Annotated in this window: 51 protein-coding genes, 1 tRNA gene and 3 pseudogenes (2 of these 55 running past the window's edge); 27 read left to right on the top strand and 28 right to left on the bottom strand. The window is 70.0% G+C overall.

The window, feature by feature from the left end:
* From topA to ABZZ20_RS23545, 5 genes are all read left to right on the top strand, one after another.
* A protein-coding gene (gene topA / locus ABZZ20_RS23565) for a type I DNA topoisomerase (RefSeq protein WP_356872580.1) crosses the window boundary here: on the top strand, positions 1-729 show its end. 2,091 nt of this gene lie to the left of the window's left edge; 729 of the gene's 2,820 nt are visible here — the last part of the coding sequence; its start codon lies beyond the left edge, outside the window; its stop codon occupies positions 727-729.
* 292 nt (positions 730-1,021) lie between these two features.
* A complete protein-coding gene (tmk, locus tag ABZZ20_RS23560; RefSeq protein WP_356872578.1) occupies positions 1,022-4,309 on the top strand; it encodes a dTMP kinase in 3,288 nt (1,095 codons plus the stop codon).
* An 81-nt stretch (positions 4,310-4,390) separates the two neighbouring features.
* On the top strand, positions 4,391-5,602 hold the full coding sequence (locus tag ABZZ20_RS23555) for a DNA polymerase III subunit delta' (RefSeq protein ID WP_356872576.1): 1,212 nt from the start codon (positions 4,391-4,393) through the stop codon (positions 5,600-5,602).
* A gap of 187 nt (positions 5,603-5,789) precedes the next feature.
* Positions 5,790-7,355 (top strand): alpha/beta hydrolase, encoded by a 1,566-nt coding sequence (locus ABZZ20_RS23550; protein WP_356872574.1) that lies wholly within the window; start codon positions 5,790-5,792, stop codon positions 7,353-7,355.
* Between the two features lie 148 nt (positions 7,356-7,503).
* Positions 7,504-7,577, top strand: a tRNA-Thr gene (locus ABZZ20_RS23545).
* A 48-nt stretch (positions 7,578-7,625) separates the two neighbouring features.
* On the opposite strand, the gene ABZZ20_RS23540 is transcribed toward ABZZ20_RS23545, so the two are convergent.
* The 14 genes from ABZZ20_RS23540 to ABZZ20_RS23475 form a co-directional block, all read right to left on the bottom strand.
* On the bottom strand, positions 7,626-9,011 hold the full coding sequence (locus ABZZ20_RS23540) for a tyrosine-type recombinase/integrase (RefSeq protein ID WP_356872572.1): 1,386 nt from the start codon (positions 9,009-9,011) through the stop codon (positions 7,626-7,628).
* Positions 9,012-9,084: 73 nt separating this feature from the next.
* A complete protein-coding gene (locus ABZZ20_RS23535) occupies positions 9,085-9,285 on the bottom strand; it encodes a helix-turn-helix domain-containing protein (protein ID WP_030152660.1) in 201 nt (66 codons plus the stop codon).
* A gap of 273 nt (positions 9,286-9,558) precedes the next feature.
* A complete protein-coding gene (locus ABZZ20_RS23530; protein ID WP_234318060.1) occupies positions 9,559-10,140 on the bottom strand; it encodes a DUF3631 domain-containing protein in 582 nt (193 codons plus the stop codon).
* A gap of 554 nt (positions 10,141-10,694) precedes the next feature.
* Positions 10,695-11,054, bottom strand: a complete 360-nt coding sequence (locus ABZZ20_RS23525) for a hypothetical protein (RefSeq protein WP_037835249.1) — start codon at positions 11,052-11,054, stop codon at positions 10,695-10,697.
* On the bottom strand, positions 11,051-11,956 hold the full coding sequence (locus ABZZ20_RS23520; RefSeq protein WP_356872570.1) for a bifunctional DNA primase/polymerase: 906 nt from the start codon (positions 11,954-11,956) through the stop codon (positions 11,051-11,053). Before ABZZ20_RS23520 ends, ABZZ20_RS23525 begins: the two co-directional genes overlap by 4 nt.
* A 71-nt stretch (positions 11,957-12,027) precedes the next feature.
* Positions 12,028-12,201: a hypothetical protein gene (locus ABZZ20_RS23515; RefSeq protein WP_356872568.1), complete on the bottom strand. Its 174-nt coding sequence runs from the start codon at positions 12,199-12,201 to the stop codon at positions 12,028-12,030.
* Between the two features lie 11 nt (positions 12,202-12,212).
* Complete coding sequence (locus ABZZ20_RS23510; RefSeq protein WP_356872566.1) at positions 12,213-12,695, bottom strand: hypothetical protein; 483 nt, start codon at positions 12,693-12,695, stop codon at positions 12,213-12,215.
* 222 nt (positions 12,696-12,917) lie between these two features.
* On the bottom strand, positions 12,918-15,029 hold the full coding sequence (locus ABZZ20_RS23505) for a hypothetical protein (RefSeq protein WP_356872564.1): 2,112 nt from the start codon (positions 15,027-15,029) through the stop codon (positions 12,918-12,920).
* A gap of 1 nt (position 15,030) precedes the next feature.
* Positions 15,031-16,602, bottom strand: coding sequence for a hypothetical protein (locus ABZZ20_RS23500; protein WP_356872562.1), 1,572 nt, complete (start codon positions 16,600-16,602; stop codon positions 15,031-15,033).
* Positions 16,603-16,680: 78 nt separating this feature from the next.
* Positions 16,681-17,106 carry an NUDIX hydrolase gene (locus tag ABZZ20_RS23495; RefSeq protein ID WP_356872560.1) on the bottom strand — a complete coding sequence of 142 codons (426 nt, stop codon included), beginning with the start codon at positions 17,104-17,106 and terminating at the stop codon, positions 16,681-16,683.
* 22 nt (positions 17,107-17,128) lie between these two features.
* Positions 17,129-17,467: an RRQRL motif-containing zinc-binding protein gene (locus ABZZ20_RS23490; protein WP_356872558.1), complete on the bottom strand. Its 339-nt coding sequence runs from the start codon at positions 17,465-17,467 to the stop codon at positions 17,129-17,131.
* Entirely contained in the window at positions 17,464-18,327 is an 864-nt protein-coding gene (locus tag ABZZ20_RS23485) for a hypothetical protein (protein ID WP_356872556.1), read from the bottom strand. The genes ABZZ20_RS23490 and ABZZ20_RS23485 overlap by 4 nt, the downstream gene beginning before the upstream one ends.
* Positions 18,324-18,605, bottom strand: a complete 282-nt coding sequence (locus ABZZ20_RS23480) for a DUF6303 family protein (RefSeq protein WP_356872554.1) — start codon at positions 18,603-18,605, stop codon at positions 18,324-18,326. The genes ABZZ20_RS23485 and ABZZ20_RS23480 overlap by 4 nt, the downstream gene beginning before the upstream one ends.
* A complete protein-coding gene (locus ABZZ20_RS23475) occupies positions 18,602-18,868 on the bottom strand; it encodes a DUF6284 family protein (RefSeq protein ID WP_356872552.1) in 267 nt (88 codons plus the stop codon). Before ABZZ20_RS23475 ends, ABZZ20_RS23480 begins: the two co-directional genes overlap by 4 nt.
* Positions 18,869-19,422: 554 nt before the next feature.
* Here ABZZ20_RS23475 and ABZZ20_RS23470 point away from each other — a divergent pair.
* Positions 19,423-20,193 carry a helix-turn-helix transcriptional regulator gene (locus ABZZ20_RS23470; RefSeq protein ID WP_356872550.1) on the top strand — a complete coding sequence of 257 codons (771 nt, stop codon included), beginning with the start codon at positions 19,423-19,425 and terminating at the stop codon, positions 20,191-20,193.
* Positions 20,190-20,663, top strand: a complete 474-nt coding sequence (locus ABZZ20_RS23465; protein WP_356872548.1) for an NUDIX domain-containing protein — start codon at positions 20,190-20,192, stop codon at positions 20,661-20,663. The genes ABZZ20_RS23470 and ABZZ20_RS23465 overlap by 4 nt, the downstream gene beginning before the upstream one ends.
* Here the strand turns inward: ABZZ20_RS23465 and ABZZ20_RS23460 are convergent.
* The 5 genes and pseudogenes from ABZZ20_RS23460 to ABZZ20_RS23440 form a co-directional block, all read right to left on the bottom strand.
* Positions 20,651-21,220 carry an HD domain-containing protein gene (locus ABZZ20_RS23460; RefSeq protein ID WP_356872546.1) on the bottom strand — a complete coding sequence of 190 codons (570 nt, stop codon included), beginning with the start codon at positions 21,218-21,220 and terminating at the stop codon, positions 20,651-20,653. The genes ABZZ20_RS23465 and ABZZ20_RS23460 overlap by 13 nt on opposite strands.
* An 11-nt stretch (positions 21,221-21,231) precedes the next feature.
* A complete protein-coding gene (locus ABZZ20_RS23455) occupies positions 21,232-21,678 on the bottom strand; it encodes a GntR family transcriptional regulator (protein ID WP_356872544.1) in 447 nt (148 codons plus the stop codon).
* Between the two features lie 70 nt (positions 21,679-21,748).
* Positions 21,749-22,870 (bottom strand): DUF5677 domain-containing protein, encoded by a 1,122-nt coding sequence (locus ABZZ20_RS23450; protein ID WP_356872542.1) that lies wholly within the window; start codon positions 22,868-22,870, stop codon positions 21,749-21,751.
* 634 nt (positions 22,871-23,504) lie between these two features.
* Complete coding sequence (locus ABZZ20_RS23445) at positions 23,505-24,056, bottom strand: hypothetical protein (protein WP_356872540.1); 552 nt, start codon at positions 24,054-24,056, stop codon at positions 23,505-23,507.
* A 252-nt stretch (positions 24,057-24,308) separates the two neighbouring features.
* Positions 24,309-24,561 (bottom strand): annotated as a pseudogene (locus tag ABZZ20_RS23440) (hypothetical protein); the annotation flags it as partial.
* 317 nt (positions 24,562-24,878) lie between these two features.
* Here ABZZ20_RS23440 and ABZZ20_RS23435 point away from each other — a divergent pair.
* Positions 24,879-27,512 (top strand): valine--tRNA ligase, encoded by a 2,634-nt coding sequence (locus ABZZ20_RS23435; RefSeq protein ID WP_356872538.1) that lies wholly within the window; start codon positions 24,879-24,881, stop codon positions 27,510-27,512.
* Between the two features lie 100 nt (positions 27,513-27,612).
* Here the strand turns inward: ABZZ20_RS23435 and ABZZ20_RS23430 are convergent, their stop codons facing one another.
* Positions 27,613-28,263 (bottom strand): hypothetical protein, encoded by a 651-nt coding sequence (locus ABZZ20_RS23430; protein WP_356872536.1) that lies wholly within the window; start codon positions 28,261-28,263, stop codon positions 27,613-27,615.
* A 432-nt stretch (positions 28,264-28,695) separates the two neighbouring features.
* On the opposite strand from ABZZ20_RS23430, the gene ABZZ20_RS23425 reads away from it, so the two are divergent.
* The 5 genes from ABZZ20_RS23425 to ABZZ20_RS23405 all read left to right on the top strand — a co-directional run bounded on the left by ABZZ20_RS23425 (position 28,696) and on the right by ABZZ20_RS23405 (position 32,919).
* On the top strand, positions 28,696-29,262 hold the full coding sequence (locus ABZZ20_RS23425) for a Uma2 family endonuclease (RefSeq protein ID WP_267751959.1): 567 nt from the start codon (positions 28,696-28,698) through the stop codon (positions 29,260-29,262).
* A 256-nt stretch (positions 29,263-29,518) separates the two neighbouring features.
* Entirely contained in the window at positions 29,519-30,736 is a 1,218-nt protein-coding gene (locus ABZZ20_RS23420) for a serine hydrolase domain-containing protein (RefSeq protein ID WP_356872534.1), read from the top strand.
* Between the two features lie 57 nt (positions 30,737-30,793).
* Positions 30,794-30,964, top strand: a complete 171-nt coding sequence (locus ABZZ20_RS23415; protein WP_356872630.1) for a GNAT family N-acetyltransferase — start codon at positions 30,794-30,796, stop codon at positions 30,962-30,964.
* 90 nt (positions 30,965-31,054) lie between these two features.
* Positions 31,055-31,570 carry a SigE family RNA polymerase sigma factor gene (locus tag ABZZ20_RS23410; protein ID WP_356872532.1) on the top strand — a complete coding sequence of 172 codons (516 nt, stop codon included), beginning with the start codon at positions 31,055-31,057 and terminating at the stop codon, positions 31,568-31,570.
* 116 nt (positions 31,571-31,686) lie between these two features.
* Positions 31,687-32,919: a hypothetical protein gene (locus ABZZ20_RS23405; RefSeq protein WP_356872530.1), complete on the top strand. Its 1,233-nt coding sequence runs from the start codon at positions 31,687-31,689 to the stop codon at positions 32,917-32,919.
* Between the two features lie 19 nt (positions 32,920-32,938).
* Here the strand turns inward: ABZZ20_RS23405 and ABZZ20_RS23400 are convergent, their stop codons facing one another.
* Positions 32,939-34,552: a bifunctional 3'-5' exonuclease/DNA polymerase gene (locus tag ABZZ20_RS23400; RefSeq protein WP_356872628.1), complete on the bottom strand. Its 1,614-nt coding sequence runs from the start codon at positions 34,550-34,552 to the stop codon at positions 32,939-32,941.
* A 397-nt stretch (positions 34,553-34,949) separates the two neighbouring features.
* Here ABZZ20_RS23400 and ABZZ20_RS23395 point away from each other — a divergent pair, with 397 nt between their 5' ends.
* Both ABZZ20_RS23395 and ABZZ20_RS23390 read left to right on the top strand, forming a co-directional pair.
* Positions 34,950-36,119, top strand: a complete 1,170-nt coding sequence (locus tag ABZZ20_RS23395) for a DUF2786 domain-containing protein (protein WP_356872528.1) — start codon at positions 34,950-34,952, stop codon at positions 36,117-36,119.
* A 203-nt stretch (positions 36,120-36,322) separates the two neighbouring features.
* Positions 36,323-36,559, top strand: a complete 237-nt coding sequence (locus tag ABZZ20_RS23390; RefSeq protein ID WP_356872526.1) for a DUF397 domain-containing protein — start codon at positions 36,323-36,325, stop codon at positions 36,557-36,559.
* A 111-nt stretch (positions 36,560-36,670) separates the two neighbouring features.
* Here ABZZ20_RS23390 and ABZZ20_RS23385 read toward each other — a convergent pair whose 3' ends face one another.
* Entirely contained in the window at positions 36,671-37,189 is a 519-nt protein-coding gene (locus ABZZ20_RS23385; RefSeq protein ID WP_356872524.1) for an ATP-binding protein, read from the bottom strand.
* A 344-nt stretch (positions 37,190-37,533) separates the two neighbouring features.
* On the opposite strand from ABZZ20_RS23385, the gene ABZZ20_RS23380 reads away from it, so the two are divergent.
* From ABZZ20_RS23380 to ABZZ20_RS23355, 6 genes and pseudogenes are all read left to right on the top strand, one after another.
* Positions 37,534-38,412 carry a helix-turn-helix transcriptional regulator gene (locus ABZZ20_RS23380; protein WP_356872522.1) on the top strand — a complete coding sequence of 293 codons (879 nt, stop codon included), beginning with the start codon at positions 37,534-37,536 and terminating at the stop codon, positions 38,410-38,412.
* Between the two features lie 89 nt (positions 38,413-38,501).
* Positions 38,502-39,959, top strand: a complete 1,458-nt coding sequence (locus ABZZ20_RS23375; protein WP_356872520.1) for an aldehyde dehydrogenase family protein — start codon at positions 38,502-38,504, stop codon at positions 39,957-39,959.
* A gap of 70 nt (positions 39,960-40,029) precedes the next feature.
* A pseudogene (mrdA, locus tag ABZZ20_RS23370) lies at positions 40,030-42,102 on the top strand (penicillin-binding protein 2); the annotation flags it as partial.
* 121 nt (positions 42,103-42,223) lie between these two features.
* Complete coding sequence (locus tag ABZZ20_RS23365) at positions 42,224-42,778, top strand: DinB family protein (RefSeq protein ID WP_356872518.1); 555 nt, start codon at positions 42,224-42,226, stop codon at positions 42,776-42,778.
* Positions 42,779-42,930: 152 nt separating this feature from the next.
* Positions 42,931-43,689, top strand: coding sequence for a MerR family transcriptional regulator (locus ABZZ20_RS23360; protein WP_356872516.1), 759 nt, complete (start codon positions 42,931-42,933; stop codon positions 43,687-43,689).
* A 146-nt stretch (positions 43,690-43,835) separates the two neighbouring features.
* Positions 43,836-44,435: pseudogene (locus ABZZ20_RS23355) on the top strand (VTT domain-containing protein); the annotation flags it as partial.
* Positions 44,436-44,670: 235 nt separating this feature from the next.
* Here ABZZ20_RS23355 and ABZZ20_RS23350 read toward each other — a convergent pair.
* Entirely contained in the window at positions 44,671-46,320 is a 1,650-nt protein-coding gene (locus ABZZ20_RS23350; RefSeq protein WP_356872514.1) for a threonine/serine exporter family protein, read from the bottom strand.
* 257 nt (positions 46,321-46,577) lie between these two features.
* Positions 46,578-47,072 carry an inorganic diphosphatase gene (locus ABZZ20_RS23345; protein WP_030031597.1) on the bottom strand — a complete coding sequence of 165 codons (495 nt, stop codon included), beginning with the start codon at positions 47,070-47,072 and terminating at the stop codon, positions 46,578-46,580.
* A 189-nt stretch (positions 47,073-47,261) separates the two neighbouring features.
* Here ABZZ20_RS23345 and dacB point away from each other — a divergent pair, with 189 nt between their 5' ends.
* The 6 genes from dacB to folE all read left to right on the top strand — a co-directional run bounded on the left by dacB (position 47,262) and on the right by folE (position 54,857).
* Positions 47,262-48,698: a D-alanyl-D-alanine carboxypeptidase/D-alanyl-D-alanine-endopeptidase gene (dacB, locus tag ABZZ20_RS23340; protein ID WP_356872512.1), complete on the top strand. Its 1,437-nt coding sequence runs from the start codon at positions 47,262-47,264 to the stop codon at positions 48,696-48,698.
* A gap of 47 nt (positions 48,699-48,745) precedes the next feature.
* Positions 48,746-49,891 (top strand): zinc-dependent metalloprotease, encoded by a 1,146-nt coding sequence (locus ABZZ20_RS23335; RefSeq protein WP_356872510.1) that lies wholly within the window; start codon positions 48,746-48,748, stop codon positions 49,889-49,891.
* A gap of 337 nt (positions 49,892-50,228) precedes the next feature.
* Positions 50,229-51,287: a tRNA lysidine(34) synthetase TilS gene (tilS, locus tag ABZZ20_RS23330; RefSeq protein WP_356872508.1), complete on the top strand. Its 1,059-nt coding sequence runs from the start codon at positions 50,229-50,231 to the stop codon at positions 51,285-51,287.
* A gap of 65 nt (positions 51,288-51,352) precedes the next feature.
* Positions 51,353-51,913, top strand: coding sequence for a hypoxanthine phosphoribosyltransferase (hpt, locus tag ABZZ20_RS23325; protein ID WP_030158549.1), 561 nt, complete (start codon positions 51,353-51,355; stop codon positions 51,911-51,913).
* A 198-nt stretch (positions 51,914-52,111) separates the two neighbouring features.
* Positions 52,112-54,136 carry an ATP-dependent zinc metalloprotease FtsH gene (gene ftsH, locus ABZZ20_RS23320; RefSeq protein ID WP_356872506.1) on the top strand — a complete coding sequence of 675 codons (2,025 nt, stop codon included), beginning with the start codon at positions 52,112-52,114 and terminating at the stop codon, positions 54,134-54,136.
* A 112-nt stretch (positions 54,137-54,248) separates the two neighbouring features.
* Entirely contained in the window at positions 54,249-54,857 is a 609-nt protein-coding gene (gene folE / locus ABZZ20_RS23315; protein ID WP_356872504.1) for a GTP cyclohydrolase I FolE, read from the top strand.
* Positions 54,858-54,916: 59 nt separating this feature from the next.
* Here folE and ABZZ20_RS23310 read toward each other — a convergent pair whose 3' ends face one another.
* The 4 genes from ABZZ20_RS23310 to ABZZ20_RS23295 all read right to left on the bottom strand — a co-directional run.
* The gene (locus tag ABZZ20_RS23310) at positions 54,917-55,408 is read right to left on the bottom strand and encodes a DUF3180 domain-containing protein (RefSeq protein WP_356872502.1); all 492 of its coding nucleotides are present in this window, start codon (positions 55,406-55,408) and stop codon (positions 54,917-54,919) included.
* Between the two features lie 68 nt (positions 55,409-55,476).
* Positions 55,477-56,085 carry a 2-amino-4-hydroxy-6-hydroxymethyldihydropteridine diphosphokinase gene (gene folK / locus ABZZ20_RS23305; protein WP_356872500.1) on the bottom strand — a complete coding sequence of 203 codons (609 nt, stop codon included), beginning with the start codon at positions 56,083-56,085 and terminating at the stop codon, positions 55,477-55,479.
* Positions 56,082-56,441: a dihydroneopterin aldolase gene (folB, locus tag ABZZ20_RS23300; protein WP_356872498.1), complete on the bottom strand. Its 360-nt coding sequence runs from the start codon at positions 56,439-56,441 to the stop codon at positions 56,082-56,084. The genes folK and folB overlap by 4 nt, the downstream gene beginning before the upstream one ends.
* A 130-nt stretch (positions 56,442-56,571) precedes the next feature.
* On the bottom strand, positions 56,572-56,880 hold the 3' portion of the coding sequence (locus ABZZ20_RS23295; protein ID WP_356872496.1) for a nuclear transport factor 2 family protein. It continues 135 nt past the right edge of the window; 309 of the gene's 444 nt are visible here — the last part of the coding sequence; its start codon lies beyond the right edge, outside the window — the gene reads right to left on this strand; it ends in the stop codon at positions 56,572-56,574.

The following is a 56,880-nucleotide window of genomic DNA, read 5'->3' as shown; positions in this document are numbered from 1 at the left end:
GGGAACCAGATCGTCGCGAAGGACGGCCGCTACGGGCCGTACGTGACGGAGATCCTGCCCGAGGGCACCCCGAAGACGGGCAAGAACGCGGTGAAGCCGCGCACGGCCTCGCTGTTCAAGTCGATGTCGCTCGACACGGTGACCCTGGACGACGCGCTGAAGCTGATGTCCCTGCCCCGGGTCGTGGGTGTGGACGCGGAGGGCGTGGAGATCACGGCCCAGAACGGCCGCTACGGCCCGTACCTGAAGAAGGGCACGGACTCGCGGTCGCTGGAGACCGAGGACCAGCTGTTCACGATCACGCTGGACGAGGCCCTCGCCATCTACGCGCAGCCGAAGCAGCGCGGGCGGGCGGCGGCCAAGCCGCCGCTGAAGGAGCTGGGCACGGACCCGGTGAGCGAGCGCCCGGTGGTCGTCAAGGACGGCCGCTTCGGTCCGTACGTGACGGACGGCGAGACGAACGCGACGCTGCGGCGGGACGACGACGTCGAGACGATCACCCCGGAGCGGGGCTACGAGCTGCTCGCGGAGAAGCGGGCGAAGGGCCCGGCGAAGAAGACGGCGAAGAAGGCCCCGGCGAAGAAGGCCCCGGCGAAGAAGGCGCCCGCCAAGAAGGCGACGGCGACCAAGACGGCTGCTGCGAAGAAGACGACGGCGACGGCGAAGAAGACCGCCGCCAAGAAGACGGTCGCGAAGAAGACGGCCGCCGCCCCGGCGTCGGACGACTAGGTTCCGACTAGGTTCCGACGGACGACCAGGTTCCGACCGGGTTGGACCGGCTTCCGTCCGGCTTTGGACCGGGGTTCGGACCGGCTTTCGGACCGGGCTTCGGACCGGGTTTCGACCGATCCGTGGCCAGGGCCCCGTGCGTACGCACGGGGCCCTTCCGCTTCGGTCCCCACCTCCGGTTGACGCAGCCGCACCTGCCACGCGCCCCCGCAGGCCAGAGTGCGGGACGGGTCACAGCCGGGGTTGTCCACAGGGCTCCGCAGCTGGCAAGCGCAACGGATAGGCTGGGCGGATGACGCGAGCCGAGCAGCCAACGGTCGTGACCGCCCCCGCGAACCCCACCTACGACGAAGCCCTCGCCGCGGATTCCCGCGAGCGTGCGGTGCGCGCCCTGCTGCGCACACCCAGGCTGCGCCGGCTGTGGAGCGCCCAGTTGGTGAGCGGCATCGGTGATGCCCTCGCACTGCTGGTGCTGGTGCTGCTGGCCTTCCAGACGGGCGTCACCGAGGAGACCTTCGGGGGCGGCTACCAGGGCTGGGCCCTCACCATCGCCGCCGTCTTCGGGGTCCGGATCCTCTCCACCCTGCTCTTCGGCGCGGTGCTGCTCGGGCCGCTGGCCAAGCTCCTCGCGCCGAGGGAGGCCGGCGGCAAGCTCGACCGCCGCTGGACCATGATCGGCGCCGACGGGATCCGGCTCGGCCTGTTCGTCGTCGCGCCGCTCTGGCTCGACTGGATCCCGGCCCACGCACTGACCGCGCTGCTCGCCACCGTCTTCGTCTCCGGCGTCGCCGAGCGGCTGTGGACCCTGGCCAAGGACAGTGCGGCCCCCGCCCTGCTGCCCGCGCCGCCGCCGGAGGGGGCGACCGTACGGCCGCTGCCCGACCACCTCGACGCGTTGCGCCGGCTGAACCTGCGCACCTCCTTCGCAGCGATGCCCGTGGCCGCCGCCGTACTGCTCGGCGCGACCCTGGTCGGCAAGGCCCTCGGCCTCGGCGTGGACTGGTTCGCCGCGAACCAGTCCGCCCTGGGCTCGTACGTGGCCTCCGGACTCTTCGCGGCATCCGTGTCGCTGCTGCTCCCACTGGTGCTGCCCGCGTCGAAGACCCCGCGCCCGCGCTCCCCGCTGGAGGGCCTGCGGGCCCCCAAGGCGGGGGACCGCCCGGACAAGGGTCGTACGGGGGCCGTTCCGCTGCTCGTCCTGGCCTGCGCCGCGGTCGCCGGGGCCGTGTCCAGCGCAGCCGCCGTGGCCGTCCTGCACGCCTTCGACCTGGGCGGCGGCCCCGCCACCTTCGCCTTGCTCGTCCTTGCCCTGCTCGGCGGCACCGCCATCGGCATCCGCGCCACCCAGGCCGGCAAGGTGCTCCCCGCACTCTCTCGGCGCCGGTTGCTGGCCCTGGCCGTCGCGGTGGCGGGGCTCGCCCTGCTGTTGAGCGGGCTGGTCCCGGACACGGCGACCGTGCTGTTCCTGTCGCTGCTCGCCGGTACCGCCGCGGGCATCGCCGCCAACACCGGGCACACCCTGCTGGACCAGGAGACCGAGGAGTTCCGCAGGGCCCGGGTCACCGAGCACCTGCAGGCCGTCGTACGGGTGGCCGTGGCCCTCGGAGCCGTCCTCGCCCCGGTCCTGGCCGCGGCGATCGGCCCGCACCGGCTCGCCGCCGGGGACGTCGTCTTCGAGCACGGCGGGGCGGCATTCACCCTGATGCTGGTCGGCGCCCTGCTGCTGCCGGTCGCCGTGGTGGTGCTCGCCAAGGCCGACGACCGCCGCGGCGTGCCGCTGCGCCGCGACCTGCGCGAGGCGCTGCGCGGCGGGGAGCCGGTGCAGGCCGCCTCCGACGCCGGCTTCTTCATCGCCCTGGAGGGCGGGGACGGCGCCGGCAAGTCCACCCAGGTCGAGGCGCTGGCCGACTGGATACGGGGCAAGGGCCACGAGGTCGTCGTGACCCGCGAGCCGGGGGCCACCCCGGTCGGCAAGCGGCTCCGCTCGATCCTGCTCGACGTCTCCTCGGCCGGGCTGTCGAACCGCGCCGAGGCCCTGCTGTACGCCGCCGACCGGGCGGAACACGTGGACACGGTGGTCCGCCCCGCCCTGGAGCGCGGCGCCGTCGTCATCTCCGACCGCTACATCGACTCCTCGGTGGCCTACCAGGGCGCCGGCCGTGACCTGTCCCCGACCGAGATCGCCCGGATCTCGCGCTGGGCCACGGACGGGCTCGTCCCGAACCTGACCGTGCTGCTCGACGTGTCGCCGGAGGCGGCGCGCGAGCGGTTCACGGAGGCGCCGGACCGACTGGAATCGGAGCCTGCGGAATTCCACCAGCGGGTACGGGCCGGCTTCCTGACCCTCGCCGCGGCCGACCCCGGCCGCTACCTGGTGGTCGACGCCGGGCAGGACCCGGAGTCGGTGACCACCGTCGTACGGCACCGCCTGGACCGAATGCTTCCGCTCTCCGAGGCCGAGCTCGCGGCTCAGGCCGAGGCCCGGCGCCTCGCCCAGGAGGAGGCCCGGCGCAGGGCCGAGGAAGAAGCGGCGCGCAAGGCGGAGGAAGCGCGTCTGAAGGCCGAGGAAGAAGCCCGGCTGAAGGCCGAGGCCGAGGCCGCGCGCATCAGGGCCGAGGTCGAAGCCGCTCGCAAGGCGGAGGAGGAGCGGCTGCGCGCCGAGGAGGAGGCCCGCGCCCGGGCCGAGGCCGAGCGGCTGCGCGCGGAGGCCGAGGAGAAGGCCCGCGCGGCGGAGCAGGAGCGGCTGCGCAAGCAGGCGGAGGAGGAAGCCCGGCTGCGCGCCGAGGCCGAGGAGCGGCGGCTGGAGAAGCAGCGGCGGGCCGAGGAAGCCCTGCTCAAGGCCGAGGAAGCCCGTCGTCTGGCCGCGGCTGCTGCGGCTGCCCAGGCCGCGGCTGCTGCGGCGGCCCGGGCGGCGTCTTCGGCAGCTGCTCCGGCTCCCGCCCCGAGTGCTCCCGCGGCGCCTTCCCCCAAGGTGGCGATGACGAAGGAGCCGTTCCCGGACGACGCCGTGACGGTCGAGACCCCGGTGGCCAAGCGGGTCGTGCAGCCGGACGACGTGACCCAGACGGTTCCGGTGCCGAAGGTCGATCCGACGGCACAGACCTCGGTGCTGCCGGCCGTCCCCGCGGCCGGCCCAGCCGACGAGACGGCCGTCCTGCCGCCCGTACGTCCGTCCCGTACGAGCCCTCCCGCTGCCGAGGCCTCGAACGGTCAGGCCCGCTCCGCCGTACGGCCGACGGCCCGGCGTTCGCAGGAGAGCCCGGCGGACCGGGTGCCACCGGGCATCTTCCGGGATTCCGACAATGAAGTGACCCGTGAGCTCCCTGCCCTCGGCGACGACGGTCGGCCGAGCGCGCCGAGCGCGCCGAGCGCGCCGAGCGCGCCGAGCGCGCCGAGCGGGCAGAGCGGGCAGAGCGGGCAGAGCGGGCAGAGCGGGCAGAGCGGGCAGAGCCGGCCGGGCCGGCCGCGGCCCGTCTGGGCCGAGGAGACCCCGCTGGACGACCTGCCGACCCTGGCGGACGAGCTGCTCGGGCCGCACCGGGACGACGAGGACGACGACGGCGGGCCTCGCCGCCGCTGACGGGGATTGTCAGTGGCGCCCGCCACACTGGGGGCGGGCACCAGCGGTACGAGCGGACGGAAGCGAAAGGCGGTGGGCGGGATGCCCGTATGGGACGACCTGGTGGGACAGGAGCGGGTGCAGGCGCAGCTGGCCGCCGCCGCCCGTGACGCCGACGCCCTGGTCACCGCCGTCGAGGCCGGGACGCCGCAGCCCGACGGCTCCAGGATGACCCACGCCTGGCTGTTCACCGGACCGCCCGGCTCCGGGCGGTCCACGGTCGCCCGTGCCTTCGCGGCCGCCCTCCAGTGCACCAGCCCCGACCGTGCCCTCGGGGGCGAGCCGGGCTGCGGGTTCTGCGACGGTTGCCACACCACCGTGGTCGGCACGCACGCCGATGTGGAGATCGTCCGCACCGATCTGCTGTCCATCGGTGTGAAGGAGACCCGCGACCTGGTCCGCCGGGCTCAGCTCTCCCCCGCCGTGGGCCGCTGGCAGGTCATCGTCCTGGAGGACGCGGACCGGCTGACCGAGGGCGCGGGCAACGTGCTGCTGAAGGCCGTGGAGGAGCCGGCCCCGCGAACCGTGTGGCTGCTGTGCGCGCCCTCGCTGGAGGATGTGCTGCCCACCATCCGCTCCCGCTGCCGGCACCTGACCCTGCGCACCCCGTCCGTCGCCGCCGTCGCCGACGTACTGGTCCGGCGGGACGGCATCGAGCCCGCCGTCGCCGCAGCCGCCGCGCGGGCGACGCAGGGACACATCGGGCGGGCCCGTCGTCTCGCGCAGGACGAGGCCGCCCGGGCCCGCCGGGCCGCCGTGCTGAAGCTCCCGCTCCGGATCGATGACGTGGGTGGCTGCCTCAAGGCCGCTCAGGAGCTGATCGACGCCGCCGCCGAGGACGCCAAGCAGGTCGCGGAGGAGGTCGACACCAAGGAGACCGAGGAACTGCGGGCCGCGCTCGGCGCCGGCTCCGGCACCGGCGGCCGGATGCCGCGCGGTACCGCGGGGGTGATGAAGGAGCTCGAAGATCGACAGAAGCGCCGCCGCACCCGTACCCAGCGAGACACCCTCGACCTGGCACTGACCGACCTCACGGGCTTCTACCGGGACGTGCTGGCCCTGCAGCTCGGTTCCTCGCTGGCCATCGCGAACGAGGAGATACGGCCTGACCTCGACCGGATCGCCCGCGCCTCCGGGCCGGAGCGCACCCTGCGCCGGATCGAAGCGATCATCGCCTGCCGCGAGGCCCTCGACCGCAATGTGGCCCCGCTCCTCGCGGTCGAGGCGATGACGATGTCCCTCCGCGCGGGCTGACCCGAGCCTCCGCGCGCCGCCGGCCACCTGTTGCAACGGACGTTGACCGGATCACCCGTACGGGTGATCCGGCGAGGTCGGCCGGGGTGCGGGTCCGGGCTGGGCTGCGGCGGACCCTCAGGCTCCGGACGGCGGGTCGGCCCGGGGGCGCCCCGCTCCGGTCGCCGGCAGCACGTAGGCTCCGAGGATGGACACCAGTCGCTTGCTGCGCACCACAGGAATCGTGATCGCAGCTGCCGGGCTGCTGCTCTCCGGGTGTACCTCGGGCGGTCCTGGGGGACCCCGCGCCGCCGCGTCCTACTCGAGCGCCCCTCAGTCGGCGGCCCCGACCACGGTCCCGGCCGCACTGCGCCCGTACTACGAGCAGAAGCTGAGCTGGCGCGACTGCGGCGTCCCCGGTTTCCAGTGCGCCACGATGAAGGCGCCGCTCGACTACGCCCACCCCGAGTCCGGCCAGGACATCGAGCTCGCGCTGTCCCGCCGCCAGGCCCCCGGCCCCGGCAAACGACTGGGCTCGCTCGTGGTCAACCCGGGCGGCCCCGGAGGCTCCGGCATCGGGTACCTCCAGGCGTACGCGGGCGTCGGCTATCCGGCGCCCGTACGTGCCCAGTACGACATGGTCTCCTTCGACCCGCGCGGGGTGGACCGGAGCAGTCCCGTCCAGTGCCTGAGCGGCCCGGAGATGGACACGTACACGCAGGTGGACCAGACGCCGGACAACGCGGCGGAGCGGGCCGAGCTGGTCACCGCGTTCAAGGAGTTCGCGGCCGGCTGCAAGGCCCGCTCCCAGCGGGTGCTGCCGCACGTCTCCACGGTCGACGCCGCCCGCGACATGGACATGCTCCGCGCGGTGCTGGGGGACGAGAAGCTGACGTACGTGGGGGCCTCGTACGGCACCTTCCTCGGGGCGACCTACGCGGAACTCTTCCCCGGCCGGGTCGGTCGACTGGTCCTGGACGGCGCGATGGACCCCTCCCGCCCGGCCCTCGAACTCAACCGGGACCAGACGGCGGGCTTCGAGACGGCCTTCCGCTCCTTCGCCAAGGACTGCGCGAAGCAGCCCGACTGCCCGCTCGGCAAGGGCGGCCCGGACGCGGTGGCCGCGCGCCTCCAGGAGTTCTTCCGCAAGGTCGACGCCCAGCCGGTGCCCAGCGGCGATCCGGCCCGCCCGCTGGGCGAGTCCCTCGCCACGACCGGGGTGATCGCCGCGCTCTACGACGAGAGCGCGTGGCCGCAGCTGCGCGAGGCGCTCACGGCGGCGATGAACGGCGACGGGTCCAGCCTGCTCGCCCTCGCCGACAGCTACTACGAGCGCGAGCCGGACGGCCGGTACGCGAACCTGATGTACGCGAACGCCGCCGTCAACTGCCTCGACCAGCCGCCGGCCTTCTCCGGGCCGGAGGCGGTCCAGGCAGCCGTGCCCTCCTTCGAGAAGGCCTCCCCGGTCTTCGGCGCGGGCCTGGCCTGGGCCTCGCTGAACTGCACGTACTGGCCGGTCAAGGCGAACGGCACGGCCCACCCGCTGACCGCGAAGGGCGCCCCGCCGATCGTGGTGGTCGGCACCGTCCGCGACCCGGCGACCCCGTACAAGTGGGCCCAGGCCCTCGCGCAGCAGCTCGACTCGGGGGTCCTGCTCACGTACGACGGCGACGGGCACACGGCGTACGGGCGCGGCAGCTCCTGCATCGACACGGCGATCAACCAGTACCTGCTGCAGGGGACCCCGCCGAAGGACGGGAAGAAGTGCGCGTAACCGCCGCCAGGGGGGTGACTCCCACCGGTATGCGTCCCATGTCCCACCCTCCCTCAACCCGGTTCGAGGCACCCCCTTTCAGCCTGTAGACTTGGCGCCGCTGCTGATGAGCGCCCCTCTCCGAGGGAACACTTGTCTGACCAGCGGTGCCGCCTTAGCTCAGTTGGCCAGAGCAACGCACTCGTAATGCGTAGGTCTCGGGTTCGAATCCCGAAGGCGGCTCTGTGGAAGCCCCAGGACTCACTCGCCGTGACCTGGGGCTTTTGCTATTTAGCGGATCTTGCGCCGCCGTCGCGCGCGGGCCGCTCGGGTGTTCTCGGTCTCAGTTCTGGTCTCAGACACCGGATCGGGGCCAGGCATGAACGCCTCGCCCATCCGACGCATCGCTTCCCGCGAGAGCTCCGATCGCCCCTTCACGTACCGCCTCGTCTGGCTGATCTGTGTGTGCCGGAGGATCTCCATGATGGTGGGCATGTCGATGCCCAACTCATTGAGGATCGTGCCCGCCGTGTGACGGCTCCCGTCGTGCTGGCGGCGGTCACTGATCCCCGCTTCCTCCAGTAGCTCCTTGAACTCCTCCCAGTCGGCCCGCGGGTCGAGAGGCCGACCGTCGGCCCGGGTGAATACGGCGCCGCACTCCTCCCACAGCTCCCCGGCGGCCTGCCGCTGCTCTTCCTGCTTCGCGCGGTGCTCCAGGAGGTAGGGCAGGAAGGGCGGCGGGATCGGCACGGGCTGCTGGCTCTTCTTCGTCTTCGGCCGGGTGAAGGCCAGCCCGCCACCCTTCCGCTCGGGGCAGGTGCTGGCGTGCCGGCGGCAGGTCTTCGCGCACGGCTTGGGACAGCCGCGCTTGTAGCCCTTGTGGGTAGAGCAGTCGGCAGGGCAGGGCTCAAAGCGGTGGAGCCGGGCGCCGCAGGCGTGCGCGTTCTTGCAGCCGTGCCTCCAGGTGAGGCGCTGGAGCTGCCAGGCGGGGTGGAACAGCCCCTGCTCCAGGTCCACGTACTGCCAACGCAGGCCCAGGGCCTCGCCCTGCCGGAAGCCCATGCCCACGCCGATGGCCCACCGCATGAAGGTCGGGCGCTTCGCGGCAGCCGCGAGGAACGCCTTGGACTCGTCCCGCGAGAACGGGTTCGCTTCGGTCTCGTCGACGGACGGCGGGTCAACGAGCGTGGCGACGTTCTCGGTGATGAGCCTGCGACGGTGGGCGATCTTCAGAGCGCGGGAGAGGATCCGGTGCACCTTGACCACGTGCGACGGCGCGTGTCCCTCCTCCATCATGGCCGCGTACATCACCTCCAGGTGCTCCGGCGCGAGCTTGTCGAGGCGGTGCTTCCCGACGCCGGGGATGATGTCGTTGCGGGTCTTCGACCAGTAGTCGTCCAGGGACCGCGGCTTGAGCTTCAGGCTCGCGATCGTGGTCAGGTAGGTATCCATCCATTCCGCAACGGTCGGCTTCCGTCCGGCCTTCGTCGCCCGGCCTTCGTCGCGCAGCTTCTCCAGCTCGCGGACTTTTTTGGTGACTGCGGTCTCGGTCTTGGCCCGACGGTGTCGGCGGGCGGGCCCTCCGTCGGGCTTGACGCCCATCGTGACGCGACCGTGCCACCACCCGTCACTGCCCAGGTAGATGGACGACTCCATGTTCGGCTTGCGGGTGCTCACGAGCTGCTGTGCTCCTCCATGTGAAAGGCGGCCCCGGGGGTTCCCGGGGCCGCCAGTAAGTGGCGCTGAGAGATCAGACGGGCTGCGGCGGGAGCTGGGCGGCGAACGCGTCGACGTCGGTCCGACGGATCCGACGGGCCCGGCCGACCTTGACGAACGGCAACTCGCCGGCGGCCATGAGCTCGTAGACGGTGGATCGGCCGAGCGAGAGCAGCTCGGCCGCCGCTTCCACGGTGCAGAGAACGCGGGCGGAGGGGGCGATGGCGGTGGTCATCTGGTTGCCTCCACGGCGACGGAGTAGCGGGGCTTTGCCGCCCCGCTCGTAGAAATCCGCTACTGCCGCTACCTCCGCTACCGCCCTGGTCAGGGACTTGATCGCGGTAGCGGATTGGGTAGCGGTAGCGGATAGGTGCGCGACCGGCCCGGCCGTTGGGGCCAGGCCGGTAGCGGAAGTTGCTGGTGGGGTAGCGGATGTTTTCGGGCTATCCGCTACCTCCGCAGGGCCTCTGACCTGCGAGGTAGCGGAGGTAGCGGAAGTAGCGGATTCTCAGGGGGTGGGGGGAGGGCAGTACCTCGCCCATGCGTCCGCGAGATCGGCCGCGTAGTAGCCCTTGAGGACCGCTCCGCCGCTCTTGATGTTGCGGGGCTCGACCGGCTTGTTGTCGCCGGTCATGTACTCGCCGAGCATCTTCGCCAGGCCCCGGGAAGTCAGCGGCTTGCCACCCATGTCCGCCCAAGGCGCCTCCTCCAGCGCGTAGAGGCGGTCCAGGACGGAGATGGTGGGCAGACGCTCGATCCCGTTGAGGACGTGGTCGCGCAGGTCGGTCAGCAACCGGATCCCGATGCTGCCCTTGTCGTCCTGCTTGGACGCGGCCACGATCTCGGCGCACGCAGCGCGGGCCCGGGCGGGCCATGCGCCCCCCGCTGCGTCGGCGACGGCCAGGAGCGGCTCCCACACGTCGGCGGGCCGGTCGGTCACTTCGTCGGGCATTTCCGGGAACACCCCGTCGACCAGGTGCCGGACGCTGTCCGCCCAGTCGGCGAGCCGGTCGCGCAGGGCGTGACCCTCCGGGGCGTGGAGGCGCCGGCGGAAGGGCTGGACGCGTTCGTTGCGGGCCCTGCGGCGCATCCGGATGATGACCGACCGGGTCAGGATTGTGTCGGGCAGGGAGCCGAGCCCGGCCATGGCGACTACGCAGAAGCTGGGAAACTCCTGGACGGTCTGGTTGGTGCCGTCACCGACGCACCGCCACATGCCGGCGCCCCGGTGGTGGCCCGCGTTCAGGAACCCGCGCAGGGGCTCGTTGTCCCCGGCCTTGGGACCGAAGATCGTGTCTACCTCGTCGAAGAGGATCGTGGGCCGGGTGTCCAGGGTGGAGACGGCCCGGAACAGCACCGGGGCGGACGCGTTCGCGGCCACCAACGGCTGCGGGACCAGGGTTTCCACGATCTCCAGCGCGCGAGACTTCCCCGACCCGGGCTCGGGGGAGAGGAACGCGAGGCGCGGGGTGGAGTCGAAGCAGTCCAGCAGGTGCGCGTGAGCGTCCCACAAGGTGACGGCGACGTAGGCGGCTTCGGTCGGGAAGACGTTGAAGCGCCGGTGGAAGGACTCCACTTCGTCCAGCAGGCGGGAGCCGTCCGTGGCCGTCGGGTTGGGCGCGGGCAGGGTCTGGGTGGCGATGGTCATGCGGCCTTCCTCCGGTGAGCGGTGGCGATGCGGCCCAGCGGGCATGCGGCGCGGTGGTCGGTGTGGAGCTGGATGAGGGTGAGAACCTGCCGCTGGCCGACAGCGGAACGGCTGTGGCCGCACTCGCACGTCGAGGTGGCGGTGGGGATGGCGCCCCGCGGGGCGCAGATGTGCAGGACGGCGACGACGTACCGGCCGTCTGCCGTGCGCGGGTCACGGCGAACAGCAGAAGGGACGCCTTCGGCGACGACCTTCGGCGCCCTACCCCCGACTGTGACAGGGGCCGGTTCGGCGGAGCTCGGGCCGGTGGGGGTCTGGGTGAGGCTCTTCAAGGAGGAGCGGGGGTGGTGGTTCATGCCGTCCGCCTCATCGCGTTGCGGGCGATGGACCAGTTCAGACCAGAGCGGATCGTGGTGCGGCACTCGGAAGACGGCAGGCCAGCTGACTCCCCCGCTCCCTGAAGAGCCTCCTCCACCACATCGCGGGGAAGGTCGCCCGCGGCGATGAACCGCCCCAGAGCTCGGGCGGCCCGCAGCAGAGTCCCGTTGCGCTCTCCGTTCGGGGCCGACTCGACCGACGCTGTCTCTGCGTTCAGGGCGGCGGCCGCGTATCGGCCGGTGCGCTGGGCGAGGGTGGGGCGTCCGGTGAGCTGGCGCAACGCCTGGCGGGGCGCGAGCAGGGAGTACAGCCACGTCGGGAACGGCGCCGGAGTCAGCGGGCTGCTGACCTCGTACGTTCCGGTGGCCGTGACACTGCCAGGGGCGACGACGTATCCGCCCCACGCCCGGGTGTCGATGAGCGGGCCGAGCCTGCCCGCCGAGTTCCTCAGCCTGACTCCGGCGGGGGCGGTGAAGTACAGGTGGGATCCGCCGGTGGGCGTCCGCACCGAGAGGGTGGCCGGGAGGGGCTGCCCGGCGCGCTCGCAGAGCGCCTGAAAGGTCTCTGCGCCGCGCGGCGCTTCCGAACTGCCCTTGCTCTTCGAAATATCGAGGTCGACCACGACGAGGTTCGAGGGGCCGGTGGCGATGCCGACGTTGAACGGGAGCCGGTCCCACGCTCGGCGAATCCGGTCCGGGTCGCTGGTGGCCCGAACCTCCCACTTGCGGTGCCCGCCGGCGCAGTCGCCCAGGCCGGGGCAGTGCTCCTGCCCGTGGAGAGCGGGCCGCTTCTGCCCGGGGCGGAGCGGGAACACGCTCCAGCCCAGGGCGGCTGCATCGAGCGCGGCCGTCAGCAGCGCGGATGCGGGGTGATGGGTCATGCTGGATTCCTCCAGTGAGAGCTGGAAGAGGGCGGCCCGGACTTTGGCGAGACGGGGCCGCCCTCGTCATGTCAGTGGCGGGTGTGGTCGGTGGCGATGCCGGTCAGGCGCCTGGCCTCGTCAGGCGTGACGTGGCTGTAGCGGACGCTGACGCGGCACCCCGGGTGGGGGCAGCGGATCGTGCGCTTGCCGACCAGGAGGGCGATCGCGTCCGATACGCGTTCACCTAGGGGGCTTTGGTCCACGGGCGGGCCTTTCAGTGGTTGTTGAGGGTCCCGGTGGCTCGGCCGAAGAGGCCGGTGGCGCTGATGTTCTGCGTGATGTGCTGCATCGGCGCTGTGCCCTGTCCGGCCCTGCGGGTGGTTCGCAGGAGGGCGGGGGCGAGCACGCCGGCGGCGATGAGGGTGATGGCGGCCCAGAGGGCGTCGGTCATGGCGATCAGTCCCGGGGCTGCGTAGGCGATCCCGAACCCGGCGGCGGCGATGCCGGCGCCGAGGGTCGGGGCGAGGAGTGCGGTGGTCTTGGCCCATGCCGGGATCGGCTGGACCGGCGCCGGTACGGGCTCGGCCGGGGGTGTGTAGGCGAGGGTGCGGATGCCGTTGGGGAGGGTGACGAGCTGGACCCCGGGAGGCAGTTCCGCGAGCGGCATCACTGGGTGTTGGACGGCGGTGGGGTAGAGGATCGGGTCGCCGTAGCGGGCGGGCGCGGTGGTGCTCGGGAGGATGGGTTCATAGGGCATTGCAGGCTCCTGGACGCGGTGCGGACGGCCCCGTGGTGTGCGGCCGGGCGCGGTGGGTGGTCGCTCTGCGTGTGGGTGGTTACTGCCTACCGCCTACTGCCAACCCGGTACTGCCTACTGCCAAATGCCCTGATGGAGGGCCATGGTGGGCAGTAGTGGGCCGTTCTACTGCCTACTGCCAAGTTGGCGGTAGGCGGTAGGCGGTAGCCGTGTGTGGCGCTGTCAGGCGTGGTCGGGGTGGACGTAGACGGAGTGGGGGCCGCGGTCGCGGTAGATCAGTTCGCCTCGCTCGGCGGCGGCCTTGAGGGTCTTGCGGACGGCCTCGCGGCTGCGGCCGACGAGGTCGGCGACGGCAGCCGGCTTCATCCCGTCCGTCCCGGCCGCATTGATCGCGGTGACCGCGTCCGCCAGCCAGGCGGGCCCGGTCTCCTTGCCGTCGCGGAGCGCGGAGAGGTTCAGTCCCGTACCCGCCTCCAGCTGCTCGGCCTCGGCCGCGGGTCCGACCTCGGCCGACGGTTCGGGGGTGGTGCCGAACTGCGCGTCGATCTGGGCCATGAACTCGGCCGCCATCACGTCCTCATCCGTGACGGCGTGTGCGGCTGCGGGCGGGTTTTCGCGGAGCGCCGACAGACTCAGAACTGCGCTCGCGCCGGTCGCGGTGCTGCTCGTGGCAGGGGGCTCGGCCGGATCGCTGGTCTGCTGGTGGCTGTTGATCCACGCGGTGCGGGCCTGGTCCCAGCGTCGGGCGTAGTCAGGGCCTGCGGCTTTGGCGGAGATGTCGTCGAGGCGGGGGTGCCGGTCGGACGTGGCGTGGACGATGTCGCGGATCTGGTTGGGCAGGATCCGCCACGTTCCGAACAGGGCGACCGGGGATTCGGGGGTGCCCATGAAGCCGGTGCCCTTGTGGGGTGCCTGCTCGACCCGCAGGCCGCGGCCGCCGGGGAAGAGCTTGGACAGGTCCATGCCCTCGGTCTCGCCGCCGGTGAGAGCCACACGAACCTTGGCTTCGCGGCGGATCATGAGGTTGCCCAGAACCGACCCGGTGGCTCCCAGGGCGGTCAGGACGGTGCGGATGCCCATGGCGCGGAGCATGCGGATCACTTCGAGGATCTTCTTGGCGAGCTTGCGCATCTCCGGATCCCCGCTGGTCAGGATCTCGGCGCCCTCGTCGATCACGATCATGATCTGAGGGATCTGTGCGCTGACGGGGAGGAGGTCGGTGTTCGCCTTGGACATGAGGTCCTGGTAGGCGCGCTTGCGGTAGAGGCCGATCCGCAGGGCCGCTTCCAGCATCAGCATGGCCTCGTCGTGGGTGGAGGCGAGCCAGTCGACACCCGGCCGGACTGGCTGTCCCTGCCCACCTTCCATCGCGGGCCGTACCCACGGCAGGCCGGCCGATCCCGCGTTCAGGTCGATGACCCAGGTCAGCATGTCCGTGGCGCGGGCGAACCCGGCGAGGATGACGTGCACCATGTTGGTCTTGCCCGACCCGGTCGGGCCGACGACCAGCGCGCACTGCTCCCGCAGGTAGGCGCGGATCTCGTCCGCGTTGGTCCGGTACCCCCACGGGACCCCGGTGTGGATGGAGAGAGCGCTGTAGTCGGAGGGGTACTGGACCTCGGCGGCCAGGACGTTGGCGGTGGTCACGTCGATGAGCACCCGTCCCTGGTCAACGCCGGGGGTGGCTGCGGCGGTGCAGCCGTGGGGCAGGCGGGCGTCCGCGGAGAGCTTGGCGTTCTCGCGGGCGATCCGGTCGTAGGTCACGCCGCCGGCGGGGAGTTCGGCGTCGATGGTGAAGCCGGTCCCGGTGGGCCAGATCTCCACCGCCAGGACGCGTACGGTGATGCCGCAGACGCGCTGGATGCGGTCGACCCATTCGGCGGCGATGCTGCGCCGTTCCGCGGACAGTTCGCGGGCGACGTGGCGTTCGGCGGCTTCGAGGGCTTCGAGTTCGCGGGCTTCTTCGTAGAGGCCGGTGGCGCGGGCGGATGCGCCGATGGCGACGCCGAGGGTGGCCAGCGAGCCGAGCGCGGTCCAGGTCAGCGGGCCGGACGCGAGGGCCCAGGTGGTCCAGCCGCCGCCCAGGAGCCAGGAGGCGGCGCGGGAGCCGATGGTGCGTCCGGCGAGTTTCTGGCGCAGGCCGGTGGCGGTGTGGCCGATCGCTCCGGCGGTGCCGACGGCGAGGGCCCAGGTGGGGGGCATGTGGGCGAGGGTGCCGACGGTGGAGACGGCGAAGGCTCCGGTGGTGGCGGACAGGGCGCCGGTCACAGGTCCGTGACCGGCCGCCCAGTCCCACGCCGGACCATCGTCGTGCTTGATGGTGTGGGCGCTCATCTCAGACGTTCCAGCCCTTCTCGGCCTCGTGGCCGTTGCGGGGGTCCTCGTGGCGGGCGATGTCGGCCTCGTGGACCTGCCGGAACACCGGCCCCATTTCCTCGGCGAGGGACACCGACGCCATGACGGCGCCGAAGCAGTCGCGGAACGTCTCGGCGACGGCCTTGTGCAGGGGGAACTCCTCGTCGGCGCGCTCGCTGAGGATCTTCATGACGTTGGCGACCGAACCGAGCGCGTGCGGGAGACCCTCGATCATGGCGAGGATCTCCATCGCGTTGTCGGGCTCGTAGGACTGAGCGGCGGCCTCCATCTCGGCCGCGTACTCCTCGAACCGGAAACCAGAAGCCGTGCTCATCTGGGTTGCTCCTTCGCTGGTGGGAGGTGCCGGTACATGGCTTGCGGGCCGCTCGACGCGGTCCCCGATCTGCTGCTCGTCCTCGCTCTGCTCGGCCACCGCCTGCTGCTCGGCGGCCTCCTCGTCCTGCTCCAGCCGCGCCCGGATCTCCGCGTCCCGGGCCTCACGGGCCGTGCGGGCCCGCTCGACCAGCGCCCGGTACAGGCGCCGGCCGGGGTGCATCAGCGACGGCATCCGCAGCTTCCGGCCCAGCGGCGTACTCACCAGACCGAGCACCCCGGCCGCCCCGGCGAGCAGCCCGGCCACCGCCCGGCGCCCGTGGAAGCGGGCGGCTGAGCGGCGCAAGGCCTTGCGGGCGGCTTTGCGGGCCGGGGCGGCGAGCTGGGCGACTCGCTTGCGGTGCGCGGTCTGCCGGATCCCCTCACGACCGGAGGCGACAGCCCGGCCTGCAGCGCGGTCCCGCACCCGGCGGGCGGCGCCAACGGTCTTGTCGCGGACGGCCGCGGCCTTGGACATGCCCTTGGACAGCGTCCGCGCGGCCGGACCACGAGCGGTTTTGGTGCTGGTGGCGCGTTCGGCGGCCTTGGCGGCCCGACGGTTGTCGGCGACCTGCCGCCGCGCCTGCACCCCCGCCGTACGAGCGGCTGCCCTGCTCGGGGACTGAGCGCGTGCCGCGGCGCGCAGTTCGCGCACCTGCCCCGCCCTGCCCCCGGCCAGACGGCCCGCCGCCTGGCCGGCACGCTGGCGGGCCGACGGCATCCCGCCCTTGCCCGGACGTGAGCCGCTCTTCCCGTTGGCCGGAGGGCTCCCGGCCCGGTGGCTCACCTTCCCGGCGCCATTGCGGGGCGTGGTGGCCCCGGGACGAGCGGACGGGCGCTGTGTGGGAACGCGGCCTGTACCGGCGGAACGGGCTGCCGGGGCTGCGGACTTCGAAGTGGTCTTGGTTTTGTCGGGCTTGCTGTGCTTGCGGGCGGCGGCGGTGCCGAGGGCGACGGCGCCGGTCATCGCCACCGCGGCGGCGAGCGGGCCCCCGGCGATGGCGGTGGCGGCGAGCAGGCCGGCCGTGGCATTCGCTCCGGACAGGGCGAGAGGCACCACGGGGAAGCCACCCGACGTGTGCTCGATGCTGGCAACTGCGCTGGTGGCGTCGGTGGCGACGGCGGGATCGGAGCCGGTTTCCACGGGTGGAGCTACCGGTTCGGTGATGGTGTCGGTCATGCTGAACGTGCTCCTTCAGGGGAGATAGGGGCCCGGCCGGATCTGTGGTGGAGAGGGCCGGGCCCCGCACGGGGACTTTCAGGCGGCGCACCGTCGGCGCCACGCGGCGTGGACGATCTCGCCGTGGTCGAACGCCAACTCGCCCGGGGCGGCCAGCGGCACCCACCGCACCGCCGCAGCGTCGTCGCCGGCAGTTGCGGTGGTGTCGTCGGGGACGGTGGCCGCGTAGGCGGCGGTGACGTACCGGCCGCGCGGGTCGCGCTCCGGGGCGTCGTACACGCCGACCAGCACCAGCGCGTCCGGGGTGACGCGGACGCCGGTCTCCTCCAGCAGTTCGCGGGCGGCGGCCTGGCGGGAGGTCTCGCCAGGATCGACGTGTCCGCCGGGCAGGGCCAGCCTGCCCTGGTGGGGCGGCCAGCCGCGCTCGATCACGAGCACGTTGGCGCCTCGGATGCACACCACGTCGGCGGTGTACCGGATCGTCTCCGGCCTGGTCTCAGTCATCGGGTTGTCTCCTTGGGAAAGATCAGGCGGCGCACTGTGCGGGGAGGTCGTGGCAGGCCACGCACATGCCGAGCGAGGTCGGAATCACGTACGGAAGGTGATCGCGGCAGACCGGGCACCGGCGACGGGCCGCGTCGGCCTTCGCGAGGGCCGCCCACCGGTTCGCGGTCATCGGCCGGACCGGCTTCGCAAGGTCGATCCGGTACAGGTAGGCGATCAGCGGTCCGCGCCGGCGGCGGGGCCGCTCCACCTGAGCGACCACGTCCTGTCCACCGGGCCGAAGCCCCGCGGCGCGGAGCTGGCGACGGGTGGCCAGCCCGTCCGGGGCGAGGTGCCAGGAGTAGACGGGCAGCGTGCTCATCCCTCGGCGCCGATCGCGACGGTGACCAAGTCACGGGCTTGACGCTCGTCGTTGAGTCGCTGGTAGAGCTTGTGGACGTAGGAGGTGGAACGGGTGGAAAGCCGGGCCGCCTCCGGCAGGTTCTTGCCTTGCACCCAGCACGCGCGGATCACGTTCGCGGCCTCTTCGGCCGACAGGCGTTCAGGCTCCGGCTCGGCCGGGTGGACGGGGCTGGCGGTGAGGGGGAAAGCGGGGTGGAAGACCTGCCGGTCACCGCAGATGACCAGCGGCGCCCGGAACGGCGCCTCGGTGACGGGCTCCGCCTGGACGTCCACCACCGTCGTGACGGGTACCGGGGTGGAGGGGCTGTGGACGGTGGTGGTGTCCACCTCGTCCACCTCGGCGTCCACCAGAGCCCGGAGTGCGGCGCATTTCGCGAGGATCTGGCCCCGGTAGTGGTTGATCGCCTCAGCGAGAACGATCAGGAGGACCGGGGGGACAGAGTGGAGGACGAGCCCGGCCGGGTCCACCTCGCGGGGAAACCCGAAGGAGGCACCCGCTGGCCACAGGGAAGTCCAGCAGTTCATCACCCACGTGCCCAGGCCGGTGAACCAGCGCAGCCCCGCCGCCCAGCCGGACGGGTAGAGCCCGTACTCGGAGAGACGGCCGTCGAAGATGAGGACCGTACCGAGCGCGACCGCGACCATCGGGTCCAGGAGCCAGGCGATCCACGGCGAGACGTGGTGGTCGATGGCGAACATGGTCACGTTCGATGCGGTGAAGACCAGCGCCACGAACGCGACGGCCACCAGCACCCGGGTCAGCTTCGACAGCATCCCCTCAAGCACGGCGACCTGCTCCAGCGGCGAACGCGCCGTCACCGGGACTCCTCGGAGCCGATCAGGCGGACGGTGACCGACGCGACCAGGCGCACCGGGCCGGTGTCGTCGTCCTCCAGCTCGTCCCACTCCCACCTCTGGCCCGGGACGATCTCGTAGCCGAGGCCGGTCAGAGCCGCGGTGCGTTCGGCCACGGTGGGGATGGGCGAAGTGCGGGCGAACAGGTGCTCCGGCCACTCCCTGGGAACGGGATTGCTGGTCGGCACGTAGACCTCCCACTCACCGCAGCAGGAGTTGACCAGGCGGGCGGTGTGCGTCATGCGGCACCACCCGGAAGCGACGCGGCGGTCTGGTTGGCGAGCGACGTACGGGCGGTGAGGACCCGGTTGCGGGCCCGGCGGATCCGGCGCGCGTCGAACTCCGACGCCGGGCGGTCCAGCAGCGCGATCAGGGCGTCGAGCAACTCGACCTCCGCCAGGATCAGCGGCATCTCGGTCTCGATCGCGTCCAGCTCCGCGTCCGACGGCTCCAGGCCGTCGGACCACGGGGTAACACGGTTCTGAAGTGCAGCGATGGACTCCACGGGTCTTGCTCCTTCTGTAGAGGAACGGGACCCAACAGCAGCCCCGGTGTTCGAGCACCGGGGCTGCACTGCGTTGGGGGTGAAGCGGGAAGAACTCCGGCTCCCCTCGACCCCGCCCGTCCGCCGGAGCGGCGGACGGGCGGAGGAGGCAACCGGCCGCAGCATGAGGCCGCGGAGCTGAGCGCGCGGGCCTTGGCCGCGCTGGCCGCCTTTTGAGTAGGAGGCGACTACCTCACGCTGTTGAGTTCTCAAGGAACGACGGCTCTCCGGCGAGGCGTGGAAACCTCGAAGGGCTCCCGTATGCACGGGGCAACGCCGGAACCAACGGGACTGCTATGCGCCGAAGCGATGCATGTATTACATGTCTCTTACCGTGACAGATCAGATCCGCGCCGTCAACCGGCAGGCTTCGGGGTGTCGGATCTGCCGCTCTCGTCGGCGACATGACCAGCATGGCTGGGAAGCGCGGGACGTTGGACTCCGTGCATGTACGACTTGCGCCCTACTCGCTAGAGTCAAAGTCGTCCCAGGACGTCCTAGTTGGGCGAGGTCGTATGGCGAACGAGCGGCTCCGCGGAGCCATCGTGGAGAGCAACCTCAAGTTGGAGCAGGTCGCCGAGCGTCTCGGGGTGTCACCCAAGACGGTCGAGCGCTGGATCGCTGACCCAAGACGCAAGCCCTATCGCCGGTTTCAGTACGCCCTCGCGTCGATGCTCCGGCGGGAGGTCTCGTACCTCTGGCCGGACGAGCGGACTTCCGAGGAGGTCACGGCCTCCAGCGGGTCCGAGATTCTGACGCTCTATCCGCACCGCTCGGTGGTCCCGCAAGATGCCTGGACCAAGCTGTACGCCGACGCAGCCAGCCATTTCGACGTGCTGGTGTACTCCGGCTTCTGGCTGACGGAGGACTCGCGCTTCCATCGACTCGTTCGGGAGAAGTCAGCCGCCGGCGTCCCGGTGCGCTTCATGCTGGGCGACCCCGCTAGCGCGGCCGTTGCCGTACGGGGTGACGACGAAGGAATCGGTTTGGCTATGGCCGCCAAGATTCAGAACGCCCTACTCAACTATGCGCCGCTGTTCCGACTGCCAGGCGTGGAGTTCAGGCTGCACTCGACCACGCTCTACAACTCGATCTACCGAGCCGACAACGAGCTGTTGGCCAACGGTCACGTGTACGGCGTCGGCGCCTACATGGCGCCCGTGCTCCACCTGCAGCGCGTTCCCGGCGGCGAGCTGTTCGATACGTACGCCGAGAGCGTCGAGCGGGTCTGGGAGACCGCCCGGCGAATCACCTCGCCCACCGACTATGAAGGCGCCAACACGTGAGCCGCATTGACTACTTCCGTGATCCGAACGCTCCCACAGCCAACTCGGTCGTGCCCTCCGTAACTGCTGTTGTCCGTGATGAGCGGGGGGACCTCCTGCTCATCCACAAGACCGACAACAACCTGTGGGCACTGCCTGGCGGTGGCCATGATGCAGGCGAGAGCATCGCCCAGACAGTCGTACGCGAGGTGGAGGAGGAGACCGGCATTGCTGTGGTTGTGGAGGACATCGTCGGCCTCTACACCGACCCTCAGCACGTCATGGCGTACGACGACGGCGAGGTCCGCCAGCAGTTCTCCATCTGCTTCCATGCTCGGCCGATCGGCGGCTCCCTGCGAACCAGCTCCGAGTCCAAGGAGGTCCGCTGGGTCGCCCCGGCGGACCTCGACAAGTTGGACATCCACCCGTCAATGCGGCTCCGTATCACCCACGGGCTTGATGCAGCCCGGAGCGCGCCCTACATCGGCTGAGTGGACTCCTGAGCTGCTCCAAGTCGGCCCTGCACCCTCTGCACGGACCCGTGGATTTCGGGGGCGGCTCGCTGGATGAAGCGGCCCACGATGGTGTCAGGCCCGTACCGGCCGACGATCTCGTTGACGCGGTCTCCCGCGGTGGTGTGTCCACCATCCGGGGTGGTCGTCATGTCACAGAACACCAGTGCATCCACGAGAGCTGGCCGCTCCAGCTCGAATTCGCTCTCCAGCTCCCCGCGGAGCCCACGCTCCTCAGCTTCAAGCAGGGCGTAGGAGTGATGGGCGACCAGCCGGACGACACGCTCGTCCAGCCCTTCCTGGTCCCGGAGGAACCGGGCGCCGTCGAGAGGGTGGAAGCCGGTCGACGCGATGAGGGGTGAGTAGCCGACGTCGTGCAGGACGGCTGCGGCCTCCATGAGCGCGGCGTCCTCGCCGAGAATGGTCCGGAGCTCGCGGGCACGTCCGGAGACCCCGAGGGAGTGCGCCCAGCGGCGCGGCAGCGGCTCAGCCAGCAGGGATTCAGCGAGTCCGTATGCCCGCTCCGTAAGGTCCATGGTTGCCAAGGCTACGAGCCTCCTGCTCCGGGTGGGAGGGCCCGTACCTGCCGACGACGGCTCGGGCCCATCTCGATAAGGCCCTTGCCCTCCATCTGAGCAATGGCCGTGCGTACGGCGGTACGAGACACGCCGAACCTCGCACACAGCTCGCTTTCGGACGGGAAGGTGTCACCCATCGCCGTGCCCTCGGCGCGGAGCAGGTCCGTCACACGCTCCACCAGCGGCCGGCGGTCGCCCGTACCGGCCACGTACCACCCGGCACCCTGGACCGACTCGATGACGCCGTCGGCCTTGAGTGCCTTGAGCGCGCGCCCGATGGTCGTCCGACCGACGCCGTACGTACGCATCAGCTCGGCCTCGGACGGCAGTACCTCCCTGATCTTCCCCTGCTCAATCTTCTGTCGCAGAGACTCGGAGATCTGCAAGTACGTACCTCGCGGACTGGCCTGCGGCACTCGACTCCCCTTCCTTGACGTCGCCACCGGGGAATCGGTAGCGTCTCGCCGCTTTCAGCATCGCATGCGTTCAAGCCGTTCCGAAGACCGTGCTGCCAGTTCCACCCGTGCCACGTGCACGTGGCATAAGAATCCCGTTGTCAGGAAGCCAAGGAGCCCCCGGTCTCACAGCAACAGGAACGGGAACGGCGACAGTGAACGGGCGGCCTTCTTCATCCCACTTCAAACCGCGAGCCATAGATGCCTCCAATTGCTCCTTAGCTTTCGATTCAAGGAACTCCGAGTTATCCGGCGGGATGGCGGCAATGATCAACTTCAGTGCAGATTCATGGAGATACCAGCGCACGCGACCACCAGGAAAGATCCCCATTATCGCCATCGCTGAAGCTGGCGGGTTTTCTGGCCAGAGCTGGCTATCTACCCACTTGCAGGCCCTTCGATAGTCGGGCCACTTGGAGAGCAGAGCATCCAGCGCTCCAACCAGTTCGACCGCATTCACTCCATTGAGCGCTTCAATCCGCGAAGCAAGTGTCATGAAATAGGACACCCCTTCAGGGAAAGCCATAATAGCTAGCTCCAGGGATGGTCCCATACGGTGCACGACTTCACCCCCCGTCGGCCGGACCGTCCCAAGCACTCCGCCTGTACTGCCATGCGTTACCTGGGAAAACAGCCTGTAAGTGTCGTAGTCGCCGTGCAGGTCGAAAAGTCGAGCGCGAGAGTACAAGTCCAGACGCGCCCAATCTCCGACGAACTTGGAGCTGTGTGCAGCGAGCATGTCCTGGTAAAGTTTCGCGCTATCTCTGCCCAATTTGTTCAGGTGATGCTCTTCCTTTTTCTTCTCCGTTCCATCCAGCATTCCGAGCCATTTCCGCGATTTCGCAAGAATCTGATGCGTAACGGCTTGATGGCCTAGATACCTGTCCGCAGCCGCCGGGTCATTCGAAACGAAGCAGTAGTTAACTAGATGTTCGTACAGTGAGCGAGCTGCCCTTATTGCACTTCTGCCATCACCTCCCCAAAGGTGTGCGAGAAGCAGCGTGAAGTCGTTCAAGGCGTGATTAAATATCACGGAACAGGCTTTATTTTCAGCTTGAGCCCAATATGACCGAGTGAACGTGTGCAGTGCCACGTTCAAAGCTGCACGTTCTTCAGCGAGCGGGAGCAGGGCGCGGAGCAGAGCCAGCTCCATCTCGTTGCCTACGGATACCCCAGAGCGCTTCGATGGAGGCGTAGAGAGATCAACGCGCCTGAAAAGATCCACGACGGACCCCCGAACTTACAAGCATGGATGGGTCATGTAGCCAGAGGCTGTGGGGAAGTGATGGTACTCAGCCCGGCTGACATCGAATAGTGATCTGCGGTGAGCCCTGTGCTGCCAAGGCCTCCTTGACGGACGGACTGGCATCGACGTGGTGCCCCCTCAATCGACAAACGCCATGCCAGAAGCGCTCCCCCTGACGCCATGCGATCCGTCGTGCTTCCTGTCTGCCTGCCTCAAGCCTTCCCCCGTCAGTGCTGTGGCGGGACGATGCCGGCGTCCGCATGGCCGACGCGAGGAAGGCAGGTACGAGGCATGACCCAGCCGACGTGTGGAGCCCGGAACCAGAGCGGGGGCCGCTGCAAGAACAAGGCGATCAAGGGGAGCGGCCAGTGCGCAAAGCACCAGGGACGCTGGACTGCGCGCGGCTTAGCTCAACAGCAGGAGAAGGATGCCGCATCGAAGTTACGGCGGCTCCGGAAGAAGAAGTGACGACTACTGCGGCACCCTGGTCGCACGACCCGGCACACTGGCCCTTACGGTCCGAGAGTGGGGTCGCGCTGTGCTAACGGAGCCAACGCCGGCCGGTGTCTGGGGCCGTGCGGAGTACTCCCTGGGCGGCGGAGACGAATGCAGCTCGCCGAGGGCCGGTCTGCCCCATGGCCTCCCAGTAGGGCTCCAGGTTGTCCCTGTTGCCTTCGGTGTACTGGGTGACGATCCCTACGATCAGGGCGTCCACAGTGGCGAGCATCGCGGACACCGCATCCTCAACTTCCTCCGGGCCCAGCATCTGCACACGCTCCGCAGCCGCCCGAAGGGGCTCCTGCTCCTTGTGCATTGTTGTCGCGGCCATGTCGCCGAGCTCTTCCATGCTCTCGTCCATGGAACCGATCCACCTGTCGGATTCATCGGTCAGGATCCTGTCTTCGAACTTGGGAATCCCCTCGTCCCAGGCCGCGATGAAGCGGACGTACGCCTCCTGGCGCTGGCCGCGAAGCCACTGCCCGTGCTCAATTTGCGCCTGATCGCGGACCTGCCGCCGGCCGATGAACAGGCCGCACAGCACACCGACCAACGCGATGGCCGCCGCGACGACCATCCCCCACCCTTCAGTCATAGGCGGCATCATGCCGCACGAACCGCCTCGGTCTCAGTTCTGGTCTCGATCTCACTCAGTTCTGGGCGCGTCCACCAATGTTCGCTAGCAGCTGTCTAGCCCGTTGACCTGTGGAGCACCATCCAACGCGGGTGCTGGTGGACACCTCCGGATCAAGATCGGACAACTCGTAATGCGTAGGTCTCGGGTTCGAATCCCGAAGGCGGCTCTGTAGAAGCCCCAGGACTCACTCGCCGTGACCTGGGGCTTTTGCTATTCCCGAAGTCGGTCGGCGCGCGTGGTGGCCGAGGTTCGAGACCCCGTGCGTGAGCGGAGCAGTTGTCGGCCTTTGCGGGCCTCGCCCTCCTCGGACTTGCGCTGCGGGCGCCAACTTGTCAGTGGCCTCAGTGGCGCTCTTGCCGACGTGAGGGAGGTTGCTCTGGTGGGCATCGCGCGTGATCCGGTTGCCGCTGTGCCCGAGCGTGTCGGACGCGATCTTGACGTCGATGTCGGCGGCCACCATGAGCACGCGGCCCTCGTGCACCACGATGGCCGCAGCGATGCCCGGTCGCCCCTCAACGTTCTGCTGCGTCACGTCCCTCCCCTACGAGCGGCATGGCCGTCCACTGCCACGGCCGCGGGCCCCGCCGTCCCGTGAGGCGGGGCAACCTCCCCGTACGAGACCGTCGGCCGGGAGGGGTACGATGAACATCGGCCGCACGGGCGTGTTCTTGGTCACACTTGAATCTCATCCGTGCGGCCACCTTTGTGTCCCGGTGACGGCCCACTCACCCGGGGAAAGTCAGGCGAGGTCAGAGGTGCCACGGGCCTAGAATGGCCGTCGTGACCGACAACACTCCACAGAGCCCCAACAGCGGGCCGACGCCTACCCATGAGCTGCCGACCCAGTACGCGCCGGCCGAGGTAGAGGGGGCGCTGTACGAGCGTTGGGTAGAGCGCGGGTACTTCGAGGCCGACGCGAAGAGCGAGAAGCCGGCGTACACGATCGTCATCCCGCCGCCGAACGTCACCGGCTCACTTCACCTGGGCCACGCCTTCGAGCACACGCTGATCGACGCCCTCACCCGCCGCAAGCGCATGCAGGGCTACGAGACGCTGTGGCAGCCCGGCATGGACCACGCGGGCATCGCGACCCAGAACGTCGTCGAGCGCGAGCTCGCCAAGGAGGGCAAGTCCCGCCACGACCTGGGCCGCGAAGCCTTCGTCGAGCGCGTGTGGGAGTGGAAGGCCGAGTCCGGCGGGCAGATCGCCGGCCAGATGCGGCGCCTCGGCGAGGGACTGGCGTGGAGCCGGGACCGCTTCACCATGGACGAGGGCCTGTCCCGCGCCGTCCAGACCGTCTTCAAGAAGATGTTCGATGACGGGCTGATCTACCGCGCCGAGCGCATCATCAACTGGTGCCCCCGCTGTCTGACGGCCATCTCCGACATCGAGGTCGACTACCAGGACGACGACGGCGAGCTCGTCTCCATGAAGTACGGCGAGGGCGAGGACACCATCGTCGTCGCCACGACCCGCGCGGAGACGATGCTCGGCGACACCGCCGTCGCCGTCCACCCCGACGACGAGCGCTACGCCCGCCTGATCGGGAAGCAGATCAAGCTGCCGTTGACCGACCGCACCATTCCGGTCGTCGCCGACACGCACGTCGACCCGGAGTTCGGCACCGGCGCCGTCAAGGTGACCCCGGCGCACGATCCGAACGACTTCGCCATCGGCCAGCGCCACAACCTCGAATCCATCGAGGTTCTCGACGAGCGCGGCATCATCACCGTCCACGGCCCCTTCCAGGGCCTGGACCGCTTCGAGGCACGCTCCGCGATCGTCGCCGCCCTGCGCGCCGAGGGCCGGATCGTCGCCGAGAAGCGCCCCTACGTCCACTCCGTGGGCCACTGCTCGCGCTGCAAGACGACGCTTGAGCCGCGCCTGTCGCTGCAGTGGTGGGTCAAGGTCGAGACGCTGGCCAAGGCCGCCGGTGACGCGGTCCGCGACGGCCGGGTCGACATCCACCCAGCCGACATGTCGCAGCGGTACTTCGACTGGGTCGACAACCTCAACGACTGGTGCATCTCGCGCCAGCTGTGGTGGGGCCACCGCATCCCGGTCTGGCACGGCCCGAACGGCGAACTGGTCTGCGTCGGCCCCGACGAGGAGCCGCCCACGGGTGAGGGCTGGACGCAGGACACCGATGTCCTCGACACGTGGTTCTCGTCCGGCCTGTGGCCGTTCTCCACGCTCGGCTGGCCCGAGCAGACGCCTGACCTGGAGAAGTTCTACCCGAACTCCGTCCTGGTCACTGGCTACGACCTGATGTTCTTCTGGGTCGCCCGGATGATGATGTTCGGTCTGTACGCGATGGACGGCCAGCCGCCGTTCCGCACGATCGCGTTCCACGGCATGGTCCGGGACGAGTTCGGCAAGAAGATGTCGAAGTCGTTCGGGAACACCGTCAACCCGCTGGACTGGATGGACAAGTACGGCTCCGACGCCCTGCGCTTCACCCTGGCCAAGGGCGCCAACCCGGGTGTCGACGTTCCGATCGGCGAGGACTGGGTCCAGGCGTCCCGCAACTTCGCCAACAAGATCTGGAACGCGACGCGCTTCGCGCTCATGAACGGTGCCACGGTCGAGGGCGACCTGCCGCCGGTCGAGCAGCTGTCGGCGACCGACCGCTGGATCCTGTCGCGGCTGAACAAGGTCGTTGCCGAGGCGGATGCGTACTACGAGGACTACCAGTTCGCCAAGCTCGCGGACGCCCTGTACCACTTCGCGTGGGACGAGGTCTTCGACTGGTACGTCGAGCTGTCGAAGACGACGTTCTTCGAGGAGGGCGACCAGGCCAAGGTCTCTGCACGCGTCCTGGGTGAAGTCCTCGACGTCACCCTGCGGCTGCTCCACCCAATCGTCCCGTTCGTCACCGACACCCTGTGGACCACGCTCACGGGCGGCGAGTCGGTCGTCATCGCCGAGTGGCCGAAGGACTCCGGGTTCCGCGACAAGGCCGCGGAGCAGGAGATCGAGCTGGTCCAGCAGGTCGTCACCGAGGTCCGCCGGTTCCGTTCCGACCAGGGCCTGCAGCCGGGCCAGAAGGTCCCGGCCCGCCTGGAGCTCGACGGCACGGCGCTGGCCCCGCACGAGGCGGCCATCCGGCAGGTGCTGCGTCTCCAGCCGGAGGGCGAGGGCTTCGCCGCCACCGCCTCCCTGCCGGTGGCCGGCGCCACGGTCTCGCTCGACCTGTCGGGCACCATCGACGTGGCGGCCGAGCGCAAGCGGCTGAGCAAGGACCTGGCCGCCGCCGAGAAGGAGAAGCAGCAGGCGGAGGCCAAGCTCGGGAACGAGGCGTTCATCGCCAAGGCCCCCGACAACGTCGTGGACAAGATCAAGGGCCGGCTCGCCAAGGCCGAGTCGGACATCGCCCGGCTCCAGGCCCAGCTGGACAAGCTGCCGCCGCAGTAGGCGTCGGAACACGCCGAGGGGGCCCAGACCACGTGGTCTGGGCCCCCTTCGGGTTCTTCGGCCTCGGACACCCTCTGACCCGGGCTCTCGGCGGTGAGGCCTACGGAATGCGCAGCGTCTCGTACGGGCTCGACAGAGAGAACTCGCGTTGCTCGGCGACGATCTGGGCCTGGTGGAGATCGAACTTCGCCATGTGCAGGAGGTCGTCGAGGCGCGTCGGCTTCTGACCCAGCAGGTCGAGGGCGATCTCGGCAGCCCCGTCTCTCCGGTTCAGTCGGTCCTGGAAGAAGTCCAGGTTCTTCTCGACGACGAGGAGAGTCATGTCGAGCTCCGAGATCTCCGCATCGGACACTCGATCGCACCGAGAGTGCACTCGGTACTCGTAGAAGGGACCGGCGACGCAGTGGATGTTGTTGCCCGCCCCTCGCCTGTACCGGCTGGCCAGCAGGTTGACCGCGAAAGCCCAGTCACCCCACTTGAGTACCTTCGGGTCGTACAGCCCGCATTCGAGAGCGTCTGCCCGCCGGCAGACTATCGACGTCGGAACGTGGTGCTTGCGCGCCACCAGATCCTCGCGGCACGGGTACGAGGAGATGGTGAACCCCTCGAAGGCGCCGATCATCCACGACATCGTGTGCACGAAGGTCGTATCGGCATCGGACTCGAGGGCCTCCACCGCCCTGTCCGGGTAGGACCCTTCCCTGAGGAGATGCGGGTCGGTGGCCAGCCGGTCGTCGGCGTCCACCTGCATCACGTACTCCATCCGCGCGGCTGATCTCGCCGCTGCCGATGGGATCGCTCATCGAGGCGGACTGGTCCACGAGGAAGAGGAAGCAGCCGGGATTGGTGCGGCTGATTTCGGCGGTGTACGGCATCTCGGCGACCCGGCTCCTCTTGCGCGACGGGGGACCGAGCGTCACGACATTGGGCGCGCGAGAACCTGACCCCCCAGGGAGGTCGGTCGTAGCGGCACCGTGCTGCTCAGTGAGCGGAATTGGAGGGGAGTGATCGGCCGCCGTCCCCTCTCCCACACAGCGCGACGGCCGTCCTGCGCCGTCAGCCGCTGGGTCGGCCCGAAGCGCGCACGCCGACCGTTCTGTCGTCCAGCTTGCCGGACGAGCCGAGACAGTAGGCTGAGCTCAGCGGGATCGGGTCCGCCCGCATGGTGTCCGGGAGGTGCGTCATGACTGCCGAGATGGTAGCCCCTGCGTGGATGCACGAGCAGATCACGGCGGAGCAGTACGACTCCTGGTCCGACGAGCAGTGTGCGGGAATCGAGATCGTGGACGGGATGGTCGTTGTGAGTCCCAGTGCGTCCAAGCGTCACAACCGGCTGGCTCGGATCCTGGCGAATGCGTTGGAGGCTGCTGCGGGGCCGGACTGGAACGCCGATACGGACTTTGATGTCCGACTTCAGGACGTCCCACTCACCAATCGCCGTCCGGATGTCGTTGTGTATCGCGCGGACACGATCGACATCACGCCCACCCGTCCGGAGCATGTGCTGTTGGTGGTGGAGGTCGTCTCACCGGGGTCGGAGACCACCGACCGGATCGTGAAGGTGGACCAGTACGCCAAATCCGGCATTGCCTTCTACTGGCGGATCGAGCAGGCCGCGACAGGTGTGCCCCTGATGTACACCTATGTTCTAGACCCCGCGACCAGGACCTACCGAGACGGGGACGTGTTCACCGGTCTCGTCAAGGTTTCGGCTCCCTTCCCGCTGGAAGTCGACCTCGGCCAGATCTGACCCCACGCTGGGTGCCATCGCGCATGATCCCGTCGTCGCCTTCTGCGGGAGGCCCGACTTGGGTGACTCGTAATGCGTAGGTCTCGGGTTCGAATCCCGAAGGCGGCTCTGTAGAAGCCCCAGGACTCACTCGCCGTGACCTGGGGCTTTTGCTATTTCCGGGGAGTGAGCCTGGGGTGGGCCCGGTCGCCGGGGCGCGGGGGTGGGGTCTAGCGTGGAAAGGCTGGACCTGGGCGTCGCATGGCAGGAGGCCGGCATGACGACACGGTTGCGCAGAGCGGCGGTCGGAGTGGCCGCGGTGGGGATGGTGCTGGTTCCCCTGGGGGCCGGGGCGGGGTACGCGCTGGATGAGCCGACACCGCCCGGTGCCTCGGCTTCGGCCTCCGTCGCGGCCGACGGGGACTTCGCTCGGCTCACGCCCGCCGTGACGCGGCAGTTGGACGAAGCCATCCAGAAAGTGATGAGCGAGGCCCAAGTGCCCGGGGTGATCGTGTTGCTCTCGGCCCCCGGCAAGGGCACGTACGTGCGGAGCTTCGGGGTCGCCGACAAGGCGACCGGTCGGCCGATGGCCCCGGATCTGAACATGCGCATCGGCAGTGAGACCAAGACCTTCACCGTGACCGCCCTGCTCCAGTTGGTCGACCAGGGCAAGGTCGGGCTGGACGACCCCATCGGCAGGTACGTGGACGGGGTGCCCAACGGGGACCGGATCACCCTGCGCGAGCTCGCGGGGATGCGGAGCGGGCTGTTCAACTACTCCGAGGACGAAGGGTTCTTCAAGGCCCTGACGAGCAACCCCCGACGGCCCTTCACCCCGCATGAGTTGCTCGCGTACTCCTTCAAGCACCCCGTGCTGTTCGAGCCCAACGCGAAGTTCTACTACTGCAACACCAACCTGATCCTGTTGGGGCTGGTGGTGGAGAAGGTCAGCGGGCAGAAGCTCTCCGACTACGTCAACGAGAAGGTGGTCGCGCCCGCGGGCCTGCGCCACACGCTCTTCCCCGTCGGCGCGGAGTTCCCGAACCCGCACGCGCAGGGCTACACGAACCAGACCGCCAGCGGGAAGATCGAGGACGCGGCCGACTGGAACCCCTCCTGGGGCTGGGCCGCCGGGGCGATGATCTCCGATCTCGATGACCTGAAGACCTGGGCGAAGGTCCTGGCCACGGGCACGCTGCTGAAGCCCGCCACCCAGGCCCAGCGCCTGAAGGTCATCGATGCGCTGCCCGGCACCGGCTATGGCCTGGGCATCTTCAACGTCCAGGGCTGGATCGGCCACAACGGCTCACTGCCCGGCTACGAGTCGCTGACCGTCTACATGCCGCAGTCGAAGGCCACGATGGTGGTCCTGCTGAACACGGACATCTCCTACAAGGGCTCCGAGCCCAGCACCCTGTTCGGTGAGGCGATCACAAAGATCGTGACTCCGGATCACGTCTTCAGCCTGCCGGCCCAGGCCGTCACCGGCAAATAGCCATTCAGTTGTGGTGCGCGTCGCCGGTGAGGGCGATGTCGAGGACGCGGCCGCCGCATCGGCACCGGGCGGGCGCTGCTGCGCGAGGTGCTGCGCCGGGCCCGGGAGGCCGGGGTGGCCGGGGTGCAGCTGGACACCGCGTACGACAACCACATCGCGCAGGGGCTGTACGCGGCGGAGGGCTTCGAGCGGGAGGAGTTCCACCTCTACTTCCATTGCCTCGCCTGACGCCGGTCCCGATTTCCCTGCGGCAGGCGTGAAACATTCCTGCACCGCCGTCGCGTCTGTGGGGTGAGACGGACGCGCGAGGGGGAGTGCATGCGGCAGGGGCGCAGAGACGGGTTCCGTGAATTCGCGGCGGGCCGGTCGGGACACCTGTATCGGTCGGCCTGTCTGCTGACGAGCGGGGACACCCATCTCGCGGAGGACTTGGTGCAGGAGACCCTGGGGCGGATGTACCTGCTCTGGGGGCGGATCTCGCGCATCGACAACCCGCCCGCGTACGCGCAGACGGTGCTCGTACGGGCCTTCCTGACGCACCAGCGGCGCAGGTCGGCCGGGGAGCGCCCGGTCGGGGAGCTGCCCGAGTCGGGCGCGGCGGCGCCCGGCGGCGCCGATCCGGCGCTGCGGCTCACGCTGCTGGAGGCGCTCGGGCGGCTGTCGCCCAAGGACCGGGCGGTGCTCGTGCTGCGGTACTGGGAGGACCGCAGTGTGGAGGAGACCGCTGATGCGATGAACGCCAGCTCGGCGGCGGTCCGCACCCGCACCACGCGGGCGCTGGCCCGGCTGCGAAACCAACTAGGCGGTTCCTTGGCCGAGTTCGCGGGCCGCTGAGGGCCTTCGCCTGTCCCCTGTCCCTGTCCCTGTCCCCAGCTTCCTTCGGCCCCCCTTGCGGCCCCTCGTACGTCACTCACCCTCACCTCACTAATCGGTGGAAGGTCTGGTTCCGCATGCCTTTTGAAGATGAGCTCAGCACGGCCCTGCGGCGCGCGGGAGACGGTTTCACGACCGACCAGCACGCCCTCGTGAGCGCCGGTGAACAGCGCGGACGGCGGCTGGTGGCGCGCCGCCGGGCCGTCGTGCTCGGTGGATCGGTGCTGTCCCTGGCCGTGATCGGAGCCGGTGGCGCGTACACCGGCGGCCTGTTCGACGGTGCGGGCGCCGCCGGCCGGGTCCGCGTCGCTGCGCCTCCGGCGCTGCCGACCCCCTCGCCGGGAGGGAAGCGGACCGGCAGCGGGGCCGTCTCCGCCGATCAGCTGATCGGTGTGCTCAAGCAGCTGTTGCCGGGCGGGCAGGTGTCCGGGACGCAGGCGCGCGGCACGGGCGATGCCATGGGGCCGATGGTCTCCGGGATCTACGACGACGGGAAGGGTCAAGCGGCCATCGGCGTCGGCCTCTCCCGGACCGACCCGTCCGGCCGGGGCGCCGGGGATGCGCTGAAGTGCCCCGACAAGAGCTTCGTCGAGTACGACGACTGTGCGGTCGAGACGCTGGCGGACGGTTCGAAGCTCTCGCTCTTCCAGGGCTACGAGTACCCCGACCGCCGTGAACCCACGAGGGTGTGGCGGGCCACGCTGGTGACCCGGGAGGGCTTCCAGGTCGACGTACAGGAGTGGAATGCCCCGGCGGAGAAGGGCGCGGAGGTCTCGCGGACCAGTCCGCCGCTGACTCCGGCGCAGCTGAAGGCGTTCGCGACCTCGCCGCTGTGGCGCCCGGCGCTGAACGACCTGCCGGCCGCCCAGCCGGAGTCCGCCGGTCCGGTGCCCGTGATGACGGACGCGGCCGGGGTACTGGAGTCCCTGCTTCCGAAAACCGGGATCACGGTCGCCAGTAAGGGCGGCGAGGGGGACTACGGCAATCTCGTGCTCGACGACGGCCAGGGCAAGTCGCTCGTCCAGGTCAACGTGCAGACCGGCATGGGCGATGCGCTCCGGGGCTCCTTCGGCGCCGGGGCCACCACGCTGCCCGACGGCACCCAGGTGAAGTCGGAGGCGAAGGCCGGGGAGAAGGGCGGTGCGGGCGTGGTCTGGTGGAGCGTCGACGTGCTGCGGCCGGACGGGCGGCGCGTGGTGCTCTCCGCCTTCAACACCGGCAACCAGAACAAGCCCGCGACCCGGGAGGAACCGGTCCTGACGATGGAGCAGCTCAAGCAGATCGCGCTCGACCCGAAGTGGCTCGGCTGAGCGGGCGCCGCCGTGGCTGCTACTTGGCGTCGGCGTAGCACTCCACGATCGCCGTGGTGAACGGGAAGCGGACCGGGGTGTCGCCGAAGGCGATCCGGCCGGCCCGGTCGCCGGCGGCGCGGATCGCCTGAGCGACGGCCTCGGCCTCCTCGGCCGGGCAGTGCACGATCACCTCGTCGTGCTGGAAGAACACCAGCTCGGCCCGCATCCCGGCGGCGGCGATGGCCTGCCGGAGGGCCGCGAGCAGCAGTAGGGCCCAGTCGGCGGCGCTGCCCTGGACGACGAAGTTGCGGGTGAACCGGCCGCGGGCCCGGGTGTTGGTGGAGGCGTAGCTCGGCGTCCAGCCGTCCTCCCGGTCCTGCGGGATGCCGGCTTCACCGTCCTCGTCGGTGCCGACCGGCGGCGGGCAGGTACGGCCGAGCCAGGTCCGTACGAGGCGCCCTTCCTCACCGGCCCTCGCCGCTTCGTCGACGTACGCGACGGCCCGGGGGAAGCGGCGGCGCAGCGCGGCGAGGTTCTTCAGACCGTCGCCGGAGGTCTGCCCGTACACGGCTCCGAGCACGGCGAGCTTGGCCATGTCGCGGTCGCCGGAGAAGCCGTGGCGGGAGATGGCCGTGTAGAGGTCCTCCGGGCGCCCGGCCACGTCCATGAAGGCGGGGTCGCGGGAGATCGCCGCCAGGACGCGGGGCTCCATCTGGTCGGCGTCGGCGACGACGAGCCGCCATCCCGGGTCGGCGACCACGGCCCTGCGGATCACCTTCGGGATCTGTAGGGCCCCGCCGCCGTTGGTGACCCAGCGGCCGGTGAGGGTGCCGCCGGGGACGAACTCGGGGCGGAAGCGGCCGTCGTGCACCCAGTCCTGGAGCCAGCTCCAGCCGTGTGCGGTGTAGATCCGGTAGAGCTTCTTGTACGCGAGGAGCGGCTTCACGGCGGGGTGGTCGAGCTCTTGGATCGCCCAGCGGCGGGTGGACGTCAGCCGGATTCCGGCCTCGGCGAAGGCCTTGATGACGTCGGCGGGCAGTTCGGGGCGCACGCGCCGGCCGAACGCGGCGGAGATCTCGTCGGCCAGCTCGGCGAGGCGGCGGGGTTCGCCGCCGCCGGCGTAGCGCTCGCCGAGCAGCTCGGTGAGCAGCGTGCGGTGGACGTCGGCACGCCACGGGAGGCCCGCGCGATGCATTTCGGCGGCGACGAGGAAGGCGGCGGACTCGGCGGCGGTGAGCAGGCGCATCCGGCCGGGGTGGGCGGTGGCGGCGTGGCGCTGCGCCTGGTCCTCGTGGACGGCGACGAGCGCGTCCAGCGGCAGTGGGGCGGGCTGCGGGTCGAAGAGGGAGTCCTGTGCGCCGGGCGTGGCGGAGCGCTGCGGCGGATCGGGGGGTACGGGCGCCCCGGTGAGCCGGGCCCAGGCGGCGGCGGCCGAGCGGGGTTCACCGGAGCGGCCCTCGTGGGCGAGGAGGAGTACCTCGGCGGCCTCGATGTCGTGGCAGCGCTCGACACGGGCACCGGCGGCGAGCAGGCGGGGGTAAACGGCGGCGGTGGAGCGCCAGATCCAGCGGGTGGCGGGGGGCGCGGCGCGGATCGCGTCGGCGGGGTCGCGGACGGTGATGCGGCTGCCGGCGGCGGGCGTGAGGGGCATGGCGTGCCAGCACCCGTCGCCGCCGTCGGCGAGGGCCCAATGGGGGGTGCGGTCGCTCATGGATGCGAGTGTCCCACCAGGGGCTGACATCCAGCCGACCAGGCACTCCGCGCGCTGCGGAGGGTGGGGCGGGGGTGGGGTTGCCGCTGCGCGGGACCTTCTCCCCGCCCTTTCACCGTTTCCCCCGGGCCGCTGCCCGGACCGTGCCGGGGGCTCCGCCCGCGAGCCGCGAGCGCCTCAGACGCCGGCGGGCTGGATGTGCCGGGCGGAGGGCAGCGAGGGTGAGGGCGGGCGGGCAGGGCCCCGCAGGGGTGGGGGTGCCGGGCGGAGCTGCGCCCCGGGCCGTACGCGCAGACGTGGTCGGTGGGGGTGGGAGGGGGCGTGCCAAGCTGAGGGGGTGAGAGAGATTGTCGATCGTGCCTGTGAAGCCGCCCTCTACAACGAGGGCGATGCCGGACTGGACGCCGGTGCCTCGGTGCTCGTCGGCGACGGTGGGCAGTGGGGCGCGGTCGGGCGGGAGCTGCTGGCGCGCGGGGCGACGTACGTACGGCAGGCCTGGGAGCGGGGGTGGCAGCCCGCCGACGTGCTCCGGCTGGTGGGCCGGGACCTCGGGGAGCGGCACCTGCGGATCACCCGCGACCTGATCGCCGGCGAGACGCGCCGGTACGCCAGGCTGCCCGAGCGGTGGACCGACGCCGAGGTGTGGTGGGCCGACGACGCGGAGTACGGCGAACGGCTCGCGCAGCGGGAGAGGACGGACCGGTTCACGCTGGCGACCGCCGTGCTGGAGGTGTTCCGGCTGCTGATCCGGCTGCCGTCCATCGAACCGGTGGGTCCGGTTCCCGGCGACCCGACCGCCGACGCCCTGGAGCACGCGCACATCGAACCCCGGATGCTGGGCCGGATCCGCGCCCTGCTCGCGAAGGCCGAGGCGACCACCTTCCCGGAGGAGGCGGAGGCGCTCAGCGCCAAGGCCCAGGAGCTGATGGCCCGGCACACCGTCGACGAGGCCCTGCTCGCGGCGAGCGGCAAGGGGCCGGCCCAGGTTCCCGGGGCATGCCGGATCGGGGTCGAGGCACCGTACGAGGAGGCCAAGGCGGTGCTGCTCGACGCGGTGGCCACCGCGAACCGCTGCCGGGCGGTGTGGAACGGCGCCTTCGAGTTCTCCACCGTGGTGGGGTTCGAGAGCGACCTGGAGGCCGTGGAACTGCTCTACACCTCGTTGCTCGTGCAGGGCACGGCCGCCATGACCCGGGCCGAGGCCGCGCAGCGCTCCGGCGGGCGCAAGCGGACCAAGACGTTTCGTCAGTCCTTCCTGCTCGCGTACGCCAGCCGGCTCGGCCAGCGCCTCGCCGAGACCGCAGAGCACACCGCGGCCGAGACCCCCGACTACCTGCCTGCCCTGCTGGCCCGGGACGTCGCCGTCACCTCCCGCGCGGACGAGATGTTCCCCCGCACCACGACCACCCGACTGCGCGGGGCCACCGACCACGCGGGTTGGGAGGACGGTACGGCCGCCGCCGACCGCGCCCACATGGGTGGCAAGCGCCGCCCGCTGCCGCGCTAGAGGCCGATCCGGACCTGATCTGGACCTGATCTGGACCTAATCCGGCCCTTATCCGGCGCTGATCCGGACCTGATTCACCCTGTTTCGCCCCTGACAGTGATCAAGGGAGCACCCTCCGCGTGCACGTGCATCTGCCCATGCAGGCGCTTATGAACACAGCTATGATCCGGTGCAGTTGACATCTGCACTATCGGGGGCTTCCTGTGGACCACGCGTACAACGGGATGGCAGCTGCAGAACTCGACGGGGTGACCTGGCAGAAGAGCAGACACAGCAACTCGCAAGGTTCCTGTGTGGAGTTCGCCAAACTGCCGGGTGGTGCTGTCGCCGTGCGCAACTCGCGTTTTCCGGACGGACCGGCGCTCGTCTACACGCCGGCCGAGATAGAGGCGCTGCTGCTCGGCGTCAAGGACGGCGAGTTCGACCACTTGATCGTCTGAAGGAACGGCGCACTGATCAAGCCATGCACGTGCACTGGCCGGGAGTGATCGAAATGATCAATCCCGGCCAGTCGTCGTATTTCTGACGGGTCCGTACGCGGTACGGCGCTCCTACTCGTGGAGCATGAACAGCGCCCAGACCACCTTGCCGGTCAGCCGTCCCGCGAGCGGGTGCCAGCCCCAGCTGTCGCTGTACGAGTCCACGAGGAACAGCCCGCGCCCCGACTCCAGGTCGCAGTTCTCCTGAGTGCGCTCCGGTGCGAACGATCCGCCCGGTCGGTCCTCGCTGGGGTCCCGCACCGCGCACACCAGTCGGGTGCTCCACCGCATCAGGTGCAGCCGTACCGCCGCCTCGGGCTCGCCCGCCCCACCCACCGCAGGCCGGGTGTCGTCCGGCAGGGCATGGCGCAGCGCGTTGGTGACGAGTTCGGAGACGACCAGGGCCACGTCGTCGAAACGGTCGTCGAGGCCCCATTGGGACAGCGTCGAGCGAGTGAACGAACGGGCGCCCCGCACCGCCTCGAAGCGGGCGGGCAGAGCGCAGGATGCGGACCCGGAGACAGCCGTGGGGTCGACCGGGGGCAGCCCCTGCCGTAACGGCTCGAGCATGGTCGATCCATTCGTCCCCATGCGAGGCACTCCCGGGATTCGCGGGCGGAGCGGCGGCTCCGTCCAGAAAGAACTGCGGGGTGGGTCCGGCGCCGGCGCGAAGAGCACGCAGGTGCGCGGCACCATCGTTCCGAATGCAGAAGCTGGATGCAAGGGCAGATGCACGTGCACGCGCCGGACCTGTCCACTCCCGTGATGGTTCTTGCTCATTTCTTCCTACGCATCCTGACGGACTTCTTTTACGGCGGCCCGGATTCCGTTACAGAACGAGTACGGACCGATGCGTTTTGGTGGCAGACTGCGGGCCTTGGGGTGCGGGGGCCCCGGCGACGCACACCACGCGCAGACCACGCGTAACCATGGCGATGGGGAGGGCAGGACTAGTGACCGCAGAAGCAAGCGGTTCTGTGGTGCGCCGTATCCTCCTGGGCTCTCAGCTCAGGCGACTCCGAGAATCCCGCGGCATCACCCGTGAGGCGGCCGGCTACTCGATCCGCGCATCAGAATCGAAGATCAGCCGCTTGGAGTTGGGAAGGGTGAGCTTCAAGGCCAGGGACGTGGAGGACCTCCTCACGCTCTACGGAGTCACGGACGGCGCGGAGCGGGAGTCCCTGCTGGGGCTGGTCCGCGAGGCCAACGCGGCAGGCTGGTGGCACAGTTACGGCGACGTGCTGCCTGGATGGTTCCAGACGTACATCGGTCTGGAGGGCGCGGCCTCGCTCATCCGGATCTACGAAGTCCAGTTCGTCCACGGCCTGTTGCAGACGGAGGCCTACGCCCAGGCCGTCGTCAGCCGCGGCATGCCCGGAGCCACCCAGGCCGAGATCGACCGCCGCGTCGCGCTGCGCCTGGAGCGCCAGAAGGTGCTCGTCTCCGAGAGTGCCCCGGTCTTCCACGCCGTGCTGGACGAGGCCGCGCTGCGTCGCCCGTACGGCGACCGCGAGGTCATGCGCGGTCAGTTGGAGCACCTCATCGAGGTCTCCCAGCGGCCCAACGTGCAGCTCCAGGTGATGCCGTTCTCCTTCGGTGGCCATGCCGGCGAGAGCGGAGCGTTCACCCTGCTGCGCTTCCCGGAGTCCGACCTCCAGGACATCGTCTATCTGGAACAGCTCACCAGTGCCCTCTACCTGGACAAACACGAGGAAGTGGCTCAGTACGAGCGGGCGATGGAGCGGCTCCAGGCCGACTGCCCCGACCCCGACCGCACCCGGGATCTTCTCCGCGGACTACTCCAACTGTCTTGATTCGCACGTACTATGACGTCAGATCAGTGCATGATGACCGATCGGTCTCCGGTGCAGCGCACGGGTGCGCGCTCGCAGTAAGGGATGGCATGTCCATATTCGACGACCTGGCTCACCAGTACATCGACGGCGAATGGCTGGCCGGCACCGGTTCGTGGGACATCATCGACGTCAACCCGTACAACGGGGAGAAGCTCGCGGCCATCACGGTGGCCACCGTCGAGCAGGTGGACCGGGCCTACCGCGGCGCCGAGCGCGCCCAGCGGGAGTGGGCCACCACCAGCCCGTACGCCAGACGTGCCGTCCTGGAACGCGCCCTGCGGATCATCGAGGAGCGCGACAAGGAGATCGTCGAGGCGATGATCGACGAGCTCGGTGGGACCCGTCCCAAGGCCGAGTACGAGGTCCACCTCGCCAAGGAGTTCATCCGCGAGTCGATCCAGCTGGCCGTCCGCCCCGAGGGTCGGATCATCGCCTCGCCGGTCGAGGGCAAGGAGAACCGGGTCCAGCGCCTCCCGGTCGGCGTCGTCACCGTGATCAGCCCCTTCAACTTCCCGTTCCTGGTCACCCTGAAGTCGGTCGCCCCGGCCCTGGCGCTGGGCAACGCGGTCGTGATCAAGCCGAACCAGAACGCACCCGTGGTCGGCGGCGGGGTCATCGCCAAGATCTTCGAGGACGCGGGTCTGCCGGCCGGACTCCTCAACGTGCTGGTCACCGACATCGCGGAAATAGGCGACGCGCTCCTGACCCACCCCGTCCCGAAGGTCATCTCCTTCGCAGGCTCCGACCGGGTCGGCCGGCACGTCGGGGCCGTGGCCGCACGCCACTTCAAGCGGACGGTCCTGGAACTCAGCGGCAACAGCGCCCTCGTCGTCCTCGACGACGCCGACCTCGACTACGCGGTGGACGCGGCCGTCTTCAGCCGCTTCGTCTACCAGGGCCAGGTCTGCATGGCCGCCAACCGCATCCTCGTGGACGTCAAGATCGCTGAGGAGTTCACCGAGAAGTTCATCGCCCGGGTGCGCGGCCTGAAGACCGGCGACCCCCACGAGGCCGACACCCACATCGGCCCGCTGATCAACTCCTTCCAGGCTGATGCCCTGACCGCGCTCGTGGACCAGGCCGTGGAATCCGGGGCGCAGGCCCTCGTACGGGGATCTACGCGCGGCAACCTGGTGGAGCCGACCGTACTGGCCGGAATCCCCGAGGACTCCCCGCTGCTCGGCCAGGAGATCTTCGGCCCGGTGGCGCTGCTGGTGGTCTTCGACGGCGAGGACGAGGCCGTACGGCTGACCAACGCGACCCCCTACGGTCTGAGCGGGGCCGTGCACACGCGGGACGTGGAGCGCGGTGTCCGGTTCGCTCAGCGCATCGAGACCGGGATGATCCACGTCAACGACTCGACCATCGGGGACGAGCCGCTCGCCGCGTTCGGCGGGGAGAAGGCCTCGGGCCTGGGCCGGCTGAACGGCGAGGCCACGGTGGAGGCCTTCACCACCCAGAAGTGGATCTCGGTCCAGCACGGTCGCACGAGCTTCCCCTTCTGAGCATTCCGTGCGCCGTCATGCCTAGACTCGTGCGAGTCAGCGGCGGGCAGCGTTCCGGGGGAGACCTGAGTTGAGCAACATTCCGGAGACGGGGCGGACGCCCCGGGTCCAGAACCGCCTGGTCATCATCCAGGTGGTCGTCTTCTCGCTGCTGCTCACCCTCGGCGGACGCCTCTGGTACCTGCAGATACGCAACGGCCAGGAGTACACGGACGAGGCGAAGAACAACCACACCCAGCAGGTCGTCCAGCCCGCCGTGCGCGGCTCGATCCTGGATGCCCGCGGGGTGCCGCTCGCGGACAACGAGACGCGGATGGTCGTCTCCGCCAGCCGTACCGACCTGACCAAGATGAAGGACAAGGGCAAGGACGTCCTGACGCGCCTCGCCGGCGTCCTGGGGCTCAAGGCCGAGGACGTGATCAACAGCGTCCGGCTGTGCGACGCCAAGACCCCCAAGCCCTGCTGGAACGGTTCCCCTTACCAGCCGATCCCCGTCACCGACGAGGCGACCACGGACCAGGTCCTGGAGATAAGGGAGCACGCCGAACAGTTCCCCGGCATCACCGCGGAGCCCACCGCCCTGCGCCGTTACCCCGCTCCGGACCGGGCCAACACCTCCCAGGTGCTGGGCTACCTCTCGCCGGTCACCGACGCGGAGATCACCAAGGCGAAGAAGACGGACTCCCCGTACCTGCGCTCCGACCAGGTGGGCCGCTCCGGCCTGGAGCGCACGTACGACAAGGAACTGCGCGGCAAGGCGGGCATCACGCGCTACGAGGTGGACAACCTGGGCCGGGTCATCGGGCAGGCCCAGGCCGACAAGCCCACGCCCGGCTCGAACGTCGTCACCTCGATCGACTCGCGCGTGCAGGCGGTGGCCGAGCGCGAGCTCAACAACGCGATGATCGAAGCCCGCAAGCAGTACGACAAGAACACCCGCAGGAACTACGAGGCCGACTCGGGCGCGGTCGTCGTCATGGAGGCCAAGACCGGCCGCATCGTCGCGATGGCCTCCAACCCGACCTACGACCCGAATGCCTGGGTCGGTGGCATCTCCGCCAAGGACTACGCGGCGCTCACCGACAAGGAGTCCAACTACCCGCTCCTCAACCGCGCGATCCAGGGCCAGGCGGCCCCGGGCTCGATCTTCAAGGTCGTCTCCTCGACGGCCGCGGTGAACGCCGGGTACCCCTTCAACGGGCGGTACGGCTGCCCCAGCTCGTACTCGGTGGGCAGCCAGACCTTCACCAACTTCGAATCGCAGGGCTACGGCGACATCACCATCGGCAGGGCCCTCGAAGTCTCCTGCGACACCGTCTACTACGCCATCGCCGACAAGGAGTGGAAGAAGGACGGCGGGATCAACCCCAAGAAGGACCCGAGCGACTGGTTCTTCAAGACGGCCCACGCGTTCGGGCTGGGCAAGGCGACCGGCGTCGACCTGCCGAACGAGGTGAACGGCCGGGTGCCCGACCGGCAGTGGAAGAAGGACTTCTTCGAGGCGAACAAGGCCGCGTGGTGCCGGGACGGCAAGAAGGACGGCTCGTTCGCCGAGAAGATCGCGTACGAGAACTGCCGCCAGGGCAACCAGTTGCGCGAGGGCGACGCCATCAACTACTCGATCGGCCAGGGCGACACGCTCGTCACCCCGATCCAGATGGCGTCCGTCTACGCGGCCATCGCCAACGGCGGCATGCTGCACCAGCCGAGCGTCGGCAAGGCGATCGTCAGCGCGGACGGCACCTCGGTCAAGGAGATCGCGCCGAAGGAGCAGGGCCGGCTGCCGATGGACGCGGAGCTGCGCGACGACATCGACGGCGCACTCGCCTCGGTGGCCACCACGGGTAGCGCGGCCTGGCGGTTCGGCGGTTGGCCGCAGAAGCAGATCCCGATGCACGCGAAGACGGGTACCGCGGAGGTCCAGGGCAAGCAGACCACCTCGTGGTTCGCCTCGTACACCGAGGACTACTCGATCGTCATGACGATCTCCCAGGGCGGTACCGGCTCCGGGGCCTCGGGGCCGGCGGTGCGCAAGATCTACGAGGCGATGTACGGGCTCGACGAGAAGGGCAACCAGGACCTCTCCAAGGCCCTGCTCCCCAAGCCGCAGACGGCGCTCCCGGCGATCCGCCCCGACGGTACGGCCGAATGACGGCCGGCGCCTGACCGATCAAGGACAGAAGTTGTCCGCAAGCTTCCGTAGCGTGTTTTTTGCCAGCAGGACGGCATGCACGCACGACACACGGAAAAGGCGGTAGATCAGCATGGTCACTCACGTCCCTTCGGAGTCCCACGGCGACGAGCGCGGCGCGCTCCTGTCCTTCGTCGATGCCCAGCGCGGTGCGCTGCGGCGAGCGGTGCTCGGTCTGACCGAGGAGCAGGCGGCGAGCCGTCCGAGCGCGAGCGAGCTGTCGTTGTCGGGGCTGCTGAAGCACGTGGCGGAGACGGAGCTGGGCTGGCTGCGGATGGCCCAGCAGCAGCCGAACGAAAGGCAGCGCACGCAGGAGACCTGGGCAGACAGCTTCCGCCTGGTCGAAGGCGAGAGCATCGCCGGGATGCTGGACTTCTGGGACGGGGTGGTGGAGGAGTTGGAGAAGTTCATCCGCTCCGTCCCGAGCCTGGACGACACCTTCCCGCTGCCCGAGGCGCCGTGGTTCCCCAAGGAGGGGCGCGTCTCGATGCGGTGGCTGCTCCTGCACCTGGTGGAGGAGCACGCCCGCCACGCGGGCCACGCGGACATCGTCCGTGAATCCCTGGACGGCAAGACCGCCTTCGAGCTGGTGGCCCTGTCCCAGGGCACGCCCTGGCCTTCGGCCTAGACCCGACCCAGTGCTGTGACCGGAAAGGTTCACCGGCCAACCTTCCGGCCACAGCACTAAGCGGTCTCCCCGAGCCCGCTTAGTGGGGGACTTGCACCTCACGTGGCGTGAGGACCCACAGTGAAGGGCGTACCCAGGAAGGGGCGGAAGCGATGAGCTACTCCGTGGGCCAGGTGGCCGGATTCGCCGGAGTCACGGTGCGCACCCTGCACCACTACGACGAGATCGGCCTGCTTTCCCCGAGCACCCGAAGCACCGCAGGTCACCGGCGTTACGACGACACCGACCTCGACCGGCTGCAGCGGGTCCTGTTCTACCGGGAGCTCGGCTTTCCGCTCGAAGAGGTCGCGGTCCTGCTGGACGATCCGGACTCGAACCCGAGGGAGCACCTGCGCCGGCAGCACGCCCTCCTGTCCGACCGGATCGCCCGGCTCCAGCAGATGGCCAAGGCCGTTGAGCACGCCATGGAGGCGAACAAGATGGGCATCAACCTCACGCCCGAGGAGAAGTTCGAGGTCTTCGGGGACTTCGACCCCGACGACCACGCGGAGGAGGTCGCGCGGCGCTGGGGCGGCACCGACGCCTACGAGGAGTCCGCGCGCCGGTCCGCGAGCTACTCCAAGGAGGACTGGCAGCGCATCCAGGACCAGGCCGACGACATCCACCGGCGCCTCGTCGTACTGATGGATTCCGGCGGGGCCGCGGAGTCGGTGCAGGCCATGGACCTGGCCGAGGAGCACCGGGGGTGGATCACGCAGAACCACTACGCCTGCGCGTACGAGCTGCACACCTGCATCGGCGAGATGTACGTCGCGGACGAGCGCTTCACGGCCTACTACGACGCGATCCGGCCCGGCCTCGCGGTGTTCCTGCGGGACGCGATCCTGGCGAACGCCGTCCGCAAGGTCTGACCAGGCGTTCTTTTCCCGCACGGCCCCCTTCCGGTACCTGGAACCGGGCGGGGGTCGTGTGCGTTGATAATTGAAACCGCCCCTTCCTGTCCGCCGTACCCGCCGAACCATGCGGACATCCCCCGATCCAGGAGAGCCCGGAACTCGTGTACACGCTTGCGCTCGCCCCTGAGTGGCTGTCCCCGGACTATCTGATCTCGCACTTCGGCCTGATCGGCATCCTGGTCATCGTCTTCGCCGAGTCGGGACTGTTCGCCTTCCTGCCCGGCGACTCCCTGCTGTTCACGGCGGGGCTGCTGGTGGCCAACGGCGAGTACATCAAGCAGCCGCTGTGGCTGGTCTGCACCCTGATCTCGGCCGCCGCGATCATCGGTGACCAGGTCGGGTACATGATCGGCAAGTTCTTCGGGCCGAAGCTCTTCAACCGGCCGAAGTCGAAGCTCTTCAAGCGGGAGAATCTGGACAAGGCGCACGAGTTCATGGACAAGCACGGCCCGAAGGCCATCGTGCTCGCCCGGTTCGTACCGATCGTCCGCACGTTCGCCCCGATGGTCGCAGGCGCCGGCTCCATGAAGTACCGCACCTTCCTCACGTACAACGTCATCGGTGGTGTCGCCTGGGGCGCGGGGCTGACCGTCGCCGGCTACTGGCTCGGGCAGATCACGCTCATCAAGGAGAACGTCGAGGCGATCCTCGTCCTGATCGTCCTCCTCTCGCTCATCCCGGTGATCTTCGAGGTGATGAAGGCCCGCAAGGAGTCCGCGGCGAGCGTCGCCGAGGCATCTGCCGGTGGCGAGCGCCGCCGGCACGCCAAGCGCTAGGGCTGCTGGGGCTCGGCTCCCACTGGACGGGCCCCGTCCGGTCCGTCGGCCCGTACGTACGCGTGAACGCCCCGTAGAGCCCTTCCCCGGTCTCTGCGGGGCGTAGGCGTGTCCGGACTCCCGGCGGGCCGGCTGGAGCCGCTGGAGCCGCTCGGGTCTGCTAGAAGCCGCGGGTCCGCTTGGCCGCCCGGCGCTTGGCGGCGCTCGCGGCCCCCGGGATCCGCATGAACAACCGCGAGGTCTCCGACCCCAGGTTGACCCCGATCGCGATGGCCAGCGCGATGGCGGCGGCGTTCACCAGCGAGGCGAGGCCCTCGTTCAGCCGGTTCTCGGCGATCAGCAGCAGCCCGTAGTACGTGGCCGAGCCCGGCAGCAGCGGGCCGATGGCCGCCGTCGTGTACGGCAGGGCGGAAGCGAAGCGGTAGCGCGAGAAGAGCTGGCCGAACAGGCCGACCAGTCCGGCGGCGACAGCCGTGGAGGGCACGGGCGGGATGCCGCCCGCGTAGTGCAGGGCCCCGAAGGTCACCCAGGCGACCCCGCCGTTCAGCGTCACGATCCAGACGGTGGAACGTTCCTGCTGGAGCAGGATCGCGAACGTGAACACCAGCACCATCGACGCCCCGATCTGCAGCAGAGGGCGCTGGGTGATCTGGAGGACCTCCTCCGGCTTCGGCGAGGCGCCCAGCTGGAGCCCGAGGTACAGCACGACCAGTACACCCATGATGATGCCGATGAAGAGGTACATCACCTCCAGCAGCCGGGCGGAAGCGGTGATGTAGAAGCCGGTCAGGCCGTCCTGCACGCCCGCGACCAGGGCGCGCCCCGGCAGCAGCGCGAACAGTCCGCCGGTGATCACCGCGGAGGCGCGTACGTCGATCTCGGCCAGCTTCAGGGCCACGCCTATGGCGGCGGGCGGCATGGCGGCCACCACGAACTGGTAGAACTCCGGCAGCCCGCGCCCGGCACACAGCCAGGCCAGCCGGTCGCCGAGGATCGCCCCGATCACGGCAGCGAAGAAGACGAGCACGCCACCTCCGACCAGGGTGGAGGCGGCCCCGGCGAGCAACCCGGCGGCGGCCGTGAGGACCCAGGTGGGGTACGGGTGCCGGTTGCGGCGGATCACGGCGAGACGCCGGTACGCCTCTTCCAGCGAGACGCCGATCTCGGGCGCGCTGATGTCGTCCACCAGCCGGAAGACGGCGGCCAGGCGGGTGTAGTCGGTGCCGCGGCGCCGCACGGTCCGGCTCGCCGAGACCGGATCGTCCACGAGGGAGGGCTGGTGGGTGATCGACAGCAGGGTGAAGGTGACCGTGGGCTCGCAGCGGTCCAGTCCGTACGAGTGCGCCACCGCCAACATCGCGGCTTCCACGTCCTCGGCCCCCTCGCCGCCCGCGAGCAGCAGCTCGCCGATGCGCAGGGTCAGGTCGAGGACGCGGCCCACGGCGGGCCCGGCCTCGCTGGGCTTCAGCACGGTCTCGGGGACGGGCCGGACGTCGACCGGCATGCGCAGCATGGTGCGCATGCGGTCCTGCCAGGGGGATTCCGGCATCCGGACCACCGGGAAGCCCTGGCCAGGGGTGTAGGCGGGCGGGGAGTGCTGCGCGCTGTACGTCGCCGGGGGCGCGAAGGCGGACCCCTCCGGTTCGACGGGCAGCGCCGCGAGTCCCCCGGGCACGGTGAACTCCGAGGTCGGCTGGTCCTCCTCCAGGGCTTCCGGCTCCATCCCGGCCGGGGGAGTGAAGGCACTGCGCGCCTCGTCGGATTTCGGCTTCCGGTCCTCGGTGCCCCCGGATCCCTCGCCCTCCGCCACACGCCCTCCAGTCCCCGACCAGCCCGGGTATCAGTATGCGGAACGCTCTCGTCCCCGGCGAAACGACCGCGTCGCCGTCGCCGGGACCCCGCCCCGCCGCCGCCTCGTGGCCGCCCGGCCCCGTAGCCGCCCGGCCACGACGACGGGCGGCTACGACGACGGGCGGCACCCCCCGGTCTTGGGAGGGTGCCGCCCGTGGCGTCACAGGGGCTGCGGGAGGTCCTGCCTACCCGTCACCCGGTGGAGAGCGCAGTGGCTCAGTGGTGGCCGCCCTGGGCCTCCAGGCGCTTGTACGAGGCCTCGATCTCGGCCTCGGCCTCGGCGCGGCCCACCCAGTTGGCACCCTCGACCGACTTGCCCGGCTCCAGGTCCTTGTAGACCTCGAAGAAGTGCTGGATCTCCAGGCGGTCGAACTCCGACACGTGGTGGATGTCGCGCAGGTGCTCCACGCGCGGGTCCGAGGCCGGCACGCACAGCAGCTTGTCGTCGCCGCCCGCCTCGTCCGTCATGCGGAACATGCCGATGGCGCGGCACTTGATCAGGCAGCCCGGGAAGGTCGGCTCGTCCAGGATGACCAGTGCGTCCAGCGGGTCGCCGTCCTCGCCGAGGGTGTTCTCGACGAAGCCGTAGTCGGCCGGGTAGCTGGTCGAGGTGAAGAGGCGACGGTCCAGGCGGATCCGGCCGGTCTCGTGGTCCACCTCGTACTTGTTCCGCGAACCCTTGGGGATCTCGATGGTGACGTCGAACTCCACGTCCTGCTCCTCCATGATCAGCTTCATTGCTTCGAGACTGCATCGATAAATGCGAGCGCGTCCGGCCCAGCCTCCCCCAGCTACCGCTGGGAGGTGCCCCCAGCCGGGTGGGGTGCCATGCTCGCGGCAAGACGCAGTGGTTAAGTGTCCCTCACGCACATGTGTGATCGCGAAAGGGGCTGGTCCGAGGTGCCATTGGACAAGACATGGCAGCTCATCGCGGGTTCGGCCGTCGCCGGCCTCGCCCTGTCGGTGGCAGCGGTGACCGCCGCCGGTCCTTGGGACTCCGGCCAGCGTAAGGCCGAGCGGGACAGGGTTGCCTCCTGGAGCCTTACGGGTGGCGCAGATCACGGTGCTGCCCACGGCGGCACGTCCTCGCCGCGGACCGCGCCCAGCGCCCCCGGGGTGCTCGCCGGGATCGGCCCCGGCACGGCCCGCAACGCGGTAGCCGCCGATCCCGCGAAGCTCGCCGAGGCGCTGCAGCCGCTCCTGGCCGACCCCGCGCTCGGGACCGTCCGTACGGCCTCGGTCATCGACACCGCCACCGGTGAGGTGCTCTACGAGTCCGGGCCCCGCGAGCCCATGACCCCCGCCTCCACGATCAAGATCGCCACTGCGGCGGCGGCCCTCGCCGCCCTCGGTCCCGAGCACCGCATCCGCACCACCGTGACCCCCGGATCCGGCCCCGGGCAGATCGTCCTGGTCGGCGGGGGCGACCCGTCCTTGACCGCGAAGAAGAAGAGCCCCGCCGGATCCGGAGGCAGCCTCGTCGCGCTCGCCGCCGACACGGCCCAGGCCCTGAAGGCCGCCGGCACCGACTCCGTGAGCCTCGGCTACGACGACACCCTCTTCACCGGCCCCGCCCGCCACCCGATCGGCGTCAACCCCAACATCGCACCGGTCACCGCCCTGGCCGCCGACGAGGGCCGCCCCGACGACTCCACCTCGGGCCCCGTCGACCGGGTCGAGGACCCCGCCGAGGAGACCGCCCGTTCCTTCGCCGCCTTGCTGAAGGAACGCGGCATCAAGATCACCAGCGATCCCGTCAAGGCCAAGGCGCCCGCCGGCGTCCAGCCGCTCGCGACCACCCTCTCCACCCCGCTCGCCGGTCTCGTGGAGCGGATGCTGACCTACAGCGACAACGACATCGCCGAGGCCCTCGCCCGGCAGACCGCCCTCGCCTCCGGTCAGCCCGCCGGCTTCGAGGGCGCGGAGAAGGCCGTCACCGACCGCCTCGCCGCCCTGGGCATCGACACGGCCGGCTCCCGCTTCGCCGACGGCAGCGGCCTGGGCCGCGCCGACAAGGTCAGCAGCGGCCTGCTCACCTCGCTCCTGGCCAAGGCCGCCGACCCGCAGCGACCCGAGCTGCGGCCGGTGCTCACCGGGCTGCCCGTCGCCGGATTCACCGGGACCCTGCGCAGCCGCAACGCAGGCAGCTCCCCGGCCGCCGGCCTGGTCCGCGCCAAGACGGGCACGCTGAGCGGGGTGAACTCCCTCGCCGGGACCGTCGTCGATCCCTCCGGGCGACTCCTCGCCTTCGCGTTCCTGACCGCGAACGCTCCCGATCCGGCGGCTGCGGAGAAGGGCCTCGACAAGCTGGCCGCGGCCGTCGTCGGAGCGAGGTAGCGGTCCGAAGGGCTCCGCATCGGCGCTGGTCCACGTACCGTTGACGCATGACGAGCATCGGTGGTGTCGAGATGGTCGACTGGAACCTCGCGGTGGCGACCGCGACTCGGCTGGTCCGTCCGGGTCCTGAGGTCAGCCGCGATGAGGCCCGGGCCGTGGTGGCGGAGCTGCGCCGGCACGCCAGGACCTCCGAACGCCACGTACGCGGGTTCACGCGGATGATCCCCGAGGGTACGGGCGTCCCCGATACCCCCGTCCTCGTCGTGGACCGGATCGGCTGGATCAAGGCCAACGTGGCCGGCTTCCGTGAACTCCTCGGTCCCCTGCTCGGCAAGATGCAGGACCGCCGCGCCGGCGCGCCCGGCGGCGCCGTCCTCGGCGCGGTCGGCGGCAAGGTCACCGGTGTCGAGCTGGGCATGCTGCTCAGCTTCCTGGCCTCGCGCGTGCTCGGGCAGTACGAGACCTTCGCCCCGGCCGGCCGCGATCTGCCGGGCTCGACCGCGGGTGGCGGCCGGCTGCTGCTCGTGGCCCCCAACATCGTGCACGTCGAGCGCGAGCTGGACGTGCGCCCGCACGACTTCCGGCTGTGGGTCTGCCTGCACGAGGAGACGCACCGTACGCAGTTCACGGCCGTCCCGTGGCTCCGCGACCACCTCGAAGGCGAAATCCAGACCTTCCTCGGCGCCACCGAAATGGACCCGGTGGCCATCCTCGAACGACTGCGCGAAGCCGCCCAGTCCTTCGCCGGCGCCCGCCCCGACTCCGAGCGGGGCGAGGAGGGCCGCTCGCTGGTCGAGCTCGTCCAGACCCCCGAGCAGCGCGAGGTGCTCGGCCGGCTCACCGCCGTCATGTCCCTGCTGGAGGGGCACGCCGACTACGTCATGGACGGCGTCGGCCCCGAGGTGGTGCCCTCGGTCGCGGAGATCCGCGAAAAGTTCCAGCAGCGCCGGGCCAGCGGAGCGGGGCGCCTGGACGCCACGCTGCGCAAGCTGCTCGGGCTCGACGCCAAGCTGCGCCAGTACCGCGACGGCGAGCACTTCGTGCGCGCCGTGGTCGGCCAGGTCGGCATGGACGGCTTCAACCGGGTCTGGACCTCGCCGAACACGCTGCCGACCAAGGCGGAGATCGCCAAGCCCGCCGACTGGGTCGCCCGAGTGCACCGCAAGGGGAGCGAGTTCGCCGAGGAGGAGTGAGGAGTGAGGAGTGAGGAGTGAGGAGGGGCGGGGAGGCGCGAAATGGAGCGAAGGGGAGTGACGCGGGGGGCGTAAACATGTCTCACTGGGGGAAGCAGCGTCACCCGTCCGAGGGACCGTGGGGCGTGGAAGGGCGTGCGATGCTCAGGGAACGGCTCGGCTCTGTCACCATCGACGCACTCTGAGTGACAACCCTCATCCCGCGGGGGGCTCCCAGCGGGGGCTCCTCACGGGGCCGGGGCAGTCGGGCGGCATCGAACACCACCGAACAGCAGCCGTCCCAGCACCACACCCCAACGCCTTCGAGGCATCCGAACTCCACCGAAGGGCACCGGACATGGGTCCCCATCCTGCGGTCGCAGCGATACGCCTGGCGGTCCGCCGCGTACTCCACGACGTTCTCACCGACCTCACTGACCTCACCGACCTCCGCCAGACTCCGTCCCGGAGGACCCCCAGCACCGGGGACGGCAACCCGCCACTCGTACTCGTCGCCTGCTCCGGTGGCGCCGACTCCATGGCGCTCGCCTCCGCCCTCGCCTTCGAAGCGCCCAAGCTCGGCATCCGGGCGGGCGGCATCACCGTCGACCACGGACTCCAGGCCGGCTCCGACCTGCGGGCCGCCGAGGTCGTCACCCGCATGACCGCACTCCGCCTCGACCCGGTGGAGTCCGTCGCCGTGCGCGTCGGCCGTGACGGGGGACCCGAGGCCGCCGCCCGCGACGCCCGGTACGCCGCCCTGGACGAGGCCGCCGACCGTCTGGGCGCCGCGGCCGTACTCCTCGGCCACACCCGGGACGATCAAGCCGAAACCGTCCTGCTGGGCCTCGCACGCGGCTCGGGAATCCGTTCGCTGTCCGGGATGGCGGAGGTGTCCGGAGGCCCCGGCCGCTCGCACCGCTATCGGCGCCCCTTCCTCCAGATCGACCGGCAGACCGCCCGCAAGGCCTGCATGGTCCAGTCCCTGCCCGTCTGGGACGACCCCCACAACATCGACCCCGCCTACACCCGCTCCCGGCTCCGCCACGAGGGGCTGCCCGCCCTCGAAAAGGCGCTGGGCAAGGGAGTGGTCGAGGCGCTGGCCCGCACCGCCCAGCTGTCCCGCGACGACGCCGACGCCCTCGACGCCTGGGCCGCCGAGGCCGAGGCCGGCGTACGGGACCAGGACGGCCGGCTTGAGTGCGCCAAGCTGTACGCCCTGCCCCCGGCCGTCCGCCGCCGCGTGCTGCGCAGGGCCGTGGTCGCGGCCGGGTCCCCCGCAGGCTCCCTCTTCGCCCGCCACATCGAGGAAGTCGACCGGCTCATCACCGGATGGCGGGGTCAGGGCGCCATCAACCTGCCCGGCAGGGTCGAGGCCCAGCGGCAGGGTGGCAGACTTGTCATTCGGCAGGGCTGATTGGTGCTGAAACACGGCTGAGTCCTCCGGGGGTACCCCCGGAGCCCCGGCCGACAACGAAAGTGATGCGGGTGGACGAGAAGGACATGGGCAGCGACCTCCAGTCGGTGCTCATCACCAAGGAAGAGATCGACGCGAAGCTGGCCGAGCTGGCCGCGAAGATCGACGCGGAGTACGCGGGCAAGGACCTGCTCATCGTCGGCGTCCTCAAGGGCGCGGTGATGGTGATGGCGGACCTGGCGCGCGCCTTGTCCACCCCGCTCACCATGGACTGGATGGCGGTGTCCTCGTACGGTGCCGGAACCCAGTCCTCGGGTGTGGTCCGGATCCTCAAGGACCTGGACACCGACATCAAGGACAAGCACGTCCTGATCGTCGAGGACATCATCGACTCGGGCCTGACCCTGTCCTGGTTGCTGTCGAACCTGGGCTCCCGCCAGCCGGCCTCTCTGGAGGTCGTCACGCTGCTGCGCAAGCCCGATGCCGCCAAGGTCGCGATCGACGTGAAGTGGGTCGGCTTCGACATCCCGAACGAGTTCGTCGTGGGCTACGGCCTCGACTACGCCGAGAAGTACCGCAACCTGCCGTTCGTCGGCACCCTCGCTCCGCACGTCTACGGCGGCTGAGGCACGAGGGCCCCGGCAGGGGTCCTCACAGGGGAACCCTGGAACGATCCCCGCCGTTGGAGCAGGGGAAAGCGGTTCTGTCAGCCGTCCCACGAGGCCGCGGGTGACAATACAGGGGTACATTCCGAAGAACAGTCTTTACTCACAGCAGCATTTACCTACGGGCAGGAGGGACGGGGCGCCCGGCGCCCCGTATGGATGGACGTGAAGCGATACTTCCGTGGGCCGGTCATGTGGATCGTGCTGGCCGTCCTCGCCGTGGTCGTGTTGATGAACGTCGTCGGCTCCGGCGGCGGCTACAAGTCGGTGGAGACCAGCGAGGTCATCAAGGCGATCAACAGTGGCCAGGTGGAGAGCGCCAAGCTCACCACCGGTGACAGCCAGATGATCAAGATCGAGCTGAAGAAGGACCAGAAGCTCGGCAACAACGACGGCACCAAGTTCCAGGCCAACTACATCGGGGACCAGGGCGTCCAGCTCGCCCAGAACCTCCAGACCAAGTACGAAGCCGGTCAGATCCCCGACGGTTACACCGTCTCGCCGGACAAGACCAGCCCGTTCCTCAGCGTGCTGCTCTCCCTGCTGCCCTTCGTCCTCATCGTCGTGGTCTTCCTGTTCCTGATGAACCAGATGCAGGGCGGCGGCTCCCGAGTGATGAACTTCGGGAAGTCCAAGGCCAAGCTCATCACCAAGGACACCCCGAAGACGACGTTCGCCGACGTCGCGGGCGCGGACGAGGCCGTCGAGGAACTCCACGAGATCAAGGAGTTCCTGCAGGAACCGGCAAAGTTCCAGGCCGTCGGGGCGAAGATCCCCAAGGGTGTGCTGCTGTACGGCCCGCCCGGCACCGGCAAGACCCTGCTGGCCCGCGCCGTCGCCGGCGAGGCCGGCGTCCCGTTCTACTCGATCTCCGGTTCCGACTTCGTCGAGATGTTCGTCGGCGTCGGTGCCTCGCGCGTCCGTGACCTGTTCGAGCAGGCCAAGGCGAACGCTCCGGCGATCGTCTTCGTCGACGAGATCGACGCCGTCGGCCGGCACCGCGGTGCGGGCCTCGGCGGCGGCCACGACGAGCGCGAGCAGACCCTGAACCAGCTGCTCGTCGAGATGGACGGCTTCGACGTGAAGGGCGGCGTCATCCTGATCGCCGCCACGAACCGCCCGGACATCCTCGACCCGGCGCTGCTGCGTCCGGGCCGCTTCGACCGGCAGATCGCGGTCGACCGTCCGGACATGCAGGGCCGTCTGGAGATCCTCAAGGTCCACCAGAAGGGCAAGCCGGTCGCTCCGGACGTCGACCTCTCGGCCGTCGCCCGCCGCACCCCCGGCTTCACCGGTGCCGATCTGTCCAACGTCCTGAACGAGGCCGCGCTGCTCACGGCCCGCTCGGACAAGAAGCTGATCGACAACTCGATGCTGGACGAGGCGATCGACCGCGTCGTGGCGGGCCCGCAGAAGCGGACCCGGATCATGTCGGACCGGGAAAAGAAGATCACCGCGTACCACGAGGGCGGACACGCCCTGGTCGCGGCGGCCTCCCCGAACTCCGACCCGGTCCACAAGATCACCATCTTGTCCCGCGGCCGGGCCCTGGGTTACACCATGGTCCTGCCCGACGAGGACAAGTACTCGACCACGCGCAACGAGATGCTCGACCAGCTGGCGTACATGCTGGGCGGACGCGCGGCCGAGGAACTGGTCTTCCACGACCCGACCACCGGTGCGGCGAACGACATCGAGAAGGCCACGGCGACCGCCCGCGCGATGGTGACCCAGTACGGCATGACCGAGCGGCTGGGCGCGATCAAGTTCGGAGGCGACAACACCGAGCCGTTCCTGGGACGCGAGATGTCGCACCCGCGGGACTACTCGGAAGAGGTCGCGGCGCTGGTCGACGAAGAGGTCAAGAAGCTCATCGAGACCGCGCACAACGAGGCCTGGGAGATCCTGGTCGAGAACCGCGACGTCCTCGACAACCTGGTCCTCGCGCTCCTTGAGAAGGAGACGCTGGGCAAGGAGGAGATCGCCGAGATCTTCTCGACGATCGTGAAGCGCCCGGCCCGCCCCGCGTGGACCGGCTCTTCGCACCGCACCCCGTCGACCCGCCCGCCGGTGCTCTCTCCCAAGGAGCTCCAGCTGACGAACTCGGCGAACGGCACGTCGGCGGCGAGCGCGCCGGCCGTGTCCGTGGAGAAGGACTCCTCCCCGGAGGACCGCGCCGAGTAGTCGTCGGTCGGACCGTCCCGGAATGGATGCCGCGCCCCCCAAGGTTCTAGCCTGGGGGGCGCGGCACTTTCAGCTGCCCGCGAGCGCCAGTGCACACAGGAACGAGGAAGAAATGACCGACCCAGTGACCCTGACCGGTGACGAGGGCATGATCGGCGAGTTCGACGAGAAGCGCGCCGAGGCGGCGATCCGCGAACTCCTGATCGCGGTCGGTGAGGATCCGGACCGCGAGGGCCTCCTGGAGACCCCGGCACGTGTGGCGCGGGCGTACAAAGAGATATTCGCCGGCCTCTACCAGAAGCCCGAAGAGGTCCTGACGACCACCTTCGACCTGGGTCACGACGAGATGGTCCTGGTCAAGGACATCGAGGTCATGTCGAACTGCGAGCACCACCTGGTGCCCTTCCACGGCGTGGCGCACGTCGGCTACATCCCGTCCACCGACGGCAAGATCACCGGGCTGTCCAAGCTGGCCCGCCTCGTGGACGTCTTCGCCCGCCGCCCGCAGGTGCAGGAACGGCTCACCACGCAGATAGCGGACTCCCTGATGGAGATCCTGGAGCCCCGCGGGGTCATCGTGGTCGTCGAGTGCGAGCACATGTGCATGACGATGCGCGGGGTCCGCAAGCCCGGCGCGAAGACCATAACCTCGGCGGTCCGCGGCCAGCTCCGCGACCCCGCGACCCGCAACGAGGCCATGAGTCTGATCATGGCGCGCTGACGAGCGGTCGAACGACCCGGCCCGCGACGGCTGACACCCCGTGGCCGGGGCTCGGGCGGTCAGGTGTGGGTGGCCGGGGCGTCGGGGGCGGTGTCGTCGTCCTCGGGGAGCTTCAGCACGTGCTCCAGGAAGAGCGCCGCGGCGACGACCGCCACGCCCGCCAGGACCGAGAAGCCGGCGTACCAGGCCTGGTCGCGGCGGGCGGGGACGTCGAGGGCATCGGTCAGCAGGAAGACGCCCACGCCGCCGTACATGCCCGCCACCAGGGCCGCCACGAGGGCGCTGGCCTGCCCGAAGACGACGGCGCGGGCCGCCATCAAAGGCTCCACGCCCTTGGCGCCCGGGCGCCGCTCGCGCTGGGCCTTGAGGCGGGACCGGAGCGAGAGGGCGGTGGCCAGCAGGACGACCGCGATGACGCCCAGGACGATGGGAGCGGCCAGCGGCACGCCCGGCAGGGTTCCGTACGCGTTCCAGAGCCGGGCGCCCGCCCAGGAGAGCACCCCGGCGACGACGAAGATCCCCGCCAGGACCGCCGGCTTCAGTTGCTTCACGTACCCGTTCCCCGCTTTCGGCGCCGTCTCGTCAGCCGCGGCCCACGGCCGTAGCCACAGGTTAACGACTACTCGGGGAGGCGGAGTTCCAGGTCCGTGCGCGGCGTGACGCCCGTCAGGCCGGTTTCGGCCAGGAGGGCCGCGACCGGCCCGTGGCCCGGGATCAGGGCCTCGGGGTCGACGTCGTGCCACGGTGCCAGGACGAAGGCCCGCTGGTGGGCTCGCGGGTGCGGAAGGGTGAGGACCGGGTCGTCCGAGACCACATCGGCGTACGACACGATGTCGACGTCGATGGTGCGCGGGCCCCAGCGCTCCTCGCGGACGCGGTCGAAGGCCTCCTCGATGGCGTGGCCGCGCTCCAGGAGGGAGGAGGGGGGCAGCGTGGTCTTCACGCGGACGACCGCGTTGAAGTACGCCGGCTGGGAGCCGGGCTCGACGCCCCACGGCTCGGTCTCGTAGACGGGGGAGACGGCCTTGACCCGCAGGCCGGGGGTGTCGCCGAGGGCGTCGATGGCGCCCTGGAGGGTCTCCAGGCGGTTGCCGAGGTTCGCGCCGAGCGCGATCACGGCCCATTTGGGGTTGGACAGGGTCACATCGGCCGCATCGACCGTCTCTACGACGGATGCGGGCACCGGCTGGACCGTGGGGTCGCTCTGGGCGTTCAGTCCGTTGTTCACACGCGGCTCCGGGTGATCGTGATGGTCACGTCGTCGAAGGGGACGGTGATGGGGGCGTCCGGTTTGTGGACGACGACCTCCACCTGTGCCACCGCTTCGTGCTTCAGGCACTGCTGGGCGATCCGCTCGGCGAGGGTCTCGATCAGGTCGACGGGCTCGCCCTGGACCACGTCGACGACCTCCTCGGCGACGACCCCGTAGTGCACGGTCTTCGCCAGGTCGTCCTCGGCCGCCGCGGGGCGGGTGTCGATGTGCAGCACCAGGTCGACGATGAAGGTCTGGCCTTCCTCGCGCTCCCGGGGGAAGACGCCGTGGTGCCCGCGAGCCTTGAGGCCGCGCAGCGCGACACGATCCACGCGAATCACTCCTGCTTTCGTAGGTGCTTCCGGTCCGGGACTCCCCGGATCCATGGGCCTACGCCGAGTGCGGTCGGCGTCGTCCGTCTTCGAATTTACCTGCGAACGCCCCGGGATCCCGCCGTAGGGGTCATGCGGAGTCCCCCTCTTCGTCCTCGTCGGACTCCGTCAGGACGGGAGAACCGTGGTGGGACCAGAGCTGCCAGCCCTCGGATGTGCGTCGGAACACATTCGTGGCGACGACCAGTTGGCCGACCAGCGGACCGAGTTCCCCGCCGTCCTCGGCGGGCCCGCCGCTCAGGATGTTCTCCGTACAGGTCACCAGCGCGGTGTCACCCAGGACGGAGACCTTCGTATCGGTGAGGAAGAACTGGATGTAGTCCGTGTGGGACATGATCAGCGCGTAGGACCGCAGCACCTCGCCCCGGCCCGAGAGCAC

It is taken from the genome of Streptomyces sp. NPDC006430, from assembly GCF_040612395.1.
Lineage (GTDB): Bacteria > Actinomycetota > Actinomycetes > Streptomycetales > Streptomycetaceae > Streptomyces.
Note: the sequence above shows the minus strand (reverse complement) of the source record. Positions and strands in the feature narration are given on the sequence as shown.

Bases quoted from the DNA above. Each gene is read 5' to 3' on its own strand.
- ABZZ20_RS23335 (WP_356872510.1), top strand. From the start codon at position 48,746: ATGACGAGCATCGGTGGTGTCGAGATGGTCGACTGGAACCTCGCGGTG.
- ABZZ20_RS23400 (WP_356872628.1), bottom strand. From the start codon at position 34,552: ATGCCCCTCACGCCCGCCGCCGGCAGCCGCATCACCGTCCGCGACCCC.
- ABZZ20_RS23450 (WP_356872542.1), bottom strand. From the start codon at position 22,870: ATGGAGCTGGCTCTGCTCCGCGCCCTGCTCCCGCTCGCTGAAGAACGT.
- ABZZ20_RS23490 (WP_356872558.1), bottom strand. From the start codon at position 17,467: ATGAGCACGCTGCCCGTCTACTCCTGGCACCTCGCCCCGGACGGGCTG.
- ftsH (WP_356872506.1), top strand. From the start codon at position 52,112: ATGGACGTGAAGCGATACTTCCGTGGGCCGGTCATGTGGATCGTGCTG.
- ABZZ20_RS23360 (WP_356872516.1), top strand. From the start codon at position 42,931: ATGAGCTACTCCGTGGGCCAGGTGGCCGGATTCGCCGGAGTCACGGTG.
- ABZZ20_RS23445 (WP_356872540.1), bottom strand. From the start codon at position 24,056: ATGACTGAAGGGTGGGGGATGGTCGTCGCGGCGGCCATCGCGTTGGTC.
- ABZZ20_RS23530 (WP_234318060.1), bottom strand. From the start codon at position 10,140: ATGCGCCGCAGGGCCCGCAACGAACGCGTCCAGCCCTTCCGCCGGCGC.
- tilS (WP_356872508.1), top strand. From the start codon at position 50,229: ATGGGTCCCCATCCTGCGGTCGCAGCGATACGCCTGGCGGTCCGCCGC.
- tmk (WP_356872578.1), top strand. From the start codon at position 1,022: ATGACGCGAGCCGAGCAGCCAACGGTCGTGACCGCCCCCGCGAACCCC.
- ABZZ20_RS23430 (WP_356872536.1), bottom strand. From the start codon at position 28,263: ATGCAGGTGGACGCCGACGACCGGCTGGCCACCGACCCGCATCTCCTC.
- ABZZ20_RS23470 (WP_356872550.1), top strand. From the start codon at position 19,423: ATGGCGAACGAGCGGCTCCGCGGAGCCATCGTGGAGAGCAACCTCAAG.
- ABZZ20_RS23365 (WP_356872518.1), top strand. From the start codon at position 42,224: ATGGTCACTCACGTCCCTTCGGAGTCCCACGGCGACGAGCGCGGCGCG.
- ABZZ20_RS23520 (WP_356872570.1), bottom strand. From the start codon at position 11,956: ATGACCCATCACCCCGCATCCGCGCTGCTGACGGCCGCGCTCGATGCA.
- ABZZ20_RS23550 (WP_356872574.1), top strand. From the start codon at position 5,790: ATGGACACCAGTCGCTTGCTGCGCACCACAGGAATCGTGATCGCAGCT.
- ABZZ20_RS23425 (WP_267751959.1), top strand. From the start codon at position 28,696: ATGACTGCCGAGATGGTAGCCCCTGCGTGGATGCACGAGCAGATCACG.
- ABZZ20_RS23375 (WP_356872520.1), top strand. From the start codon at position 38,502: ATGTCCATATTCGACGACCTGGCTCACCAGTACATCGACGGCGAATGG.
- ABZZ20_RS23380 (WP_356872522.1), top strand. From the start codon at position 37,534: ATGGGGAGGGCAGGACTAGTGACCGCAGAAGCAAGCGGTTCTGTGGTG.
- ABZZ20_RS23510 (WP_356872566.1), bottom strand. From the start codon at position 12,695: ATGCCCTATGAACCCATCCTCCCGAGCACCACCGCGCCCGCCCGCTAC.
- ABZZ20_RS23500 (WP_356872562.1), bottom strand. From the start codon at position 16,602: ATGACCGACACCATCACCGAACCGGTAGCTCCACCCGTGGAAACCGGC.
- folE (WP_356872504.1), top strand. From the start codon at position 54,249: ATGACCGACCCAGTGACCCTGACCGGTGACGAGGGCATGATCGGCGAG.
- ABZZ20_RS23410 (WP_356872532.1), top strand. From the start codon at position 31,055: ATGCGGCAGGGGCGCAGAGACGGGTTCCGTGAATTCGCGGCGGGCCGG.
- ABZZ20_RS23495 (WP_356872560.1), bottom strand. From the start codon at position 17,106: ATGACTGAGACCAGGCCGGAGACGATCCGGTACACCGCCGACGTGGTG.
- ABZZ20_RS23480 (WP_356872554.1), bottom strand. From the start codon at position 18,605: ATGACGCACACCGCCCGCCTGGTCAACTCCTGCTGCGGTGAGTGGGAG.
- ABZZ20_RS23525 (WP_037835249.1), bottom strand. From the start codon at position 11,054: ATGAACCACCACCCCCGCTCCTCCTTGAAGAGCCTCACCCAGACCCCC.
- ABZZ20_RS23505 (WP_356872564.1), bottom strand. From the start codon at position 15,029: ATGAGCGCCCACACCATCAAGCACGACGATGGTCCGGCGTGGGACTGG.
- ABZZ20_RS23405 (WP_356872530.1), top strand. From the start codon at position 31,687: ATGCCTTTTGAAGATGAGCTCAGCACGGCCCTGCGGCGCGCGGGAGAC.
- hpt (WP_030158549.1), top strand. From the start codon at position 51,353: ATGCGGGTGGACGAGAAGGACATGGGCAGCGACCTCCAGTCGGTGCTC.
- ABZZ20_RS23385 (WP_356872524.1), bottom strand. From the start codon at position 37,189: ATGGGGACGAATGGATCGACCATGCTCGAGCCGTTACGGCAGGGGCTG.
- ABZZ20_RS23535 (WP_030152660.1), bottom strand. From the start codon at position 9,285: ATGACCACCGCCATCGCCCCCTCCGCCCGCGTTCTCTGCACCGTGGAA.
- ABZZ20_RS23555 (WP_356872576.1), top strand. From the start codon at position 4,391: ATGCCCGTATGGGACGACCTGGTGGGACAGGAGCGGGTGCAGGCGCAG.
- ABZZ20_RS23460 (WP_356872546.1), bottom strand. From the start codon at position 21,220: ATGGACCTTACGGAGCGGGCATACGGACTCGCTGAATCCCTGCTGGCT.
- ABZZ20_RS23420 (WP_356872534.1), top strand. From the start codon at position 29,519: ATGACGACACGGTTGCGCAGAGCGGCGGTCGGAGTGGCCGCGGTGGGG.